This is a genomic window from Janthinobacterium foliorum (genome assembly GCF_978021625.1).
This window is the reverse complement of record NZ_CDXDQE010000021.1, coordinates 1-57,671: the sequence shown is the minus strand read 5'-3', so window position 1 is coordinate 57,671 and position 57,671 is coordinate 1. Positions and strand designations below refer to the sequence as shown.

The window sequence follows — 57,671 nt, the reverse complement described above, 5'->3', positions numbered from 1 at the left end:
GCATCGGCGGCCAGGTGTGCAGGAATGTCTTCGTATTCAAACTTCATGCCTTGCGAAGCGTCGTCCCAAATGACGGCCTTCATCTTGACCAGATCGATAACACCGGTGAAGACGTCTTCAGCGCCGATCGGCATCTGGATAGGCACCGGGTTGGCTTTCAGACGCGAACGCATCTGATCGTAGACCTTGAAGAAGTTGGCGCCGGTACGGTCCATCTTGTTCACGAAGGCCAGACGTGGCACTTTGTATTTGTTAGCCTGACGCCATACCGTTTCCGATTGTGGCTGCACGCCGCCGACTGCACAGTAAACCATGCAGGCGCCATCCAGCACGCGCATCGAGCGTTCAACTTCAATGGTGAAGTCAACGTGGCCCGGGGTGTCGATGATGTTGATGTGATGCGCTGGGAAGTTGTTAGCCATGCCTTTCCAGAAGCACGTAACAGCAGCCGAGGTAATCGTGATGCCGCGCTCTTGCTCCTGCGCCATCCAGTCGGTGGTGGCAGCGCCATCATGGACTTCGCCCAGCTTGTGGTTCACGCCTGTGTAGAACAGGACGCGCTCGGTCGTGGTCGTCTTACCTGCATCGATGTGAGCGGAGATACCGATATTGCGATAGCGCTCAATGGGGGTCTTGCGGGCCATAATTAATCCTAAATGAATGGACAAAACCGAGCAGCATTTTTTTGCAAAAATGAGCCCGGCCTCGAACAACAGATGCTTGACAGCCGCCTTGCGGTAGCTGGCTTTATATTAGAAGCGGAAATGCGAGAACGCTTTGTTCGCTTCAGCCATACGATGGACTTCGTCGCGTTTTTTCATCGCGCCGCCGCGGCTTTCAGCCGCTTCCATCAGCTCACCGCCGAGGCGTTGTGGCATCGATTTTTCGCTGCGCTTGTTAGCAGCTTCACGCAACCAACGCATGGACAGAGCCATACGACGGACTGGGCGAACTTCGACCGGCACCTGGTAGTTTGCACCACCGACGCGACGGGATTTCACCTCAACCAACGGCTTGGCGTTGTTGATTGCGGTAGCAAAAACTTCGAGCGGATCTTTGCCCGATTTTGCTGCGATGTGCTCGAAAGCACCGTAGATGATGTTTTCTGCAACCGATTTCTTACCGGACAGCATCAGCACGTTTACAAATTTAGCGACATCAGTGTTGCCGAATTTTGGATCTGGCAAAATTTCGCGCTTGGGTACTTCACGACGACGTGGCATATCAATTCCTTTCAATCTTCAGTTGAGCGCGCGTTCTTCGCACACTCGCGGACGACCATCATAGTCTTCCACTTACTCGACCAGATGCGGTCGACTACATTCACTTAGCTAGTTGCCACTGAGCGAAACTTGGGTTTGCTGCGTACAACTTATTACTTCTTGCCTGCTTTAGCGCGCTTGGTACCATACTTCGAACGCGATTGCTTACGGTCTTTAACGCCTTGGGTATCCAGAGCACCGCGAACCATGTGGTAACGCACACCCGGCAAATCCTTGACGCGGCCGCCGCGCAACAGCACAACACTATGCTCTTGCAGGTTATGGCCTTCACCGCCAATGTACGAAATGACTTCGAAACCATTGGTCAGGCGAACTTTAGCGACTTTACGCAGAGCCGAGTTAGGCTTCTTTGGAGTCGTGGTGTAAACACGTGTGCAGACGCCACGCTTTTGCGGGCTGTTTTCCAGCGCCGGCGATTTGCTCTTCACGGTCAAAGCGACGCGTGGATTGCGAATCAATTGATTGATGGTTGGCATCGTTATAAATCCAACAAAAAAATACGATTAATAACCCGGGCAAGATGCCCGGCGACTAAAACCTCGTCCCGTTCTTATCTGCTGCGCACCGGCGGCGCCCGCAGCCACTCGATAAGGAGCGGCCATGAAATGCCAAGTAACACGTAAACGATGTGCAGAATAAAATCGAGAACTCGCTAGTTTAGACCTTGTGTTACAGGGGGTCAATCAGTTTACGGCTTTTTGCTATAAAAAAAGGCAAAAACACGGCCGATTTGTGGCATTTTGGCTAATTTTTCCTGGCACTGCGCCAGCGCCGCCCTTGCCGATCCGGCACTCTTTCTCTGCGGACAAGTTGCCGCCAAGGCTGTTCCAGTATGACCACGAGATGACAAAAGGAATGATAATAGCGGACATTTTTCGCCGCCTTGCCGCCTCCTCTATGCGCTCCTTGCTTCGCCCTGCCAATCTGTTCCTGCTGCTGACGTATGCCCTGCTGACAGCCGTGCCCTTCATCCCGGTACTGCTGGGGCGTCCGCTCGAGCACCCATGGCAGATGCTCACCTTCGAGCTGCTGGCCTGGCTGGCCGTCTGGAGCGTCTTCAAGCGCCCCGCGTATTTCCACTGGCTGCTGGTGCCCGCCTTCCTCGCCCTGCCGACGGAAATCTACCTGTTCATCTTCTATGGCCAGGGCATTTCCACGCACCACCTGGGCATCATCGTGGAAACCAGTCCCAAGGAAGCGATGGAATTTCTCGGGCAAAAGGTCTGGCTGATGGGCGCCGTCATGCTGGGCGTCATCGCCTGGTGCATGCTCAGCTGGTATGCGGCCACGCGCACGCGCGACCTGGACTGGCGCGGCAAAACGCGCCCTGCCGCCGTCGCGCTGCTGCTCCTGCTGGGCGCCTTCTGGGGCTATGGCTACGAATTCGGCTTCGACGCCAAGGCGATGCACAGCGCCGCCGCGTCCAGCAAGGCCGGCACGCCGGCGGCCAGCGGCAAGGCGCACGCCTCCGGCTTCGGCGACGCCAGTTCGGCCGAGGACGAAACGGCCGAGGAAGACGAGGAAAGCAACAAGCCGGAAAATGCCAGCATCGCCGGCGCCGACGACACGGGCCTGGACTGGCCCAGCCTGCCCCACTGGGCGCGCCTGCCCTACACCTTCGACACCGTCAGCAATTCCTGGCCCTTCGGCCTGATGGCGCGCGGCCTGGACTTTTACAAGGAACGTCGGTATCTGGCCGAACTGGGCCGGAAAAGCAGCAGCTTCCGTTTCGGCGCGCACCAGCAGCATCCCGATACCCAGCCGGAAGTGGTGGTGATGGTGATCGGCGAATCGTCGCGCTACGACCGATGGAGCCTGAATGGCTACGAGCGCGACACCAATCCCCTGCTGAAGCAGGAAAGCAATCTGGTGCCGCTGGCCGATGTCATCACGGCCGTTTCCGCCACGCGCCTGTCCGTGCCCGTCATCATCTCGCGCAAGCCGGCCACGCAAAGCCTCAAGGATGGCTTCTCGGAAAAATCCTTCCTGACGGCCTACAAGGAAGCGGGCTTCAAGACGTACTGGCTGTCGAACCAGATCTCGTTCGGCCAGTTCGACACCCCCGTCTCCGTCTTCGCCAAGGAAGCGGACGTGGTGCAGTTCCTGAACCTGGGCGGCTTTACCAACAGCTCGAACTTCGACCAGATCCTGTTCGACCCGCTGAAGAACGCACTGGCCGATCCGGCGCCGAAAAAGCTCATCGTGCTGCACACGCTGGGCAGCCACTGGAACTACAGCCAGCGCTATCCGAAGTCCTTCGATAAGTGGCAGCCGTCGCTGTTCGGCGTCGACAAGCCCGTCTACACGGATACGGCCATCAAGCCGCAGCTGAACAACAGCTATGACAGCTCCATCCTGTACACGGACTGGTTCCTGTCGAACGTGATCGGCATCCTGAAGGATGGCGGCCAGCGCATGGCCTTGCGCAGTTCGCTCGTCTACGTGGCCGACCACGGCCAGACCCTGTATGACGGCACCTGCCGCCTCGCCTTCCACGGGCATAACACGCAGTTCGAGTTCCACGTGCCCGCCTTCGTCTGGTATTCGCCGCAATTCCAGCAGCATTACCCGGACAAGGTGACGCAGCTGCAGCGCCATCAGAAGGCGCGGCTGTCGACGGAAAACATGTTCCACACCCTGCTCGACCTGGGCGACATCCGCTTCGCCGGCGAACAGCCGGAATGGAGCATCGCCAGCCCCCGCTTCAAGCAGCACAAGCGCTACGTCGACAGCTACGGCTGGACCAACTACGACAACGCCATCATCCGCGGCGACTGCCGCGAAGTGATCGACAAGAGCACGCCGGAAAAGCAGGATAAATAATCAGTCGCCGGCCAGCACGCCCGCGCAATCGGCCGGCTGCGCCATGTGCGTGCCGAGCCAGTCGAAGACCTGCGCCGCCTTGGTTTCGATGGCGCGGCCGAAGCCCCGCTGCGCCAGCAGGGCGATGCCATTGGTGGCCTGCAGCACGCCGGGCGCCAGCAGCAGCGCACCGCGCTCGTCGCGGCGCACGCACCAGGGCGCCAGGCAGTCTTCCAGCAAGGGACCCAGCACCAGGTTGTGCGACGAGACGATCACCGGATGGTGCGCCGCCAGCGTATGCAGCACGGCGGCCGCCGCCGCCACCGACTCGAGGTGGTTCGTGCCGCGGAAAATCTCGTCGATCAGGAACAGCGCCGGCGCGCCGCCCTCGGCCAGCGCCAGCAGTTCGCGCGCGCGCCGCAGTTCGGCGATATACAGGCTTTCGCCGCCATCGAGCGAATCTTCATTCTGCATGCTCGAATACAGCGGCAGCAGCGGCACGCTGGCGGCCTGCGCATAGCAGAAACCGAAGGCGCGCGCGCTGACCAGATTGAGGCCGACGCCGCGCAGCAAGGTGCTCTTGCCGATGGCATTCTGCCCCGAGATGAAGACGCCGCGGCCATCGAGACGCAAGGACAGCGGCATGGCCCCGTCCAGCAGCGGATGCACCATGGCCTCGAGCGACCATTGCCGCGCGGCGGCGTCCTGCGCCCAGCAGAACTGCGCGCGCCCGCGCAGGTGGCGCGCCAGGGCCAGGTCCGCATCCAGGTCGGCCAGCAGCAGGAAACTCTGGCGCAGGAACGCGCGTTCGCGCCGCACCACGCGCAGGCTGTGAAAGTAGCGCCGGATGTTGCCCAGCATGAGCCAGTCGTCATATTCGCTCAGCAGCGGAATCATCTTGATCCAGCGCAGCGGCGTGATCTGGCGGTTGATCACGCCTGCCTCGCGGCTGCCTTCGCGCCACGGCGTTGTGAATGGCGACCCCGCTGCGCCCAGGCGGCCATGCACGAGCAATATCTGCTGCAGGGTAAACACCTTGCGCTCCCACGGCTTGCAGCGGTCATGAAAGCGCATCTGCAGCGCCATCAGCAAGAGCCAGACAGGCAGCACGACAGCCCACGCCAGCGGCGCCGCCAGCCACGCGGCCAGCAGCGACACCAGCAGTATCAAGGTCGGCAGCAGCAGCCAGCGGCTCCACCATGGCGGCGCAGGCGGGGCCGCGCCGCACAGCAGCGCCGCCACCTCCATGTCTGCCGTGCGCAGCGGCCGCATGGCTTGCTCGAGCGCCGCCTGCTGACCCGGCGCGGCCAGCAGGGCCGCGATGCGCGCGCGCGACGCGGAGCCTGCCATGCCGCCCGCCAGGCGCTGATGCAGGCGCTGCTGGCCGAGAATGCTGGCCTGCGCGGCCAGCTGCGCATGGTAGTCATCGAGCAGCATTTCATCCCAGGTCTGGCCATCGAGCTGCAGCGGGCCACCTTCGACCTGCTGCAGCATGGCGATGTCGCTGCGGGCAAACGGGTAATCGAATTGCGCCGGCTCGGGCAGGCTGGCGAACTGGCGCAGCCAGCGGCTTACACTGACAAACGGGGAAGGCTTGGGAGGCGAGGCAGGCATCATGCTCCTGAAAGGTGGCCAGCATGGCGCCGCGCGCCATCACTGCGAGCAACAGATCAGGACGATTGCCAGATTATCAAGATCCCGGCGCGCCCTGCCTGTCCGCAGGGCGCGCGCGGACAGCCGGCGGACGGCGCGGACACGGCGGACAGCCGGACACCTGGATTTTTCTACTTGCAGATCAATGGCTTATACATTGGCACGGATCGTGCATTGAACAAATCATTGTCCACGAAATGTCCACCATGATCCGCGATACTTCCTCCCAAGACGCCGTGCTGTCCGCCCCGGCGGGCCAGCGCCACAAGAAACGCGCCCTGCTGCTGGCCGGCGCCGTCATCGTCATCGGCGGCGCCATCGCCGTGTTTGCCGGCTGGCGCAACAGCGAACACTCCGTCAATGCCAGCCGCCTGCGCATCGCCGAAGTCACGCGCGGCACCCTGATCCGCGACGCCGCCGTGAATGGACGCGTGGTGGCCGCCATCAGCCCCACCCTGTACTCGACCACGGTAGCCACCGTGACCCTGAAGGCCAAGGCGGGCGACACGGTCAGGAAGGGCGACATCCTCGCCGTGCTGGAATCCCCGGACCTGTCCGACGCCCTGAAGCGCGAGCAGTCCAGCGTGCAGCAGCTGGAAGCGGAGGTGGCGCGCCAGCAGATCCTGGCCAAGAAACAGAAACTGCTGGCGCGGCGCGAAGCGGACACGGCGGAGATCGATCGCCTGTCCGCGCAGCGCACGCTGGAACGCTATGAAAGCGTGGCGCAGGTCGGCATCATCGCCAAGATCGATTACCAGAAGGCGAAGGATGCGCTCAATTCCGCCGAAATCCGCAGCAAGCACGCCTCCCAGGCGGCAGGCCTGGAAAGCGAGGACGTGACCCTGGCACTGAAGACCAAGGTCAACGAACTGGAACGCCAGCGCCTGAGCCGCGACAATGCCCAGCGCCGCGTCGACGAACTGACCGTGCGCGCGCCCGTCAATGGCTTCATCGGCACCCTGTCGGTGGCCAACCGCAGCGTGGTGCAAGCCAATACGGCGCTGATGACCCTGGTCGACCTGTCGCAGCTGGAAGTGGAGCTGGAAGTGCCGGAAACGTATGTGGCCGATATCGGCCTGGGCATGAGCGCGGAGATCGAGACGGGCGCCATCAAGGCGACGGGCAAACTCTCGGCGCTGTCGCCCGAAGTGGTCAAAAACCAGGTGCTGGCGCGCGTGCGCTTCAACGGCGAACAGCCGCCCGGCCTGCGGCAGAACCAGCGCGTCACGGCACGCCTGCTGATCGACGAAAAACCGAACGTGCTGATGCTGGCGCGCGGGCCCTTCGTCGAAGCCGACGGCGGCCGCTTCGCCTACGTCGTGCGCGACGGCGTGGCCATCCGCACACCCATCAAGATGGGCGCCACCAGCGTCTCGTCGGTGGAAATCCTCGGCGGCCTGAAGCAGGGCGACAAGGTTGTCGTGGCCGGCACGGAAGCGTTTGACAACGCGGCCCGCGTCTCGCTCAATTAATCCCATTTCCCCTCTACCCGGAGACTCGCCATGCTGCGCATGCAAAACCTGAACAAAGTCTATCGCACCCACATGATCGAAACGCACGCGCTGCGCGGTTTTGAAATTCACGTCAAGCAGGGCGAATTCGTCACCGTCACGGGACCGTCCGGTTCCGGCAAGACCAGCTTCCTGAACATCGCCGGCCTGCTGGAAGAGTTCACGGACGGCGAATACATCCTCGATGGCGTCAACGTGAAAGGCATGAACGACAATGCCCGCTCGCGCCTGCGCAACGAGAAGCTGGGCTTCATTTTCCAGGGCTTCAACCTGATCCCCGACCTGTCGCTGTTCGACAATGTCGACGTGCCGCTGCGCTACCGCGGCTACAACAGCGCCGAGCGACGCGAGCGCATCGAGGATGCGCTGGCCAAGGTGGGCCTGGCCTCGCGCATGAAGCACTACCCGGCCGAACTGTCGGGCGGCCAGCAGCAGCGCGTGGCGATCGCGCGCGCGCTGGCCGGCTCGCCCAAGCTGCTGCTGGCCGATGAACCGACGGGTAACCTGGACACGCAGATGGCGCGCGGCGTGATGGAACTGCTGGAAGAAATCAACGCGCAAGGCACCACCATCCTGATGGTCACGCACGATCCCGAACTGGCGCTGCGCAGCCAGCGCAACGTGCACATCATCGACGGCCAGGTGTCGGACCTGGTGCACAAGGGGCCGTCGCTGGCCAGCAGCCCGGCCAAGGCCGCCAGCAGCACCGCCACGGCCTGAGGACAGACCCATGCTCCAGTATTACTTCCTGCTCGGCCTGCGCAGCCTGCGCCGCAACCCTGCCCTGACGGCGCTGATGGTGCTGACCCTGGCCATCGGCGTGGCCGCCAGCATTTCCACGCTGACCATCCTGCACGTCATGTCCGGCAATCCGCTGCCGCACAAGAATGGCCGCATGTTCGTGCCGCTGGTCGACAATGGCACGCTTACCGGCTACACGCCGGGCAACGAGTCGGGCGACAAGCAGCTCAGCTACCGCGACGCCGTCAACTTCCAGAACAGCAAAATCGGCGAGCGCCGCAGCGTGATGTACGGCGTGGGCGGCGCCATCGAGCCCGAACGCAAGGATATCGGCGCCTTCAGTTCGCAGGGACTGGCCGCCTACCGCGATTTCTTTGCCATGTTCGAGACGCCGTTCCTGTATGGCCAGCCATGGAGCGATGCCGACGATGCGACCGGCGCCGACGTCATCGTCCTGTCGCGCAAGCTGGCGGAAAAACTGTATGGCAACAGCAACCCGGTCGGCCAGCGCATGAGCTTCATGGGCTTCCAGTACCAGATCACGGGGGTGCTCGACAAATGGGATCCGGTGCCGCGCATCCACCGCATCATCGGCAGCGGCGCCTTCGGCAGCGAAGACAGTTACTTCATCCCGTTCAGCAGCGCGATCCGCCACCAGACGGGCCACAACGGCAGTATGAGTTGCAGCGGCAACCGCGAACCGGGCTTTCAGGGCACGCTCGATTCGGAATGCACATGGATGCAGTTCTGGTTCGAGATGGCCAGCGACGACCAGCGTGGCGAATTGCAAAGTTACCTGGACAGCTATGCACAGGAACAGCGCAAGCTGGGCCGCCTGATGCGCGCGGCGCCCAACAAGCTGTTCAGCATCGACGAATGGCTGGTGCACCTGCGCGTGGTCGGCAACGACAACCGGCTGTCGGCCTGGCTGGCCTTTGGTTTCCTGGCACTGTGCCTGGTCAACACCATCGGCCTGCTGCTGGCAAAGTTTTCCGTGCGCGCTTCCGAGGTGGGCATCCGCCGCGCCCTGGGCGCCTCGCGCAGCGACATCTTCCGCCAGTTCCTCATCGAGACCACCGTCATCGGCCTGGCCGGCGGCGTGCTGGGCCTGCTGCTCTCCTTCGGCGCCCTGGCCCTGATCGGCATGCAGTCGAAACAGCTGACCGTCGCCGCGCACATGGACTGGGTGATGCTGGCCATGACCTTCGTCATCTCGGTCGCCGCCGCCATCCTGGCCGGCCTGCTGCCGACCTGGCGCGCCTGCCAGGTGACGCCGGCCATCCAGCTCAAATCCCAATGACCGCCCACACCGCACACGAATAGGATCACCATGGAAATCCGACCCATCCTGTCTGCGCTGATGCGCAGCAAAACCGGCGCCATCCTGGTCGCCGTGCAGGTAGCCCTGAGCCTGGCCATCCTGGCCAATGCCCTGCATATCGTCAACGTGCGCCAGGAAGTGGCGGCGCGCCCCAGCGGCGTGGCGGCCGAGCACGACGTCTTCCATCTGCTGGCGCGCAACCTGCGGCCACAGGGCCACAATGAAGAACTGGCCCTGCAAAAACGCCTGGCTGCCGCCGCGCGCGCCGTGCCCGGCGTCGTCTCCGTGGCGCAGGTAAGCCAGGTACCCCTGTCGCGCAGCGGCAGCAACAGCGGCTTCGCCGCCAGCCGCAAGCAGGAAAACAGCTCCGCCATCGCTGCCGTGTACGTCACGCCCGATTCGCTGCTCAAGACCTGGGGCCTGCAACTGCGGGAAGGGCGCGACTTCACGCCCGCCGAAATCGCCGAAATCGACCAGAACGTGACGGAGGTCTTTCCGCCGCAAGTCATCATCACGCGGGCCATGGCGGAAAAAATCAATCCGGGCGGCGCCAGCGCATTGGGCATGCCCCTGTTCCTGGGCACGGGCGAGAATGCCCAGCAATTGCAAGTGGTCGGCGTCATCGACCGGCTGCAGACCCAGGGCGCGGAAGTGGGCGACCAGGGCGAGTATTCCGTGATCTTTCCCGCGCGCCTGACGGGCGACGGCGATACCCTGCTGACCATCCGCGCCGAGCCGGGCCAGCGCGACCGCGTGATGAAGGAAGCCGAGCAAGCCATCCGCGCGGCCACGCCGGACAAACTGATCGTGCGCATCCGCAGCCTGGACGAAGACCGCGACACGCGCTACCGCGCCGACCGCGCCCTGTCGTGGATGCTGATCACCGTGTCGGCCCTGCTGCTGCTGGTGACGGCCAGCGGCATCGTCGGCATCGCCAGCCTGTGGGTGACGCAGCGGCGCAAGCAGATCGGCGTGCGGCGCGCACTGGGCGCGCGCAAGGTCGATATCCTGCGCTACTTCCTGACGGAGAATTTCATGATCACCAGCGTGGGCGTGGCGGCCGGCGTGGTGCTGGCCCTGGCGCTGAACCAGTTGCTGGTCAGCCAGCTGGAAATGGCGCGCCTGCCGCTGGCCTATCTGCTGGGCGGCGCACTGGTATTCTGGCTGCTGGGACTGGGCGCCGTGTACGGCCCGGCATGGCGCGCGGCCAGCATTTCGCCGGCCACCGCCACGCGCGGCACGTGAGCATGCCTCCCTGCCCTGGCCGTCATGAGAATGTTATGCTGCGCGCATGCCTACCGTACTGATTATTGACGACAATGCCGCCGTGGCCATCGCGCTCGACGTGCTGTTCTCGCTGCACGATATCGATGCCCTGCGCGCCGCCTCGCCGGAAGAAGGCCTGGCGCTGCTGGCGCGCCAGCCCATCGATCTGGTGGTGCAGGACATGAACTTCACGGCCGACACCACTTCGGGCGAGGAAGGCAGCGCGCTGTTCCACGCCATCCGCGCGCGCCATCCGGACTTGCCGGTGATCCTGCTGACGGCGTGGACGCAGCTGGACGCGGCCGTCGACCTGATCAAGTCCGGCGCGGCCGATTACCTGGCCAAGCCGTGGGATGACCGGCGCCTGATCGCTTCCGTGCAAAACCTGCTGGAACTGGGGCAAGCCAGCCGCGCCCTGCGCCAGCGCGTGCTGGCCGAACAGCGCCAGCGCCACGCGCTGGAACACGACTTCGACTTGCGCGGCATGGTGTGGCAAGACCCGGCCACGGAGCGCGTCGTGCACCTGGCATGCCAGGTGGCGCGCGCCGACGTGCCGGTGCTCATTTCCGGGCCGAACGGCAGCGGCAAGGAGCGCATCGCCGCCATCGTGCAGGCCAATTCCCAGGTCGCCAACGGCCCCTTCGTGGTGCTCAATTGCGGCGCCGTGCCGGTGGACCTGATCGAGGCCGAACTGTTCGGCGCCGAAGCGGGCGCCTACACGGGTTCCACGCGGGCGCGCGACGGCAAGTTCGATGCGGCCGACGGCGGCACGCTGTTTCTCGACGAGATAGGCAACCTGCCGCTGGCCGGGCAAATGAAGCTGCTGCGCGTGCTGGAAACGGGCCGTTTCGAACGCCTCGGCTCGAACCGCGAACGGCAGGTGAAGGTGCGCGTCATCAGCGCCAGCAATGCCGACCTGCCGGCCATGATACGCGCCGGCACCTTCCGCGAAGACCTGTTTTACCGCCTCAACGTGATCGAACTGCGCCTGCCGCCGCTGGCCCAGCGTCCGGCCGACATCCTGGTGCTGGCGCGGCATTTCCTGGGCGCCGAAAAAACACTGCACGCGCAAGCCGAAGCTGCCCTGCTGGCGCATGGCTGGCCCGGCAACGTGCGCGAACTGAAAAACGTCATGCAGCGCGCCAGCCTGCTGACGCCGGGCGCCGTGATCCAGGCGCAGGAGCTGGGCTTGCCGGCGGCGGCCACGCCGCGCGCGCCGCCGGATGGCGCGTCCGCGGAACCGGACCGCGACAGCGTCGTGGCGGCCCTGGCGCGCGCCCACGGCGTGGTGGCGCAGGCAGCGCAGGAACTGGGCCTGTCGCGCCAGGCGCTGTACCGGCGCATGGAGCGCCTGGGCATCGCGCGCGCCTGATGCCGCCCGTCGCGCCCTCGCCCCTGCGCCTGTCCTTGCTGACCCGCTGGACGGCGCTGATCGTCACCCTGCTGGTGCTGGGCATGGGCATCGCATTGCTGCTCGCGCACTTCCTGCCCGGCCGGCCGTGGCTGGTGCTGGGCCTGTCCCTGCTGTGCATCCTGCCCATCGCCATCATCACCATCCGCGCGCAGCTGCAATCGATGCTGTCGCTGTTCCGCGCCTTGAGCGGCACCGTCGCCAGCTACCAGGATGGCGACTTCGCCTTCAGCCTGCGCTGGCCGCAGAACGATGAACTGGCCGACCTGGTGGCGACGCACAATGCGCTTGGCGACGTGCTGCGCAAGCAGCGCCTGGACCTGGTGCAGCGCGAGCTGCTGCTCGACACCATGGTGCAGAACACGCCGGTGGCCATGCTGCTGGTGGCCGAAGGCAGCGCCATCGTCTACGCCAACCTGGCCGCGCGCCAGCTGCTGCACCAGGGACGGCGGCTGGAAGGCCAGCGCCTGGCCGACATCGTGCAGCAGGCGGCACCGGCCCTGGCCGAAGCGCTGGCGCGCGCCAGCGATGGCCTGTTTACCAGCGGCGAAGGCGAGCAGGAAGAGGTGTACCACCTGGCGCGGCGCAGCTTCAGCCTGAATGGCCGCCAGCATGAGCTGCTGCTGCTGCGCCAGCTGACGCTGGAACTGCGGCGCCAGGAAGTGCAGACCTGGAAAAAAGTCATCCGCGTCATCAGCCATGAACTGAACAACTCGCTGGCGCCGCTGGCCTCGCTGGCCCATTCGGGTGCCGAGCTGGTGCGCCGCGGACAGACGGAGCGCCTGCCGCAAATCCTCGCCACCATCGAGGAGCGCACGCGCCACCTGGAGAGCTTCATCCTCGGCTATGCGCGCTTTGCCAAGCTGCCCGCGCCACGCCTGGCCGCCTGCGCATGGCAGCCGTTTCTCGACAGCCTGGCCTCGCAAGCGGCCTTCACGCTCGACAGCCCGCCACCCGCGCAGGCGGCCGTGTTCGACGCGGCGCAAATGCAGCAAGCACTGCTGAACCTGCTCAAGAATGCGCGCGAATCGGGCTCGCGTGAAACGCACATCGGCTTGCACGTGAGCCAGGCGCAAGGCCAGCTGCGCATCGAAGTGCGCGACCGCGGCCCCGGCATGAGCGGCGCCGTGCTGGAAAACGCGCTGGTGCCGTTCTATTCCACCAAGCGCAGCGGCACGGGACTGGGCCTGGCCCTGGCGCGCGAAATCGCCGAGGCGCATGGCGGCCGCATCACCCTGGCCAACCGCGACGGCGGCGGCCTGGCCGTGACCCTGATCCTTCCCTTGCTCGATAGAAATGAGATACCTGTATAACGATTTTTGGCCCACACAAGTTACAACTATTTATTGTGCTATATCAACAATTTGTGTAATTAATTTTGCAACTAATTGCGCGCCATGCCCGTGTGTTAGAAATAAGCTATTTAAGTTTTCATAATGATATAAAAATAGCTCATTGACAATAAAATGCCTTGGCGATAATTTAGCTCCGCGGTACGGTTTTTTTGAAACATTCATCGTCTTTTCGCGGGGATAACCATGAAACTGAAATCACTCATCGCAGCAGCGGTACTGGGTGCGGCATCCATCGGCAGCGCGTATGCGGCGGCATACACGGTCAACCTGACCAATACCACAGGCAATCTGTGGACGGGCGGCTTCAACGCCACGCCGAGTCCGCTCGGGAATTTCACCGACGTTTTCACCTTCACGCCGAATGCGACCTTTGGCTCGACGGCGCAAGCGTTCCTGGCCAACCTGTCGGTGACGGGCAGCGATGCGGCATCCATCAACTTCAGCAGCGCGAACCTGAACGGCATCGCCCTGACGGGCTTTGGCGGCCCCACCGTCTTCGGCTATGCCCAGGGCCAGGTGCTGGCGCAAACCAGCCTGCTGTTCAACGGTCCGCTGACCCTGACGGTGATGGGAAAAAGCAATGGCGGCAGCTATGGCGGCACCTTCAACCTGAACCTGGCGCCTGTCCCGGAACCGGAAACCTATGCCATGCTGCTGGCCGGCCTGGGCGTACTCGGTTTCCTGGCGCGGCGCCGCAAGCAAGCTTGAGCGCCCCCCCAAAGACGCTGCGGCGTCTTTTTTTTGGGGCTGGCTGCTACACTGGCGCCATGACGACCGATTTCACTTCCACCAGCAGCACCGCTTTCAGCCACCCTGGCCACCCGCCGGCCACCACCACCGAACACCGCGGCATCCGCTATCTGCACCTGGGCACCAAATGGGTGCAGGGCGCCATGCGCCTGGACAAGCCCGACGCCATCGAACTCGAATACGTGCAGATGATGATGATGTGGATGCTCTTCAAGACGCAGCCGCAACGCATCGTGCAGCTGGGTCTGGGCAGCGCCGCCCTGACCAAGTTCAGCTACCGCCGCTTTCCCGATGCCCAGGTCACGGCCATCGAACTCAATCCGAACGTGATCGCCATCTGCGGCGCCCAGTTCGCGCTGCCGCCGAACGACGCGCACCTCGACGTGCGCGAAATGAATGCGCTCGACTTCGTGCTCGACCCGGCCAACCACGGCAGCATCGACGCGCTGCAGGTAGACCTGTACGACGAAGAGGCACGCGGCCCCGTGCTCGACACGCCCGAGTTCTACCAGGCTTGCTTCGACTGCCTGACGGACGACGGCATCATGTGCACGAATGTCTTCGGCGACTTCCCCAACTACGACAAGAACCTGCAAGCGATGGAACTGGTCTTCGATGCCGTCGTCTGGGTACCGGAAATGGAAGACGAGAACATCGTCGTGCTGGCGTTCAAGAAGTCGCCATCGCTCGATTTCAGCGACTTGTACGAACGCGCCGCCGCCATCAAGAAACAGTTCAACCTGCCCGCCAAGAATTGGGTCAACGGCTTGAAGCAATGGATGCTGGACCAGCAGTAAAGCCGCCGCAGGGGAGACGGAATCCGCTTGACCCGTCCGCGCGCTTGCCCGATGATCGGCATTGATGGCGATCGCCACCAATCGACCCACACATGAATGGAGCAGATGATGATGAAGCGAGTATCCCTGGCCGCGGCCCTGGCGGCCATGCTGGCCTGCGGCGGCAGCGGCGCGGCACTGGCGGCCGATGCGGGCGACGCGGCCCTGAAGGCGGCCATCGCCGGCAGCGCGCGCACGCCAGCCAACGCGGCGCGCGACGGCGCGCGCCACCCGTATGAAACGCTGACGTTCTTCGGCATCAAGCCGAACATGACGGTGGTGGAACTGGCGCCCGGCGGCGGCTGGTACACGGAGATCCTGGCGCCCTACCTGCGCGACAATGGCAAACTGATCGCGGCCGGCAACGACCCGCAATCGGCCAGCGAAGGCGCACGCCGTGGCGCGGCGCGCTTCCAGCAAAAACTCGACGCCAACCCGGCGGCCTTCGGCAAGGTGGAAATCGGCGCCTTCGCGCCTCCCGCCACCTACCGCATCGCGCCGAAAGGCACGGCCGACATGGTGCTCACCTTCCGCAATATCCACAACTGGATACCGATCGGCGAAGCAGGCATGCAAGTGCTGTTCAAGCAGGTGTATGACAGCCTGAAACCGGGCGGCGTCTTCGGCGTCGTCGAGCACCGCCTGCCAGCCGGCAAGGCGCAGGATGCCACGGCCAGCAGCGGCTACATGCACGAAGCGTATGTGATCAAGCTGGCCGAAGGTGCGGGCTTCAAGCTGGCGGGCAAATCGGAAATCAACGCCAATCCGAAAGACCATGCCGACCACCAGGGCGGCGTCTGGGCCTTGCCGCCCACCTATGCCAACAAGGATGTGGAGCGCGACAAATACACGGCCATCGGCGAGAGCGACCGCATGACGCTGAAGTTCGTCAAACCCTAGCAAGGCCTATGGCGGCGGGCCGGCTGGGCGCGCCGCCTGATGCTTGTGCGCGCAGCGCGCCTTACAGGTAAATGCCGTACACGCCGCAAGAGCGCGAGACGACCGTGCACTGGCTCATGACGCCATCGTTGCAATCAAACAGAGCCTGCATGCAGGCCTGGCGCGTTGGCTGCGCCATCGCGCTGCCCAGGGCACCGGCGAAACCGACGGCGGCACAGAAGACAAATACGGCTTTTTTTACATTGATCATTTTTATCCCATTCCCAAAGAGTCGAGTCGTTATAAAAAACCACTGGAAGACAAAGACGGCAGCCGCCAAAAACCGTCTATCGATAGACGAATAATGTGGCGCATGGAAATAGTACCACCCCAGAAAGTTAGCAAATACGCAAACAGGAAAACAAGATAACGTTTCTTTTTCCAGCCATTTCAAGAAATAAAAAGCGGCCTGCCGCCATCCTGTCGCGCACTTGCATGGCAAGGGGCAAAAAAAAAACCGCAGACGACGCTGCGGTTTTTGTATCTGCCCTTTACTTCTTCGCTTCCTTCGGCTTTACCGGCGCCAGGCTCAGATCCTGGAAATCGTAGCTGAAGTCCGTCTCCGCCGACACGGGTGCCATCTTCACGCGGTCGATGCTGCCGTCCGGGTTGAGCGAGAACGTCACATAGGCGTCGGCGTTGAAGTTGCGCTCCTTCCAGCGCACGATGAAGGTATCGTGCTGCCAGTGTTCCAGTTCGCCCGTCAGATCCGGCGTGCGCGTAAAGCTCAGGATGTGCTTCTTGCCTTCCGGCCGAATCACCACCTTGCCATACCAGGCATCTTCATACTCGCCGTCATACGCCGCCAGCGGCAGCGAAGGCTGCGATTTCGCCGCGCGCGCGCTGGACGCCTTGCCCTGCTTTTTCACCTCTTCGGCATGCTGGTCCTGTTCCACCTTGGACACCAGCGCCAGCCAGTCGGACGGCGCCGCCTGCAGGTAGTGGTCAAGGATGCGCCATTGCAGCGCCGTCATCGAACCGCCATTTTCCGCGTTGGTGAGAATGGCCACGCCCAGTTTCGCTTCCGGCACCATCAGCACGCGCGAATAAAAACCCTGCAGCGCGCCGCCGTGCATGGCCACTTTCATGCCCTTGTAGTCGCGCAGCTGGAAGCCCAGGCCATACGCGCTGAAATTCGGCTTGGTCGCGGCCAGCGGCGGTTTCGGTTCCGGGATCTTGATCGGCGTTTGCGCCGTCCACAGCTCGCGCGCCTGCTTCTCGCTGATCAGGCGCGCTTCCTTGCCGTCCTTGTCCGTCACGCCGGCGATCCTGCCTTCGTCGAGCAGCACCATCATCCACTTGGCGATATCTTCCGCATTCGTGTTGATGCCGACGGCCCCCACGGCGTTCGGCACGGGCATCGATTTCACGGCGGCGATCTTGCCATCGATCTTGCTGTGCGCGCTGGCGACGTCGGGATTGCCCGCGTTTTCCGCCAGGCTGGTGGTGGTGCCCGTCATGCCCAGCGGCGCGAGGATGCGTTCGTGCATGGCCTCGCCCCAGCTCTTGCCCGCCTTGTCGGCAATGATCTTGCCGGCCACGATGTACAGCAGGTTATCGTAGGCGTAGCTGTTGCGGAAACTCGTCGCGGGACGGATGTAGCGCAGCTTCTCGATGATCTCGTCAATGGTAAACGTGGTGGTGGGCCACCACAGCAAGTCGCCGGCGCCCAGGCCCAGGCCACTGCGGTGCGTCAGCAGGTCGCGGATGGTCATGGCGCCCGTCACGTAGGAATCGTGCATCTGGAAACCGGGCAGGTGCTTGGTGACGGGATCGTCCCAGGCCAGCTTGCCTTCGTCGACCAGCATGGCCAGCGCGGCGGCCGTGAAGCCTTTCGAGTTCGACGCCACTTCGAACAGGGTCTTCGCATCGACGGCGGCCGGTTCGCCCAGCTTACGCACGCCAAAGCCCCTGGTGGCGACCACCTTGCCATCCTTGACGATGGCAATCGCGATACCGGGCACGTCGAACAGTTTCAGCGCGCGGTTGACGTCGCGCTCGAGATCGAAGGCGGGCGCCGGCAGCGCCGCGATGGCGACGGCTGGCGCGGCAGCGGCTGCCAGCGCCGGCACGCTGATGCTGGAAAAAGCCAGCACGATGGCAGCGGCAATATGCTTCATGGTCTGCATGTTCATGGTCTCCAGTCAGGTTAACGCGCTTGCGCGGCCATCAGCTTGTCGACGCTTTCCTGCGTCACCGGGTGATAGCGTTCGCGCGCTTTCGCATACACGTCCTTGGCCCAGGCATGGCCCTGCGGCGTCTTCATCAGGGCGCCGTACAGGGGCACGACAAACTTCTGGCGGCCCACGCTCATGAGGAAGGCCTGCAAGGGCTGCTGCACGTCGTAGCCGGCGTTGACGGACGCCAGGTAGAAGCGGTAGGCCACTTCATTGTTGCCGCTCTTGCCCACGCCGTAAAGCTGATCCAGCTCGCGCAATTGCGCCTCGCTGGCCTTGTTGTTGATGTCGTTCAGGAAGTGCATCGATTCGATGGCGATCCACTTGTCCATGCCCAGGTCCTTGGTGGCCAGCTCGCCTTTCAGCCAGGCGTCGCGGTGCTGGTCCAGCAGCGCCAGGCGCGGCGAGACGACGCGCTTGGCGCTGGCAGGCACGCCGGTGCCATACAGCCATTCGTCGAGTTCCGCTGCCGGCATCACGTCCGGATGCTGCGCCAGCAGATTCTTGCGCAGGTAGGCGATGAACTGCTCCGTCGTCACGCTCTGGAACGCATGCTGGTCGAACCAGCCGCGCAGGAAGGGATCGAATACGGCGCGGCCCGCGCGCTGCTCCATGGTGGCCAGGAACCAGGCGCCTTTCGGGTAGATGATGCCGTCATCCGTGTAGGTCTCCGCCGGATTGGCATCCGCGTCGCGCGTGATGAGGGCCGTTTTCGCCGCCGGCAATTCGCGGATGGAGGCGGCCAGTTCTTCCTGGTCGACCTGCACGCCCATCTGCGCCACTTCGCTGCCATACAGCTGCTCGACGATGCGCGTCGTGACGTAGGTGGTAAAGCCTTCGTTGAGCCACATGTGCTTCCACGACGCGTTGGTGACCAGGTTGCCCGACCACGAGTGGGCCAGTTCATGCGCGATCAGGTCGACCAGGCTGCGGTCGCCCGCGATCATGGTCGGCGTGAGGAAGGTCAGGCGCGGATTTTCCATGCCGCCGTAAGGGAACGATGGCGGCAGCACGATCATGTCGTAGCGCCCCCAGCCATACGGGCCATACAGCGCTTCGGCCGCCTGGATCATTTTTTCCGTATCGGCCAGCTCGTATTCGGCCGCCTTGATGCGCGGCGGTTCGGCATACACGGCCGAACGGGGGCCGAGCTTGCGCACTTCCAGTTCGCCGATGGCGATGGCCAGCAGGTAGGAAGGAATCGGCTGCGGCATCCTGAATTTCCAGCCGCCCTTGCCCGTCGCCTTTTCGTCATTCTCGGCGCTCATCACGACGCGCATGCCTGCTGGCGCATCGATGCGCGCGCTGTAGGTGAAGCGCACGGCCGGCGTATCCTGCGACGGCACCCACGAGCGGGCATTGATGCTTTGCGACTGGCTGAACATGAAGGGCAGCTTGCCCGACATGGTTTGCTGCGGCGTGAGCCACTGCAGCGCGATGGCGTTCGGCGCCGTGTGATAGTAGACGCGGACTTTTTCCGGCTGGCCCGTGGTGGTGATGCGCAGCGCCTGGCCCTTTTCCGGGTCGGCCTTGTCCAGCTGGTACGGCGCCATCTGCCAGGCGCCGCGCTTGTCCTGTACCTGCACCTTGGCGATCGCCAGGTCGCGCGTGTCGAGCACCAGGGTACGCGCGGCCGGATCGATCCAGTTCAGCGACAGCTCGGCATAGCCGGACAGGGTCTTTTGCTTGAAATCCGCCTTCAGGTCCAGCTGCAGGTCGCGCGTGCGTACCTGGTCGTAGCGCGCGTAGCTCAGGGGGTCGGCGTGCGCGGCCAGGGTCACCTGGCAAAGTAGCGCACAGCCCAGCGCGCGCAGGTAGGTCATAGTTTGCATGGTCGTCTTTTGAATGATTTGCGAAGACCCCGGCGAGTGTGCGCCAGGGCGTCGCGCAGAATAGCACTTCCGGCGCAGGCCGGCAGAAAAAAGCGCCGGACGGGCCGGCGCTGGTTTACTGTTTTGTCGCTGGCACAGCTTCGGACCTGGCTTCCGGCGCCTTCAGCGGCGTATTGAAATCCTTCATCAGGTTGTTCCTGTCGCGGTCCTGCTTGAACAGTTCCAGGCGCGACGGCGTGATTTTCCTGGGCCAGGCATTGTTGCTCGTATCGATGTCGGCCGTCTCCCAGTACGGGTCCTGCACCAGGCCCACCATCGGCTCGTCGGTGATGATCACCTTGCTGATTTTTTTCGGTGAGTAACGCCATACTTCGGCCGGCACGCGCTCGATGATCTTCTTGCCGCTGGCCAGTTCGATTTCCAGGATCAGCGGCATCACCAGGCCGCCAAGATTCGAAAAATCGACCAGATACAGATGCTTGCCCTGGGCGCGCTGCTCCAGCATCGCGCGCTCCCACGGTTCCAGCGTCTCCTGCTCTTCCGCGTAGCCGTTGCGGTCCTTGTTGGTGACCGTGAAGTCGTCGTGCTGGTTATAGAAATCCTTCAGCACGGGGTCCAGGTCGACCTTCTTCGGCAAGACCTTGTTGCGCTGGTCCGAGATCGAGATGGGCTGGGCCGCCCTTTGCGCTTTCTTCCACGCTTTTTCAATTTCGGGATTCTTCGTGCTCACGCCATATTCGCTGATGCCGTCGATGCTGATGTCGACGGCGTCGGTGGTGTAAAACCAGCCGCGCCAGAACCAGTCCAGGTCCGTGCCGGAAGCGTCTTCCATGGTGCGGAAAAAATCGGCGGGCGTGGGCCGCTTGAACTTCCAGCGCTGCGCATACTGCCGGAAGGCGAAATCGAACAGCTCGCGCCCCAGGATGGTCTCGCGCAGGATGTTGAGGGCGGTGGCAGGCTTGTCGTAGGCGTTCGGCGCCAGCAGCGGCACCGACTCCGGATTGGTCATGATGGGCACCTGGTTCTGGCCGCGCATGTAGTCGACGATCTTGCGCGGCTCGCCATTCCAGGACGGAAAATGCTCTTCCCACGCCTGCTCGGCCAGGTACTGCAAAAAGGAATTGAGGCCCTCGTCCATCCATGCCCACTGGCGCTCGTCCGAGTTGACGATCATGGGAAAATAATTGTGTCCCACTTCGTGGATGATCACCCCGATCAGGTCATATTTCGTCGTCTTTGAATACGTCAGCGCGCCCGTCTTTTTATCCTTCACGGGGCGCCCGCCATTGAAGGCAATCATCGGATACTCCATGCCGGCCACGGCGCCGTTGACGGAGATCGCCACCGGATACGGATAATCGAAACTGTACTTGTTGTACTGCTCGATGGCGTGCGCGACGGCGCGCGTGCTGTACTGCTGCCACAACGGATTGCCCTCGTTCGGATAATACGACATGGCCAGCACGCGCTTGCCGCCGCTGTCCAGGCCCCGGGCATCCCAAATGAACTTGCGGCTCGACGCCCACGCCACGTCGCGCACATTGGCCGCCTTGAAGTGCCAGGTTTTCATCCCCGCCGCCTTGCCTTTTTCCGCCGCCAGCGCTTCCTGCGGCGTGATGACCAGCAGCGGCGCGTCGCTGTCTTTTGCCCTGGCCAGGCGCTCGCGCTGCACCGCGCTCAATACGGCGGCGGGATTCTGCAATTCGCCCGTGGCGGCCACCACGTGGTCGGACGGCACCGTCAGGTACATTTCATAGTCGCCGAATTCCAGCGCGAATTCGCCCGTACCCAGGTACTGCTTGTTCTGCCAGCCGACGGCATCGTAGTAGGCAGCCATGCGCGGGAACCACTGCGCGATCTGGAATATCGTATTTTTGTCGTCCGCAAAATACTCATAGCCGGAACGCTCGACCAGCACCTTCTGGTCATTGATTTTATACGACCAGGCGATGTGAAAACGGACACTCTGGCCCGGCGCCAGCGGTGCCGGCAAATCGATGCGCAGCATGGTCTGGTTGATGACATAAGCCAGCGGCTTGCCGCTGGCCGAGGTGACGCTGGCCAGATTGAAGCCGCCATCGAATGCGCGGCCTTCCTGGATGGCGCGCCAGTCCTCGAATTTCAGCGCCTCGTCCTCGTTGCCGCTGAGCCAGGCCTGGCGCGACGGCGCGCTCAGCACGCGGCGCTGGTCCGCATCCTTGCGGATGCCATTCTGGTCCAGCTGCAGCCACAGATACGCCAGGCTGTCGGGCGAACGGTTGTGATACGTGACCTGTTCGCTGGCCGTGATTTCACGGCGCGCTTCATCGAGCGTGGCGCGGATCACGTAGTCGGCGCGCTGCTGCCAGTAGGCGTGGCCCGGCGCGCCGGACGCCGTGCGATAGGCGGTCGGCGTGGGCAGCAGCTCATCGAGCTGGCGGAACTTGTCGTCGAAGGGCACGCCGGCGCACAGGGCGGGCAAGGAGGCAAACAGCGTACAGCACAAGGCAAGCAAGCGGACGAAGACCGGCATGGCGCATTCCATCTGGGAGTCGTGGACAGAACTGCATTCTAAGTCGAGTCTGTTTGCGGGTTGAGCATTGTTGTCCGCACCCCACACACCCGGCCGCGCCAGCAGGTGGCGGCACTGGCGCGCACACGGGCATTGGCGTATGATGCGCCTCGAACATTGGGGAGTAGTCGTCCCGCGGTCCTGCCGCGGGAACCTGTATCAACATAATTGGCCCGCAGGCCATGGTGCAGGTGGTTGCAAAAACTTGACGAGACCATTGATCCAGGGCGGCCGCATGGGCCGGAGTCGCCCGTGGATCATTGGTTAATTCGTCCGGCCCACGTACCTCTCGCAATCTCATGGAAGCATTCCTCATCTCCACCGGCATCGTCGGTCTCGCTGAAATCGGCGACAAAACCCAACTCCTGGCCTTTTTGCTGGCCGCCAAATTCCGCAAGCCTTTGCCCATCGTGCTGGCCATTTTTGTCGCCACCATCGCCAACCATGCGTTTGCCGCCGCCGTCGGCGCCTGGATCACCAGCATGCTGGGGCCGGACGTGCTGCGCTGGGTGCTGGGCGTCTCCTTCCTGGCCATGGCCGCCTGGACCCTGATCCCCGACAAGCTCGATGAAGACGAGACCCGGCTGGCCAAATACGGCGTCTTCCTCACCACCCTGATCGCCTTCTTCATGGCGGAAATGGGCGACAAGACGCAGGTGGCCACCGTGGCGCTGGCGGCACGCTACCACGACATTTATTCGGTCGTGCTGGGCACCACCTTCGGCATGATGCTGGCCAACGTGCCGGCCGTGTACCTGGGCGACAAGATCGCCAACCGCGTCTCGCTGCGCCTCGTGCACGGCATCGCGGCGCTGGTGTTTGCCGTGCTGGGCGTGGCGACCCTGCTGGGCGCGGGCGCGGCCCTGGGATTCTGACAAGGCATTAAAAAATTTCTTATTTACAATGTTCATGTTGATATTTACAATGCCGTCGACATGAACACCGGCGCGCCGGCCCCGCAAGGCCAGCGCGCTTTTTTAAGGGATGTATGCAGTTCAAAGAAAAAATGGCGGCGCTGTGCCTGGCCGTGTGCGCCAGCCAGCTCCCCGCCGCCACGGCGGCACCGGCAAGGCGTCAGGTGCCGCCAGCCGTGCTGCAAGCGGCGCCCGAAGTGCGCACGCGCGACCTGCTGCTGTTCGGTGCGGGCCTGATCCTGCTGGCGGGCCGCCGCCGCCCCGAACACGACGCGTGGCAAGACCCGGCGACAGACTTACACCAGCAGTAACACCGCATGCTCGCGGCCATCGTCGCGCAGGGCGATGCTGTCGCCAGCCTGCGCCACGCCATCGAGCGACAGGCCCGCTGCGCGTCCCTGTGCCTGCTCCACCGTGATGGCATAGCTGCTGGCGCCGAAGCGGTAATGCAGCTTGAAGGTGCGCCATTCGGCCGGCATGTTCGGCGCCACGCGCAGCACGTTCGCCTCGCGCGTGAGACCCAGCAGCGATTCGACGATCAGCCGGTACAGCCAGCCCGACGACCCCGTGTACCAGCTCCAGCCGCCGCGGCCCACGTGCGGCGCCACGGCATACACGTCGGCCGTCACCACGTACGGCTCGACCTTGTAGCGCTCCACCGCCTGCGCATCGGCACCATGACGCACGGGGTTGATCATGCGCAGCAGCTCCCACGCCTTGTCGCTCTCGCCCATGCGCGCAAACGCCATCGCCGTCCAGATGGCCGCATGCGTGTACTGGCCGCCATTCTCGCGCACGCCCGGCACGTAGCCGCGGATGTAGCCGGGATTCAGGCTGGACTTGTCGAACGGCGGATCGAGCAGCTGGATCACGCCCGAGTCACGCCGCACCAGGCGCGCATCGACCTGGCGCATGGCGCCCGCCACCCGCTCCTTGTTGGCGGCGCCCGACAGCACGCCCCAGCTTTGCGAAATCGAATCGATCTGGCATTCCTCGTTCGTGTGTGATCCCAATGGCGTGCCGTCGTCGAAATATGCGCGCCGGTACCACTCGCCGTCCCACGCATGCTCCTCGACATTGGCCGCCAGTTTCGCCGCTGCGTCGCGGCAGAACTGGGCGAACGCCGCGTCGCCGCGCAGCACGGCCACTTCGGCAAAGCGCTGCAGCACTTCATACAGGAAGAAGGCCAGCCACACGCTCTCGCCCTTGCCATGCTCGCCCACCTTGTCCATGCCGTCGTTCCAGTCGCAGGACCCCATCAGCGGCAAGCCATGCACGCCCAGGCGCAAGCCATGGCGGATGGCGCGCACGCAGTGTTCGTACAGGTCGGCCGATTCGCCCGAACGCACCGGCAAGTCATAGTAGGAATCCTCTTCCGGCTTGACGGCGCGCCCCTCGATGAAGGGCGCCACTTCCGACAGCACATTGACGTCGCCCGTGGCGATCACGTAGCGGCAGGCGGCCAGCGGCAGCCACAAGTAGTCGTCGGAGCAATGCGTGCGCACGCCCCGGTCCGACGGCGGATGCCACCAGTGCTGCACGTCGCCTTCAACAAACTGGTGCGCCGCGCACAGCAGCAAATGGCCGCGCAGCAGCTGCGGCGCCGTGTGGATCATGGCCATCGCGTCCTGCAGCTGGTCGCGGAAACCGTAGGCGCCGCCCGACTGGTAATAGCCGCTGCGCGCCCACAGGCGGCAGGCGATGGTCTGGTACATCAGCCAGCCGTTGGCGATCACGTCCAGCGACGGATCGGGCGTCTCGATGCGCACGGCGCCCAGGGTAGTCTCCCAGTGCGCGCGCACTTTTTCCAGGGTGGCGCGCGCCGCTTCCTTGCCCGCATGGCGCTGCACCATGGTACTGGCGTCGGCATTGCGGCGCCCGCCCACGCCGAGGATGAAGACGATGTCGCGCTCCTGCCCCGGCTGCAGTTCGAATGGCACCTGGATCGCCGCGCACGGATCCAGTCCCGTGCCCGCCTTGCCGGACAATCGCACCCGGCGCAAGGCGGCCGGCTGCGCCAGGCTGCCATTGCGGCCGATGAATTCATTGCGGTCGCAAGTGATGGAACGGATGCTGGCATCCGTATTGAAAAAGCCGACGCGCCCCGAAAACTCCGTGTTGTAGTTATTGCGCGCAAACAGCGCGCCGCTGATCGTGTCGACCTCGGTGGCCACGTGCATGCCGGACTTGGCGCGCAGGTCGGCCATCACCCATTCCACATAGCCCGTGACGGACAGGCGGCGCGGCACGCCGCTGTCATTGCGCACCTTGATCACCGAGTATTTGACGGCCGCATCGAGCGCCACATAGGTGCACAATTCGGTGGCGATGCCCCCTTCGCTGTGCTCGAACACGCTGTAGCCGAAGCCGTGGCGCGTGACGTAGTCGCCGCTGCCACGCGCCGGCAAGGACGAGGGCGACCAGAACTGGCCGCTCTGTTCGTCGCGCACATAGAACGCTTCGCCGGACAAGTCGGAGACCGGGTCGTTCTGCCACGGCGTGAGGCGGAATTCATGCGCATTCTCGCTCCACGTATACGCTTGCCCGCCTTCGGACACCACGCTGCCGAATTGCGCATTGGCCAGCACGTTCGACCAGGGCGCCGGCGTCTGTTTTCCTGCGCTCGTGGTGATCACGTATTCGCGTCCGTCGGGCGTGAAGCCGCCCAGGCCATTTTCCAGGATCAGCTCGCGCTGTGGCGCCCGGTGCGGCACGCCGCCATGTTCGCGCGCCGGGTCCTGCAGCAGCGGCGGCATGCGCAGCACGGGGCTCGGCGGGCGCTTGACCTGCTCGGCCAGGGTGCCGCGCAAGTCGCTGATGATGGCGCGCGCCACCGATTGCAGCAGGATGCGGTCTTCGTTGGCGATCTGCTCGGCCAGGCGCACGAAGATGCCGCCCGGACGGTCGATCGCCTGCGCGTCGATGCCCGAGGCGATCAGGCCCATGATCTGGTCGTGCAGCAGCTGGCGGTAGCCCGACTGTTCCTCGTACCAGATCACCAGGTCCACCACCAGGCCTTTCAGGCGCCAGTAGGCATGCGCCTGCACCATCTGGCGCGCCAGTTCGATGTTGGACGCGTCGCGGATCTGCAGCAGCACGATGGGCAGGTCGCCCGAGATGGCATAGGCCCACAGGCCGGACTGGCCCCGCTGGTTCTTGATCAGGATGCTGGCTTCGGCGCGCAGGGCCGCATTCGGGTAGATCACGGCATTGGCCAGGCGCGCATACAGCTGCGCATCGGCCTCGCTGGCGTTGAGCTGGCGCAGCACCACCTGGCTGTGCGTCCAGGCCAGTTCGAAGACGCGGTCGGCCAGGTGGCGGTCCTGGTATTTGTCGATCAGGTGCAGGGCGGCGTCGCGCTGTTCCGCCATGCCGGTGACGCTGTCGACCGTGACGGCCTGGTCGGGTTCCAAGGTGATGACGTAGCGGATCGCCACGATGGGGTCGAGTACGGAACCGTGGCCGCCGCCCAGCGGGCCGCTGTCCTGCAGCGCCTGCGGCAGCTGCGCCGTGTTGCCACGGCCGATGAAGCGCGCGCGGTCCGTCTCGAACGACACCTCGTAGCGTTCCACGTCATGCACCGTCATCACGTGCAGCAGCCACGGCATCTGCTCGTCCTTCGAGCGGGGCCGGCGCGTACATAAAATCGCATTTTCCTGCGCCAGGATTTCCGTCTGCACGAACAGCTTGCTGAAAGCGGGATGGGCCGCGTCGGCCGCCGCCGGCGCCATCACCACTTCGGCAAAGCTGGTGATCTCGATGCGCCGCTGGCGGTTCGAATTATTGCTGATGCGCGTGCGGCGAATCTCGATGTCGTCCTCGGGCGAGACGACGATTTCCGTGTACAGATCCAGGCCATGGTCGGCGCGGCGGAACTCGGCGCGTCCCTCGGAAAAGATCACTTCATATTTCTTCGGTTCGGCCAGGGTCGGCTGGTAGGTGGTGGACCAGACGGCACCGTCGTCGAGGTCGCGCAGGTAGCAGAAATTGCCCCAGTTGTCGCGCGTACTGTCCTCGCGCCAACGCGTCACGGACAAGTCTTTCCAGCGGCTGTAGCTGCCGCCCGCATTGCTCACCATGACGTGGTAACGGCCGTTCGACAGCAGCTGCGTTTCCGGCACGGCGCTGTTGGCCTGCGTGAGGATGCGCATCGGCATGGCCTGCTCCGGCGCGCCGCTGCGCAGCACTGCCAGTTCGGCCGTGTTCGAGTAAAACGCGCCCGCCTGCGGCGTGCGTTCCTGCAGCACCAGCAAGGCCGACTGCAACAGCGGATCGGACTCGAAACGGCGCTGCATCGGGCGGTCGTGCAACAGGTAGCTGAGGGCCAGGAAACCCATGCCCTGGTGGTGCACCATGAAGGAGCGGATGACGGCGCTGGTCTGGCCGCGCGGCAGGCGCGCGGTGGTGAAATCGACGGCCTCGAAGAAGCCGTAGCGGCCCATGTAGCCGGCCGCCTGCATGCGCTGCAGGTTCTGGCACGACGCTTCCGGCTGCACCATCAGGCCCATCATGCTGGCGTACGGCGCCACCACCAGGTCGTCGGCCAGGCCCCGTTTCAAGCCCAGCCCCGGCACGCCGAAGGCGCGGTACTGATAGTTCAAGCTGGCGTCGACAGTGTTGTAGCCGGATTCGGAAATCCCCCACGGCACGTCGCGCTGGCGGCCGTAATCGATCTGCGCCTCGATGACGGAGTGATACGTCTGGTCAAGCAGGGTATTCGGATAGTTCGGCATCACCAGCAGCGGCATCAGGTACTCGAACATCGAGCCGCTCCACGACAGCAGCACGGGCTGGCCCGCCACCATGCACAGCTGGCGGCCCAGGGCGAACCAGTGCTCCTGCGGCAGCTGGCCCTGGGCGATGGCGATGAAGCTGGCCAGGCGCACTTCGGAAGCGAGCAAATCGTAGTAGCTGGGGTCGAGGCGCCGTTCGCTGACGTTGTAGCCGATGGCCAGCAGCTTGGTCGACGGGTTGTACAGGAACGCATACTCGATCTGCGCAAAATCGCGCGCCTGGCCCGCCGCATGGGCGATATCGCGCATGTGGCGGCCCGCCTGTTCGCGGCCTTGCGCCAGCAGCGCCGCCAGCTCGGCCGGCGTGCCGTCGGTGATTTCCAGATTGGCCAGCGCGCGCAGCGTCGGCACCTGCAGCCACGCCGCATCGATGCCCACCTGCGCCGCCCATGGCGCCAGTTGCAGCAATTCCGCCAGCGCCGCGCGGCACTGGCGCGCCAGGGCGCCCGTCCACATCGACAGCTCGCCATCCTCGCTTTGCAAGGTCAGCGACAGCAGCGCATCGGCGGCGCCATTCACGCCGTTCAGATAGGCATGCCATTCGGCCAGGGTGGCGGGCGTTGCCGCCGCCTGCAGCAGGGCCATGCTTTCGCGCATGGCCTTGCCTTCGCCTTCGGCGGCGATGAATTCCTGCAGGACCTGCGCCGTCGTGCGGATGCCCTGCACCACCTGCATGCCGATGATGGGCGCGTCATACAATTCCACCAGGCCCGGCTGCAAGGTCAGCAAATGGCCCGCCAGGTTGCCGCTGTCGACCGTCGAAATGTACATCGGCTGCAGCGCCTTGAGGGTCTGCGTGTCGTACCAGTTGTAGAAGTGGCCCTGGAAGCGTTCCAGCTCGCCCATGGTGTGCAGGGTGGCGCGGCTGCGCTCGATCAGCTGGCCCATGGTGATATAACCGAAATCATAGGCCGTCACGTTGGCCAGCAAGGCCAGGCCGATATTCGTCGGCGAGGTGCGGTGCGCCACCACCAGGTTCGGATGCTCCTGCATGTTATCGGGCGGCAGCCAGTGGTCATCGGGGCCGACGAAGGTATCGAAATACGCCCAGGTCTTGCGCGCCACGCCGTGCAGGAAACGTCCCTGCTCGGCCGACAGGCGCGCCACGGCCCGCTCGATCGGACGGCTGATCCACCAGGCGATGGCGGGAGCGGCTAGCCACAGCAGCAGCACCACGGCGGCGGCGGGCAAGGCTTCGGGGCGCCAGGCCAGCAAGGCGCCGAAGGTGGCCAGCGCCAGCGCGGGCGAGCACCACATGGCGCGCCAGCTATCGGCCTGCGAGCCGGAAGACGTGTGCAGATTGGAGGCGCGCCAGTCGAGCAGATGCTTGTGCGACACGCCCAGGCGCCACAGGGTGCGCACGATGGCGTCCAGGCTGATCCAGGCTTCATACGGCAGGAAGACGAGGGTCAGCATGGCATGCGAGAACTGCACGCCGCAGCGCCGCTCGAACGCGGCCAGGTGCTGGCGCCACAGGGTGTCGCGCGGCTTGCGCAGCAGGTCGTACAGGGCCGAGAACACGGGCGGCAGGAAGATGATGGCCAGCACCGCTGCGCTCCAGAAGGCCACGTGCGGCAGGAAGCCCCACACCAGCAGCAGCGACAAGGTGGTGGCGGGCGCCACGACGCTGCGGCGCAGATTGTCGAACAGCTTCCAGCGCGACAGCATCGACAGGGGATTGCGTTCGCGCTTGCCGGCGCGGCCCGGCACCCTGCCCAGCAGCCAGCCGACCAGCTGCCAGTCGCCGCGTATCCAGCGCTGGCGGCGGCTCACGTCGGCGTCGTAGCGGGCCGGGTATTCCTCGTACAGTTCCGAGTCGCTGAGCAGCCCGGCGCGCAGGTAGCAGCCTTCCAGCAGGTCGTGGCTGAGGATTTTATTGTCTGGCAGGCGCTGGCCCAGCACGCGCTCGAACATGTCGAGGTCATAGATGCCCTTGCCAATGAAGGAGCCCTCATAAAACACGTCCTGGTACAGGTCTGAGACGGTGCGCGTGTACGGGTCGATGCCGGGTTCGCCGCCGCACAGCAGCTCGTAGCGCGAGGCGTTCGCGCTGGGCAGCGCGACGGCCACGCGCGGCTGCAGGATGCCGTAGCCGGCCACCACGCGCGTGCCGGCCGCGTCCAGCACGGGGCGGTTCAGCGGGTGCATCATGGTGGCGATGAATTCGCGCGCCGCGTCGCGCGGCAGCAGCGTATCGGTGTCGAGCGTGATCACGTACTTGATGGTGCGCAGGCCGCGCAACTCGCCTTCCACGAGCGAGAATTTGTCGCGCGCGCCGCCGCGCAGGAAGGCATTCAGGTCGGACAATTTGCCCCGCTTGCGCTCTTGCCCCATCCACGCATTCTGCTGCGAATTCCACAGGCGCGGCCGGTGCAGCAGCAGGAACGGTCCCACATGGCCCAGCTCTTCGCGTTCGGCCGGGTCGCCGTTTTCCTTGAACTCGACGCCTTCCACGCGGTATTTGTCATTCAGGCCGCGGATGGTTTCCTGCGCCTGGCGCAGCAAGCCATCATCGCCGGGCAGGGTTTGCGCTTCCGCGTCGACAAAGTCCGTCAGCAGGCAGAAACGCAGGTTCGGATCGCGGTTGGCGAGATAACGCACCTCCAGCGCCTCGCACAGGGCTGCCACGTTGTCCCGGCTGTAGATCAGGGTCGGCACCACCACGATGCCGCGCGCGTCCGATGGAATGCCGCCCTGGTAATCCAAGCGCGGCAGCGGGTGCGGCGACGTCATCAGGGTGGCCAGCCAGTTCACCACGGCGACGGACAGCTGGCTGCTGCCCAGCAGCGCCAGCACGCCCAGCGCCACCAAGGGCCAGCCCTGCACGCCATGGCGCACGGCGCGTTCGAGCAGCAGCGCGCTGGCGGCCAGCGTGAGGAACGCTATCGCGCCCAGGTAGACGGCCAGCGGCGCGGCGCGCGCCGTCTGCTGCAGCGCCTCGACGAAGGGCAGCCTGGCGCCGGCCTGCTTTTCCAGCACCAGCACGCCCCGCCCGACCAGGTAAAAGCCGATGTGGCCGCGGCGCGCATCGTTGCCGTTGCCATGCGTGTGCGCCAGCTGCACCACCATCTCGGCCACTTCCACTTCGCTGCGCGCGCTGCGCTTGGCGATGCGCTCGATGGCGTGGCGGTAGCTGTCGCGCGTGGCGAAATCCATCAAGCCATACGTGCCGGCCGGGTCGAGGCGCAAGGTTTGCTCGACCACGCTCATGGTCTCGACGAATTCCTGCCAGTCCATGGTGCCGAGAAAGCGCAGGCTGCCGATGCTGTTGGCGATCGACACCTGGTCGGCCGCCTGCTGCCCGATCTCGGACTGGATCTGCTGTTCGATGGTGAGGCCCGATTCGGCCAGTTTGTGCGTCAGCCACGACAGGGCCAGGGTGAGCGACGGGCTTTGCCCCTGCAGGCGGCGCGACAGTTCCGCCACGAAGGCGCTGGTGACCGGCGGATTCGAGCGCGCCATGTCGGCCACCAGCAGGATCAAGCCGCTGGGATTGCGCTCGGCGATGTCCGTCATCTGGTCGGCCCAGGTATTGGCCAGGTCGCGCTGCATGCGGTCGTCCGCCACGCGCACGGCCACGCGGCGCAGGTTCTCGATCAGGGCCAGGCGCAGCATGATGGGCACGGCCCACAGCTCGCCCAGGGTCAAGGTCGCCACGTCCTGGTAGGCCTCGACGAAGTGGCACAGGTTTTCCAGGTCGACCCGGCCATCGCCGTGCGAGATGATTTCCAGCGCGATTTTATACACGCGCGGGCAGCCTGCGTCCGTGCCGGAGGTCAGGCGCGGCAATTCCTTGCTGTAGTTCTTCGGCAGGTGGCGCCGCGTGGTGCGGATCTGCTCCTCGATCAGGTAAAAATTATCCAGCAGCCATTCCGAGGCGGGTGTGACCTGCCGCCCGCTTTTCACGGTGGCCGTCAGTTCATTGACGGTGGCCGTGATCAGGGCGGCGTTGTCGGCCAGGCGCGCCAACAGGCGGTCGCGGCCATGATGCCGTCCCACCGCATGGCCGGCCGCCACGTGCTTGCCGTGGGCGGCCATCTGCATGGCGCTGAACAATTCCGAGCGCAAGGGCAAGGCATCGTCGCGCGCGGCGTCGAACGTATCGGGGGCAAGGGAATGGTCGCGGAAGATTTCCTTGACCTTGGAGATCTGTTCCTTGATCTGTTGCGTGACGACTGCTGTGTACTCTTTCAACTTGGGCCTCGCTAGGTGCACGCAGGCAGCCAGCGGCCACCGTCACGCGGGCCCAGTCAGCAAGAACACGATCGGACGAAGACGGAAAGCGAAGCGCCGGAGCGTTGCGACGAATCTCAGGATATGGGGAGATTTTCTGAACTTCATCGTAGGGGCGCGGTGCGCGCAAGACCGTGCGCTAGCGTACATACCCGGCGTTTTAGGAGCGTGTCGGCGAAGAAATCAGCGGGGTGGGCGGAAGAAAAATGCCAACAGGAAATGTATAGGAGAAAACAGCCACAGGCACCGCGCCAAGCGTGGCACGGTGCAAAATTTCAATCAGGAAACTTCAAGCGATCTCAGGCGGCGATGGCCAGCGGATGGTGCGTGGCTTCCGCCATCGCCATGCCGCCGTTCAGCTGCCAGGCGGCCACGTGGCCCAGGCGGCGCAGACAGGCGGCGGCGCGCGCGCTGCGGTTGCCGCTGCGGCAAAAGAAGACCAGCGGACGCTGCGGCTGCTGCAGCCAGGCGCCGACCTGCGCTGCCAGGCGGCTCAACGGCACGCTGCGTACCTCACAGCCTTCGAACACGCTGCCGGTGCAAGCGGCGTGCTCGTACGCCTCGCGCACGTCGACGAGGATGGCGTCGGGATGCTGGCGCAGGAAGGCCGGCAAGCCGGCCGCATCGAGCTGCAATTCGGCGGCGGGCGCCACGCCACCCTGCACGGCGCGCACGGTGTCGCAGATGCGGTTGTCGTCCACTGCCGCGCACAGCACCGTATCCGGCGTCACCAGGCCCGCATCCTGCAAGGAAGCGATGGCCTGCGGCGCCAGGGTGCCCGTGAAGGCGAAACGCCGGTCCAGCAGATACACGCGGGCCTCGCCGCCATCGACGCGGCGCAGGCGCTGCTGGCCCAGGGCCAGCTCGCCATCGGCAGCGAGATCGGCCACCTGCTCGATGGCCAGTTCCTGCAGCAGCGCCAGGCGCGCCGCGCCGTTGTCCGCGGGCGGCGCCGTGTGCACGATGGCGCGCACGGCCAGGTGCTGGCAACGGATGAAGGCGGCCAGGCGCGGCACCAGCGCGGCGGCCGGATCGATGACGACGCAACTGGCGCTGGCCGCGTCGCTGAGCAGCCAGGTATTCTGGCCGTCGACGCTCAGCTGGATTATGCCGTCCTGCGCGCCGTCCTGCGGCGACGGCGCCAGCGCCGATGGCAGCAAACAGCTGCTGCGCAGCGCTTCGCCGCAGCGCTCGATGCGCGCGCAGGCAGCGGCGATGGTCGCCGCATCGATCAGGGGGCCGAACGACAGGCGGATGGCGGAGCTGGCGCGCCATGCCGGCACGTGCATGGCTTCCAGCACGTAGCTGGGCAGGGCCTTGGCCGCGGAGCAGGCGCTGCCCGAGCTGACGCGCACGCGCGCCGCGTCGAACAGGTCGAGCAGCTCTTTCGAGGACAGGCCGGGCACGGAAAAGTTGAGCGTGGTGGGCAGGGACAAGTCGAACGGCATGTTGAACACGATGCCGGGAAACGCGCGTTCCAGGCTGGCCACCAGCTGCGCGCGGAAATCGCCCAGTTCCGCGTGGCTGCGGAACGTCGCGCCATCTTCCAGCGCGGCCAGCACGGCGCCCAGGGCGGCGATGCCGGCCATGTTTTCCGTGCCCGAGCGCAGGCCCGCCTCCTGGCCGCCGCCCGTCATCAGCGGCGTGAATGGCGCGCCGGCGCGCACGTACAGCATGCCGATGCCCTTGGGCGCGTACAGTTTGTGGCCGGAAAATGGCGCGTAATCGATGCGCGTGGCGGCCAGATGCAGTGTCAGCTTGCCCAGCGCCTGCACGCAGTCGACCATCCAGTAGGCGTCCGCGCCCCGCTCCCGCAGCAGCTGCGCGATGGCGGACAAATCGCTGATGACGCCCGTTTCATTGTTCGCCGCCATCGTGCACAGCATGGCCGCGTCGCCGATCAGCGCGCCCAGGGCCTGCAGGTCGTGGCGCCCCTGCGCATCGACGGGCAGCTTGCGCACGTCCAGGTTCAGGCCCAGCAGGCGGTTCCAGTGCGCCAGGCTTTCCGGCACGGCCTTGTGCTCGGTGGCGCCATACAGCAGCAGGCTGCCGATGCGCTGGCCCGCGTCGCGCCGTTCGCGCAGCGCGCACAGGGCCGACAGGACGGCCGTCTGGATGCCCTCGGTGGCGCCGCTGTTGAACATCAGGCGTCCCTCGCCCGTGCCCAGCAGGCGGCGTGCCCGCTGGCGCACGCCATCCATCATGGCCTTGGCCTGCAATCCCGTCGCGTGGGTGCTGCTGGGGTTGCCAAAGCCCTGTTCCATCGCCTGCCGGGCGGCGGCAACGGCGGCGGGCAGCACGCAGGTGGTGGCATTGCTGTCGAGGTAGATTTCTTTCATGATGGCAGTCTGGGCATTCTATAAAAAGGGGCAGCGCTGGCGGCTGGAACATATGCACAGTCTACTGGCATGCGCCCGTGAAGATATGCCAAAAAATGCTGCAAAGCAGGTACCATGTAGCATATTCATGCTACAAAACAGGAAATGACAAAATGAACTCTTCCAACGTCGCGCTCGACAAATTCGACTGCGCCATCCTGGCCGCGCTGCAGCAGGATGGCACCCTGTCGATCGCCGCCCTCAGCGAGAAAATAGGCTTGTCCAGCACGCCGTGCTGGAAACGCGTGAAACGGCTGGAGGAAGAGGGGTATATCGAAAGCCGCGTGGCCATCGTCAACCGGCAAAAGGTAGGCTTGCCCGTGACCGTGTTCGTCAGCGTGCGCACGGGCCAGCACGATGAAAAATGGCTGCGCCGCTTTGCCGCCGCCGTCATCGTCCTGCCGGAAGTGCAGGAATTTCACCGCATGAGCGGCGACATCGACTATCTGCTGAAAGTCGTCACCACCGACATCAAGGGCTATGACACCTTCTATAAAAAACTCATCAAGGCGGTACAGCTGACGGGCGTGTCATCGGCCTTTTCCATGGAGCAAATCAAGTGCAGCACGGAATTGCCGCTGGAATTGATCGCCCATGGATTGCCGACATGACACCTGAGGCAACGATTACAGGGCAGGCGCCTTGACGCTGGCCGCCTGCTTGAAGAAGTCATAGATGCCGCTTTCGCTCATGCGGCGCGCATTCGCCAGTTCGCCGCCCTTGGTGGCGTACAGCACCTGGTTATTCTCGCTCGATACCAGCACGGCGGCAGGGATGCCCTTCTTCAAGGGATTGCCATAGGCGTGCGCCACGTCGAGGTTATGGTCAAAATTCCCCACATCGACCTTGACGACCTTGAATTGCTGCTGCATCAATTCCGCGTTCTTGCCCTCCTTCAAGGCCTTGTCGAGCGCGCGGCAATCCTCGCACCAGTTGGCGCCAAAGATCAGCAGCACGGGCATGCGGGCCGCCTTGGCCTCGGCCAGCGCATGGGCCACGTCGGCCTTGGCATCGGCCGCCGCGTTGTACGGCAAGTGCGGCGTGGCGACGGTGGCTGCGGATGCGGCCAGCGGAGCTGGTGCGGCGGCAACGGCGGCGCCGGCCAGCAGCATACCGGCAAGAATGGTGGAAAGGGCGGAAACGCGCATGCGGAGCTCCTGTGAAAAGATCGTGAGGCCAGCTGAACAGAAGCCAGCAGGCATGACCACGTAGAATATGCCTGCTTGTAAGAAATATCTACAATTTATTTCCCCTGTACTTATACGAAAAACGCATAAGCAAGATCTGTAGCATGCATTGAGCATCCAAGACACCCTGTCCCAGCCCCTGTGGAGCGCTGCGCGGCGCCTTCCCGGACGGCATTCCCGACGCGGCGCATGTCCCCGTGCTGGCCTTGCCATATGAGCATTTTTCCGACCGCCGCCTGAGCGAACTCATGGCATGCGCCACGGGCAAGGAGACGGCGCGGGTGCTCAACGACATCCACGCCCGCGCCGGCAGCATGCCCGGCGCCGCCGCGACCGGGGCCGTCGAGGAACTGCTGGAGCGGCCCGGCTTGCAAGCCGTCTGCGCGGAGGATCGATACCGGGCAGATTGATGCTCGTCGGCAGCGAAACGGCACGCATGGGATAATGGCTGGCTTTACAGAGCAACGCGTCTGGAACGCGCCCTCCCCATCATGACGACTTCTTTCCTGGCACGCTGGCTGCCGCAACCGAACAACGGCAGCCGCCGCGAACAAGCGCGCGCCTGTGCGGGCGCCATCTGCGGCTTGCTGCTCACTGGACTCATCTGCCATTTCCTGCTGGCCCCCGACAGCGCCAGCGTCTACCTGATCGCCCCCATGGGCGCCTCGGCCGTGCTGCTGTTCTGCCTGCCGGCCAGCCCGCTGGCGCAACCGTGGTCCGTGGTAGGCGGCAACGTCGTCTCCGGCCTGGTGGGCGTGGCCTGCGTGAAATGGCTGGGACCCAGCGTGGGCGTGGCCGCGCTGGCCGCCTGCCTGGCCATCGGCGCCATGTTTGCCCTGCGCTGTTTGCATCCGCCGGGCGGCGCCGTGGCGCTCACCACCGTGGTGGGCGGCGCCAGCGTGCATGCGGCCGGTTTCGAGTTCGTCTTCATCACCGTGCTGTTCAATTCGGCCGTGCTGGTCGCCTGCGCCGTGCTGTACAACAACCTGACGGGACGCCGCTATCCGCACACCCAACAATTGGCAGCGCCGCATCCGCACGCCACCACGGATGCCGTGCCCAGCACGCGCCTGGGCTTTACGCCGGACGACCTCGATGCCGTGCTGCGCCAGCATGGCGAAGTGCTCGACATCAGCCGCGACGATCTGCAAGCCATCTTTTTGCAAACGGAAATGCGCGCCTACCAGCGCCGCTTCGGCGTGGTGACGTGCGCCGACATCATGTCGAAGGACGTGCTCAGCGTCGAATTCGGCACGCCGCTCGACGTAGCCTGGCGCACCATGCGCGAGCACGAGGTGGGCGCCCTGCCCGTCGTCAACCGGGCGCGCCGCGTCATCGGCATCATCACGCAAACGGATTTTTTGCGCCATGGCGGCCTGGACGATTACCAGGGCATGCGCCAGCGCCTGCGCAGCCTCCTGCAGCGCAGCGGCCTGTCGCACAGCGACAAGCCGGAAGTGGTGGGGCAACTGATGACGCCCTCGCCGCACACGGCGCGCCTGGGCACGCCCATCATCGACCTGGTGCCCCTGATGGCCGACGCCGGCTACCACCATATTCCCATCCTCGACGACGACGAGCGCCTGGCCGGCATCATCAGCCAGTCCGACCTGATGGCGGCCCTGTACGAAAGCCGCTTTGCCGAGGCGGCCGCATGACGCCATTCCGGGCCCTGCTGCAGGTTCCCGACGGCGACTCCGCCGGCACCGCCGTCAGCGCGCATTTCTTTGGCGCCCAGCTGCTCGTCGATGCGCCCGGCTCCCCCATCGACGTGGCCCAGCTGATCGTCAGCGTGGGCGGCGTCGACGGACCGGAACTGTTCCTGAACTGGCTCGACGGACAAGGCCGGCAAGCGTCGCTCAAGCCACTCTCCGCCGATGACATCGCCATCGTGCTGGCGGAAGCGCCGGCCGTGCTGCAGCCGCAGCTGCAGCGCCTGTGGGGCGGGCGCCAGCGCAACCGGCGGCAAGTGTCGGGCTGGCTGGCCGGCTTGACGGGCGCGGGCGTCGCCGCCGCCGCTTTGTTGTGGTGGCAGGGCGGCAACGCCGTCAGCGCGCTGGCGGGACTCATCCCCCTGTCGACGGAGCAGCAGCTGGGCGAACTGGCCCTGGCCCAAGTGCGGGCGCAGGGCGGCCTCATCGAGACCGGCACGGCACAGCAAACGGTGCGGGATATCGGCCAGAAGCTGACGGCCGGTTCGCGCTACACCTACCGCTGGCTGGTCAAGCAGGACGAGAGCATCAACGCGTTTGCCATGCCTGGCGGCATCATCGTCGTGCACACGGGCTTGCTGCGCCAGGCGCGGGATCCGGGCGAGCTGGCCGGCGTGCTGGCCCATGAAGTGCAGCACGTGGAGCAGCGCCACTCGCTGCGGCAAATGATCAGCAGCCTGGGCTGGGGCGCGCTGGTGGGCGTGACCATCGGCGACATCAGCGCCGTGGCCGCCATGCTGGCGCACCAGGCAGGCACCCTGTATTTCAGCCGCGACATGGAAGAAGAGGCGGACCGCCTGGGCCTGCAGGCGCTGCAGCGCGCGCGCATTCATCCCGATGGCATGCTGACCTTTTTCCAGAAGCTCGGTGGCGAGGACAAGGGGGAAGTGCCCGGCTGGATTTCCTCGCACCCGCAAACGGCGGCGCGCGCGCAGCAGATCCGCGCTCTGATCGCCGCCACGCCCTGCCCTGCCTGTCTGCCATTGTCCAGCGACCACTGGCAAGCCATGCAGGCGGCCCTGCCGTCGGCAAAATAGCAACATTCCCTCCAGACACTGTCCAAACGCACTGGGCAATGGCGTATGCTTACGCCCCGGCTGTTCCTTCGCGAGCGGCCACCCCGACCTCGCTACGCCCCCGTTCACTTCCTTACAAAGGATATCGCGCATGAAGCATCGTTTTGCCGCCGGCACCCTCGGCACCCTGGCCGTCTCCCTGTTACTCGCCCATGCCCCGCTGGCGCAAGCGGCCCAGCCCGCAGCCAAGGCCGCCGTCGCGCCCGCGGTCAGCGCCCCCAAGGCCAGGCAGCAGCTGCAAGTGCTGGCCGACCAGTATTACGATGCGCAAGCCCGCTTCGAGCCGATCAACGCCACCGAGAGCGGCGACAACCGTTTTGACGACCAACTCGGTTCCGCCATCGTGCCCGCCGCGCGCGCGAAACAATTTGCCCTGTACCGCCAGTACCAGAAAACCCTGCGCGCCATCGCCCGCGCCCAGTTGTCGCAGCAAGACCAGATCAACTACGACATCCTCGACTATGAACTGGCCACGGCGCTGAGCTTCGAGCGTTTCCCGGAATACCTGCTGCCGCTGAACCAGATGGACAGCATGCCCGTCACCCTGGCCAATTATGCGGGCGGCGAAGCATCGCAACCGCTGACCACGGTCAAGGAATACGATGCTTACCTGAGCCGTATCGGCCAGTTGCCGGGCTGGATAGACCAGGCCATCGCCAACATGAAGGTCGGCATGCAAAAGGGAATCGTGCTGCCGAAGGCGCTGACGGAATCGGCGCTGCCGCAATTTAAAAAACTCGTCAGCGCCACGCCGCAGGCTAGCGTCTACTACACGCCCATCAAGAACTTGCCGGCCAGTTTTTCGCCGGCCGACAAGGAGCGTTTGACGCAAACCTACACCGTCATCATCGAAGCCAAGCTGATGCCGGCCCTGCAGCGCCTGGCCACGTTCATGGAGCAGGATTACCTGCCGGCGGGCCGCAGCAGCAGCGGCTGGAGCGCCCTGCCCGATGGTGCCGCCTGGTACCAGGCGCGCGTTGCCAGCAGCACCACCACGGACATGCAGCCGGAGCAGATCCACGCCATCGGCTTGCGCGAAGTGGCGCGCATCCAGGAACAATATGCCATCGTCGGACCGAAGATGGGCTACAACGGCCCGGCCGCCGGCTTGCCCGTATGGGTCTCGGAGCAGGCCAAGTACCGCCCGTTCAAGACGGAACAGGAAGTGCTGGACGTCTACCGCAAGCTCAACGTGCTGCTCGACAGCAAATTGCCGGCCCTGTTCACCCTGGTGCCGAAAGCGCCGCTGGACTTGCGCCTGGAACCTGAACTGAGCCGCGACACGGCCGCCGACCACTACACGGCGCCCGCCGCCGATGGGTCGCGTCCGGGCGTGTTCTGGTCCGTCGTCACGGATCCGAAGCAATATGGCGACACGGGCATGACCACCCTGTTCCTGCACGAAGGCAAGCCGGGCCACCACTTCCACCTGGCGCTGGTGCAAGAGATGGACTTGCCGAACTTCCGCCGCTTCGGCGGCAACAATGCCTTCACGGAAGGCTGGGCCCTGTATGCGGAAACCCTGGGCAAAGAAATGGGCCTGTTCGACGATCCGGCCCAATATTTCGGCCATTTGAACGACGAGATGCTGCGCGCCGTGCGCCTGGTGGTCGACACGGGCTTGCATAGCAAGGGCTGGACGCGCGAGCAGACGATCAAGTACATGCGCGACACCCTCGGCTACGACGCCGTGGCGAAGAGCGAAACGGAACGCTACATGGCCTGGCCCGGCCAGGCGCTGGGCTACAAGATCGGCGCCTTGAAGATCATCGAACTGCGCCAGCGCGCGCAGCAGGCGCTCGGCGACAAGTTCAGCCTGCCGAAGTTCCATGAAGTCGTCCTCGGCGACGGCACCCTGCCCTTGAAACTGCTGGAAGCCAAAGTCGACCGCTGGATCGCGCAGCAGAAGTAAGCGGCGCGGCTGGACGGCAAAACGGCAGCGCCTGAACGGGCTGCCGTTTTTTTTGGCCGGCAATGCTGGCGGCTACACCAGCAGCGCGGCGCTCATGGAATGCACTTCCTCGGCCGATTCGGCCAGGATGCTCTGCAGGGTCTCGTTGTCGATAATAAAATCGATGACGGAATCGGAGGGCGTGAGCATTTCCACGAACGTCGCCTGCAAGGGCGAAGCCACGGGCGAGAGCTGCTTGGCCAGCAACAAGGTGTCGAGCAGGGAATCGGGCGGGATCGACAGCAGTCCGTCGCGCAAGCCTTCGATGGCTTCGCTGACGGCCAGCGGGATGTGCAGCTTCTTCATGACTTCGCGGGAAATGATTTCCTCGGCCGATTCCATCCAGTGGTCGGCATCGTCATCGAGCAGGCCGGGAAACTCGTCGGCGCGCGACAGCAGGTAAAAGCCCCCCACTTCATGCACGATGCCAGCGAACAGCGCCGTGTCGGCATCGACATGCGTGACGCGGCGGGCAATCACGTGGGCCAGCGCGGCCACGTGCGCCGTATGCTCCCACAGCTGGGTCGCCTTCTGGCGCAGGGCAGGATCGATGATCTTGCTGCCGAACTGGCGCACCACCATGGCGGCCACCAGCGCATACAGGTTGCGGTAGCCCATGCGCATGACGGCGGCGCGCACGCTGGTGACGGGCGCCGCATCGCCGCGGCTATAGACAGCCGAGTTGGCCAAGGCCACCGTGCGCGCCGCCAGCAAGGGTTCGGCCAGCACCAGCTTGATGGCATGGTCGATATGGCAATCTGGCTCGGCCAGGGCCAGCTGTAATTGCAAGGCGGAATTCACGCTGGTGGGAAACGTCAATTCCCCGCGCACCGCCTGGGAAACAATCAAGCCGAATGCCTGTAATTTATTCATCATACAATCAATCCGCCTCAGATATTATTTCAGCAAACAATTTCACTTTATAGCAGAAATTGAATACCGGACCACTTCTTTTAAAATACCGGGGGTGCGCCATTCAACGACAAGGCGTCCTCATTTAATGCCATCGCTTGCAGAATCAATTCATCGCCAATGACAAACAGCTTAGGCTGCTGCAATACCTGCAACAGGAATGGCTGGCCTTCGCGCAGGCGGCGCCGATAATCGGCCAGCGTATATAAGTTGGGATTGATTTTACGCCGCAAGGTTCGCTCGGCTGGCGCCAATCCCGTCAGCAGGTCGCCATAATTGGCCTCTTCCGCCACCAGCAGCAGATCGATGGGACCGCCGGGCATATCCTGCCCCTTTGCCGTGGCGCCATACACGAAGGCCAGCTGCCATTGCGCGCGCTGGGACGCCAGGGTGGTGCTGAGCACGCCGACAAGGCCGAATGTCTTTTGCACCAGGCCGCTCAATTCCGGATACACGAGGCTTTCCTTGTTCGGCCAGAAGCGCCGCACGTTGCCGATGCGCTCGGACGTGATCAGGCCGGCGTCGTGCAGGCGGCGCAGTTCGCGCTGCGCGGACGCGCTGCCCATGCCCGTCAGGCGCATGATCTCGTTCAAGTGGAAGCCTTCATTCACGCGGACAAAGAGCAATCCCAGCAGTTTCTGCTGGGCGGGAGTAAACAGGGCCTGGGCAATCATATGCCAAATCTTAGCATGAATAAACTGACAATTGGCGCGCTGCGCACACAGGAGGAAAGCGGTACCACAGTGCCTTGCTGCAACCGGACAGCGCTGCGGGACGCTGCCGGCCGGGTGCATGACACGGGACCGCCAGCGAGTCACTGCAAGGAAGAGGATAGCGCGGCATGAAGGGAGTGAGCGCCCACCAGGCATGGGGCAAGACAGCATCACGGCCATGCCGGCGCGGGCGCCAGGCACCGGCCGAACGTCATGCTCCGGCATCACGGGGCCGGCGCGCATTGCCAGGCAAATCGCGCGCGGCGGCAATAAAGATCAGCCCGCTTTTATTTTTTCCTGCAAGCCCAGGATAATCACATCGATGCCAGTATCAAAACGCAAATCGAGGGGGCTATCAAAAATAGTTTCCATTGCAGCGAATACATGGGGATAACGTTCCGCGGCCATGACGGCAAACTCATCGCGCCGTGCCGCCAATCCCTGCTGGAAGGAATTATCAGGCCCGCCCCCTTCCGCTTCCATGACAAAACCAAGCACATAATATAAAAGCGTAAAAGTATTCAGGCTGGCCAGTTTCTCCGAGGCGCCGCCCAGACGCATGCACCCGATGAATGCTTCGGCCACGCGAAACACATTGTCCGAGATCACATAGCTGCCGCCAAACACGCGCACGCCATCGCGCCGCGCGGCCAGGGCCTGGCGCAATTGCGCCGCCACCTGGCGTATCTGCGCGTCCCAGCCGGCATGCGTATCGATGCTGCGCGCCACGTCCTGGATCAACATATCGGCCATGCCGTCGAGCAAAGCCTGCTTGTTCGCAAAATGCCAGTACAACGAGGCAGCCTTGATGTCCATGGCATCGGCCAGGCGGCGCATGGTCAAGCCCTCGATGCCCACCTCATCGAGTAAATCGAGCGCCTTGGCCACGACGGCTTCGCGTTGAATTTTCATTTTGTATGTATTTTCCTTGAAACTCTAACGGCGTTAGTTTACCATTTTACGCAGACTAACAACGTTAGATTGACATCTCATGTACAACACGCACACCGAAGTACTCATTGTCGGGGCCGGCCCCGTGGGCCTGACCCTCGCCTGCGAACTGCGCCTGGCGGGCATCCACGTGGCCGTGCTGGAACGGCGCGCGGAGCGGACCGCGCAGTCGCGCGCGCTGACCATCCATGGCCGCACGCTGGAAATGCTGGGTTTGCGGGGCCTGGACCAGCGCTTCACTGCGTTGGGCAAGCCGCTCTCCAGCGGGCATTTTGCCGGCCTCGATAGCCGCCTCGATTTTTCCGGCTTCGACTCGCCCCACCCCTACACCTTGTTCTTGCCGCAAAGTACCACCGAACGCCTGCTGGAGGAGCGCCTGCTGGAAGAAGACGCGGCCGTCGTGCGCGGCGCGCTGGTCGACGACGTGCAACAGGATGGGCACGGCGTCATGGTCTCCGGCACGTCCGGCGACGAACGCTTCAGCCTGCGCGCGCAGTATGTGATCGGCGCCGACGGCGGCCGCAGCCCGGTGCGCCAGCAGGCGGGCATCGCCTTCGACGGCGTGGCGGCCACTTGCAGCATGCTCATGGGCGACGTGCTGCTGCGTCACCCGCCCGCCTCGCCCGCGCTGGCGCTCACCAACGCGGCGGGCAGCCTGATGATGGTGCCGCTGGGCGACGGCCGCCATCGCGTCATCGTCATGAATGCGCAGCGCCCGCATGTCCCGGCCACGGACGCGGCCACGCTGGAAGAATTGTCACACGTGAGCACAGCCATCGCCGGCCACGACTTCGGCTTGCATGCTCCCGTCTGGCTATCGCGCTTTGGCGACGAAACGCGGCTGGCGCGCCACTACCGCCAGGGCCGCATCTTCCTGGCCGGCGATGCCGCCCACATCCACATGCCGGCGGGCGGCCAGGGCATGAACGTGGGCATGCAGGATGCGATGAACCTGGGCTGGAAACTGGCTGGCGTAATCAAGGGGCATGCGCCGGACAGCCTGCTCGACAGCTACCACGCGGAGCGCCACCCGGTGGGCCTGGCGCTGCAGCACAATACCCTGGCGCAGACGGCCTTGCTGACGCGTTTTGATCCGCACACGCTGGCCTTGCGTGCCAGTGTCAGCGACATGCTGGCGCAGCCCGAACTGAACCGCAAAATGGCCAGCGACCTGTCGGGCTTCGGCCTGCGCTATGCGGCGCCGCTGGCCTCCAGCACGGGCAGCACGGACTGGACCGGCCGGCGCGCCCCCGACTGGCTGCTGCGCCTGGCCGACGGCACGGCCGTGGGCATCCACGAATTGCTGCATGCCGGCAAATGGCTGCACCTGGTGATCGGCGACGCGCCTGGCACGCCGCCCTTCGGTTTCGAGCGTGCCTGGCTCACCGCCTTGAAAGTCAGGGCGCTGCCCCCGCAGATGGCCGGCCTGGCCAGCATCCTGATACGGCCGGACGGCTATATCGATGCCGCCAGCTGATCACGCCAGCTAAAGGCGGGCGGTCGCGGTTTGGGGGGGGGCTGGCGTGTTGCCAGCGCGGCGCGCATCAGCCTGACATCGGTGATGTGGCAGCGGCGGCGGGCATGGACAGCCCCCGCGCCGCGCCAGATGCGCGCGGAACACCGGCGCCACATGGCGGCTTGCGCTTTGCGCATGCGGTGGAAGGTTTCAGGAGCGCGCATAAAAAAACGGCACCCGAAGGTGCCGTTCTTGTCAGCTAGTCGCGTAGATTACGCTTCGTCGCCGTGGTGTTGCTGGATTTCGATATCCTGCAAGGCTTCGGCAGCTTCGCCAGCCAGCGAGGCTTTCTCGGCCAGCAGCAGCGCTTGACGCTCTTCCACTTCCCACGCTTCTTTCTCTTTGCGTGCGCGGTGGAAGGCCAGGCCCGTACCGCCAGGAATCAGACGGCCGACGATGACGTTCTCTTTCAGGCCGCGCAGACCATCGCGCTTGCCCATGATCGCCGCTTCGGTCAGCACGCGGGTGGTTTCCTGGAACGATGCGGCCGAGATGAACGAATCGGTCGACAGCGATGCCTTGGTAATACCCAGCAAGACGTTTTCGTAGGTCGCTGGAATCTTGTTCTCAACGGCCATGCGATCGTTCTCGTCCAGCAGTTCCGAACGTTCCACCTGCTCGCCAACGATGTAGTTGGTGTCGCCGGCATTGACGATCTGCACGCGGCGCAGCATCTGACGCACGATCACTTCAATGTGCTTGTCATTGATCTTCACGCCTTGCAGACGGTACACGTCTTGCACTTCGTCAACGATGTAACGTGCCAGCGCTTCGATACCCAGCAGGCGCAGGATGTCTTGCGGATCGGCCGGGCCGTCCACGATCATCTCGCCCTTGTTCACGACTTGGCCGTCATGCACCAGCACTTGCTTGTCCTTGGTGATCAGGAACTCATGCTTGTTGCCGTCCATGTCCGTGATTTCCAGACGCTGCTTGCCCTTGGTTTCTTTACCGAACGCAACCGTACCCGTGACTTCCGCCAGCATGCCGGCATCTTTCGGCGAGCGCGCTTCGAACAGTTCCGCAACGCGTGGCAGACCACCGGTAATATCGCGCGTTTTTTGCGATTCGGTCGGGATACGTGCCAGCACTTCACCCACCGATACCTGTTGACCGTCTTTCACCATGATCAGCGCGCCGACCTGGAAGCCGATCGCCACCGAGTGTTCGGTGCCGGCGATCTTGACTTCTTCGTTCGCGTCGTTGATCAGCTTGACTTGCGGACGCAGCGTTTTCGTCAACGAACCGCGACGCTTCGCATCGATCGCCACCAGGGTGGACAGACCGGTCACTTCGTCGACCTGACGGGCCACGGTGACGCCTTCTTCGACGTTCTCGAAACGCACTTGACCGGCGTATTCGGTAATGATCGGACGGGTCAGCGGATCCCACGTTGCCAGGGCCGTACCGGCCTTGATGACCATGCCGTCCTTGACGATCAGGGTCGCACCGTACGGTACTTTATGACGCTCACGCTCACGGCCATGGTCGTCGGTGATCAGCACTTCGCCGGAACGGGAAATGACGATTTGCGCGCCCTTGCCGTTCGTCACGTAACGCATGGTTGCCGTGAAGCGGATGGTACCGTTCGACTTGGCTTCCACCGACGATGCCACTGCCGCACGCGATGCCGCACCACCAATGTGGAACGTACGCATGGTCAGCTGGGTACCCGGCTCACCAATCGACTGCGCTGCCACCACACCGACGGCTTCGCCGGCGTTGACCAGCATGCCGCGGCCCAGGTCGCGGCCATAGCACTTGGCGCACAGGCCGAAGCGCGTGTCGCAAGTCAGTGGCGTGCGTACCTTGACTTCATCGATGGACAGACGCTCGATCTCTTCGACCATGTCTTCGTCCATCAGGGTGCCGGCTTCGTACAGCGTTTCCTGGGTTTCAGGATTGACGACGTCATGCACCACCACGCGGCCGAGGATACGGTCACGCAACGGTTCGATGACTTCACCACCTTCGACCAGTGCCTTCATGACGGCGCCGTTCAGGGTGCCGCAATCGTCCTCGATCACCACCAAGTCTTGCGTCACGTCGACCAGACGACGCGTCAGGTAACCGGAGTTCGCCGTTTTCAGCGCCGTATCGGCCAGACCTTTACGCGCACCGTGGGTCGAAATGAAGTACTGCAAAACGTTCAGACCTTCGCGGAAGTTCGCGGTAATCGGCGTTTCGATAATCGAGCCATCCGGTTTGGCCATCAGACCACGCATACCGGCCAACTGGCGAATCTGGGCTGCGGAACCGCGCGCGCCGGAGTCGGCCATCATGTAAATGGCGTTGAACGATTCTTGCGTCGACTTGGTGCCATCGCGGCGGATCACGTCTTCGACTTTCAGCTGGTCCATCATGGCCTTGCCGACTTCATCGGAGGTCTTGCCCCAGATATCGACGACCTTGTTGTAACGCTCGCCGGCGGTCACCAGACCCGAAGCGTACTGCTGCTCGATCTGCTTGACTTCCGATTCGGCCGTCGCGATCAGGGTGACTTTTTGAGGCGGTACCAGCATGTCGTCGACGCAGATCGAGATACCGGCGCGTGTCGCCAGGCGGAAACCCGATTGCATCAGTTTGTCTGCGAACACCACGGTGGCGCGCAGGCCGCACTTGCGGAACGACGTGTTGATCAGCTTGGAAATTTCTTTCTTTTTCAGCGCGCGGTTCAGAACGGAGAACGGCAGGCCTTTCGGCAGAATTTCCGACAGGATCGCACGGCCGATCGTCGTTTCGTAGCGGGTCACCGTTTTTTCGAATTCGCCCGTTTCGGCGTTTTTCGGGTATTCGGTAATACGCACGGTCACGCGGGTCGTCAGTTCGACTTCCTTGTTGTCGTAGGCGCGGATCACTTCCGACACGTCAGGGAACATCATCCCTTCGTTCTTCGCATTGATCGCTTCGCGGGTCGCGTAGTACAGACCCAGCACGATATCCTGCGAAGGCACGATCGACGGTTCGCCGTTCGATGGGAACAGGATGTTGTTCGATGCCAGCATCAGGGTGCGTGCTTCCATCTGCGCTTCGATCGACAGAGGAACGTGGACCGCCATTTGGTCACCGTCAAAGTCGGCGTTGAATGCGGCGCAGACGAGCGGGTGCAGCTGGATGGCCTTGCCTTCGATCAGGACTGGCTCGAACGCCTGGATACCCAGACGGTGCAGCGTCGGTGCGCGGTTCAACATGATCGGATGTTCACGGATCACGTCTTCCAGGATGTCCCACACGACCGGTTCCTGGATCTCGACCAGCTTTTTCGCCGCCTTGATCGTGGTTGCCAGGCCCATCAGTTCCAGTTTATTGAAAATGAATGGCTTGAACAGTTCCAGCGCCATCAGTTTCGGCAAGCCGCACTGATGCAGTTTCAATTGCGGGCCCACGACGATGACCGAACGACCGGAGTAATCGACGCGTTTGCCCAGCAAGTTTTGACGGAAACGGCCGCCCTTGCCCTTGATCATCTCTGCCAGCGATTTCAGCGGACGCTTGTTGGCGCCGGTCATCGCTTTGCCGCGACGGCCGTTGTCCAGCAGCGAGTCGACTGCTTCCTGCAGCATGCGCTTTTCGTTGCGCGTGATGATCTCTGGAGCGCGCAGCTCCATCAGGCGTTTCAGACGGTTGTTACGGTTGATGACGCGGCGATACAGATCGTTCAGATCCGAGGTCGCGAAACGGCCACCGTCCAGCGGTACCAGCGGACGCAGTTCCGGCGGCAGCACTGGCAGCACTTCCATGATCATCCAGTCAGGCTTGATGCCCGAACGTTGGAACGCTTCCAGCACTTTCAGGCGCTTCGCGTATTTCTTGATCTTGGCTTCGGATTTCGATTCCTTCAGTTCCACGCGCAGGGTTTCGGCATCGCGGTGGATGTCGATCGAGCGCAGCAGTTCACGGATACCTTCGGCGCCCATGAAGGCGGTGAAGTCGTCGCCGTACTCTTCGTACTTGGCGGCGTAGTCGTCTTCCGACATGATCTGGCACTTCTTCAGCGGGGTCATGCCTGGATCGGTCACGACGTATGCTTCAAAGTACAGCACGCGTTCGATGTCCCGCAGGGTCATGTCCAGGACCATGCCCAGACGCGACGGCAGCGATTTCAGGAACCAGATGTGCGCGGTAGGCGAGGCCAGCTCGATGTGGCCCATGCGCTCGCGGCGCACCTTGGCCAGCGTGACTTCGACGCCGCACTTTTCGCAGATCACGCCGCGGTGTTTCAGGCGCTTGTACTTGCCGCACAGGCATTCGTAATCCTTGATCGGGCCAAAGATCTTGGCGCAGAACAGGCCGTCGCGCTCGGGCTTGAAGGTACGGTAGTTGATGGTTTCCGGCTTTTTGACTTCGCCGTAGGACCACGAACGGATTTTCTCAGGCGAAGCGAGACCGATCTTGATTGCATCGAAGGTCTCGTTGGTCTGTACTTGCTTGAATAGATCGAGCAGTGCTTTCATGTATCACTCCAGAGGTGATTAAATTTCTATATTCCTGAGACTACATTGCCCGGCATGGTTTCCCAGCCGGGCTTTGTGTTTCCCAAACCAAATGACGCTTATTGGGTCAATAAGCCTGTCGTTTAGTTGCGTTCGAGGTCGATATCGATACCCAGCGAACGGATTTCCTTGACCAGCACGTTGAACGATTCCGGCATGCCGGCGTCGATCACGTGGTCGCCCTTGACGAGGTTCTCGTACACTTTGGTACGGCCATTCACGTCATCGGACTTGACGGTCAACATCTCTTGCAAGACATACGACGCGCCATACGCTTCCAGTGCCCAGACTTCCATCTCACCGAAACGCTGACCACCGAACTGGGCTTTACCGCCCAGTGGCTGTTGCGTCACCAGCGAGTAAGGACCGGTCGAACGCGCATGCATCTTGTCATCCACCAAGTGATGCAGTTTCAGCATGTGCATGACGCCGACAGTGACCTTGCGCTCGAAGGCTTCGCCGGTGCGACCGTCATACATGGTCACCTGGTTCTTCGATGCGGTCATGCCCAGGTTCTTGGCGATGTCGTCCGGATACGCCAGGTCCAGCATGCGACGGATCTCTTCTTCATTGGCGCCGTCGAACACTGGCGTGGCGAATGGAACACCTTTTTTCAGGTTTTCCGCCAGCTTCATGATCTCTTCGTCGTCGAAGTCGTTCAGCTCTTCGGCACGGCCGTTGTCGTTGTAGATCGTCGTCAGGTACTTGCGCACTTGCTCGACCTTGGTTTGCGCCTTCAGCATTTCGCCGATGCGGATACCCAGACCCTTGGCAGCCCAGCCCAAGTGCGTCTCGAGAATCTGACCAACGTTCATCCGCGAAGGAACGCCCAGCGGGTTCAGCACAACGTCGGCTGGCGTGCCGTCGGCCATGTATGGCATGTCTTCCACGGGAACAATACGGGAAACCACACCCTTGTTACCGTGGCGACCTGCCATCTTGTCGCCCGACTGCAGGCGGCGTTTCACGGCCAGGTACACCTTGACCATTTTTTGCACGCCTGGTTGCAGCTCATCGCCTTGCGTCAGTTTCTTGCGCTTCTCTTCAAAGGCCAGATCGAACTGGTGACGCTTCTCGTTGATCGATTCCTTGATCGCTTCCAGCGCGACCGCTGCATCGTCGTCCGCAGGGCGGATGTCGAACCAGTGGTACTTGTCCAGATCGGCCAGGTATTCCTTGGTGATCTTGGCGCCTTTCGACAGCTTTTTAGGGCCACCGTTGACAACTTTGCCGATCAGCATTTTTTCCAGACGCTGGAAGGCATCGCCTTCCACGATACGCATCTGGTCGTTCAAGTCCAGACGGAAGCGTTTCAGTTCGTCATCGATAATTTGCTGGGCACGCTTGTCGCGCACGATGCCTTCACGGGTGAAGACTTGTACGTCGATCACGGTACCGATCATGCCCGAAGGCACGCGCAGCGACGTGTCTTTCACGTCCGAAGCTTTTTCGCCGAAAATCGCGCGCAGCAGCTTCTCTTCCGGGGTCAGCTGGGTTTCGCCTTTTGGCGTCACTTTACCAACCAGGGTGTCGCCGGCTTGCACTTCCGCGCCGATGTAGACGATACCGGATTCATCCAGACGAGCCAGCTGGTTTTCCGCCAGGTTCGAGATGTCGCGCGTAATTTCTTCCGCGCCCAGTTTCGTGTCACGGGCCACCACCGACAACTCTTCGATGTGAATCGAGGTGTAGCGGTCGTCCTTGACGACGTTTTCCGAGATCAGGATCGAATCTTCGAAGTTCAGACCATTCCATGGCATGAAGGCCACGGTCATGTTCTGGCCCAGCGCCAATTCACCCAGGTCGGTCGATGCGCCGTCGGCGATCACGTCGCGCTTGGCAACACGGTCGCCCACTTGCACGATAGGACGCTGGTTGATGTTGGTGTTCTGGTTCGAACGGGTGTACTTGATCAGGTTGTAGATGTCGACGCCCACTTCACCAGCTTGCGCTTCGTCATCGTTCACGCGAATTACCACACGGCCCGCATCGATGTAATCGACGATACCGCCACGCAGCGCTTGCACGGTGGTGCCCGAGTCGACCGCAACGGTGCGTTCGATACCGGTACCGACCAGCGCTTTTTCCGGACGCAAGCAAGGCACGGCCTGGCGTTGCATGTTGGCGCCCATCAATGCGCGGTTCGCATCATCGTGTTCGAGGAACGGAATCAGCGAGGCAGCGACGGAAACGATCTGGCCCGGCGCCACGTCCATGTACTGGATGCGCTCTGGGGATACCAGGATGGTTTCGCCGGCTTCACGGGCCGAGACCAGTTCATCGGACAGCATGCCTTCGTCGTTGATGGTCGCATTCGCCTGAGCGATGATGTAGCGGCCTTCTTCGATGGCGGACAGGTAGTCGATCTGATCGGTAATCTTGGAGCCTTCGACCTTGCGGTACGGGGTTTCCAGGAAGCCGTATTCATTCAGGCGGGCGTACAGAGCCAGCGAGTTGATCAGACCAATGTTCGGACCTTCCGGTGTCTCGATCGGGCAGACGCGGCCGTAGTGGGTCGGATGCACGTCGCGCACTTCAAAGCCGGCGCGTTCGCGAGTCAGACCGCCGGGTCCCAGAGCCGATACGCGGCGCTTGTGGGTAATTTCCGACAGAGGATTGGTTTGGTCCATGAACTGCGACAGCTGCGACGAACCGAAGAACTCGCGAATCGCGGCCGAAATCGGCTTCGAGTTGATCAGGTCATGCGGCATCAGGTTGTCCGCTTCGGCTTGGCCGAGGCGTTCCTTGACGGCGCGCTCAACACGCACCAGGCCGGCGCGGAATTGATTCTCAGCCAGTTCGCCCACGCAACGCACGCGACGGTTACCCAGGTGATCGATATCGTCGACTTCGCCGCGGCCATTGCGCAGTTCCACCAGGATCTTGATCACGGCCAGCACGTCTTCGTTCGACAGCGTCATGGCGCCCGTCAGTTCATCGCGGCCAATGCGGCGGTTGAACTTCATGCGGCCCACGGCCGACAGGTCGTAGCGGTCCGAGTTGTAGAACAGGCCGTTGAACAGCGCTTCAACGGAATCTTCCGTTGGCGGTTCGCCTGGACGCATCATGCGGTAGATCGCCACTTTCGCGGCCATCTGATCGGCGGTGTCGTCGATACGCAGGGTTTGCGAGATGTAGGCGCCTTGATCCAGGTCGTTGGTATACAAGGTCTGGATTTCGGACACGTTGGCATCGCGCAGGCGGCCCAGCAGGTCTTCGGTCAGCTCATCGTTCGCGGAAGCGACGACTTCGCCGGTGTCGCCATCGACGATATTCTTCGCCAATACGCGGCCCAGCAGGTAGTCTTCCGGTACGGAAATGTGCTTGATGCCGGCAGCTTCGATATCACGCACGTGCTTGGCGTTGATACGCTTGTCTTTCAGCACCAGGGTCTTGCCCGACTTGTCGACGATGTCGAAACGCGCCACTTCGCCGCGCAGACGCTCGGAGACGAATTCCATTTCCGCGCCTTCGGAGCGCAGGTTGAAATTGTCGAAGACGAAGAAGTTCGCCAGGATTTGCTCATGCGACATGCCGATGGCTTTGAGCAGGATCGTCACTGGCATCTTGCGGCGGCGGTCGACGCGGAAGAACAGGATGTCTTTCGGGTCGAACTCGAAGTCCAGCCACGAACCGCGGTAAGGAATGATACGCGCGGAGAACAGCAGCTTGCCGGACGAGTGGGTCTTGCCGCGGTCGTGCTCGAAGAACACGCCAGGCGAACGGTGCAGCTGGGAAACGATAACCCGCTCCGTGCCGTTGATGACGAACGAACCGGTGGTCGTCATGAGCGGCAATTCGCCCATGTAGACTTCCTGTTCCTTCATCTCTTTGACGACTGGCTTGGTTGGCGATTCCTTGTCCAGGATCACCAGGCGCACTTTCGCGCGCAGCGGCGACGCGAACGTCAGGCCACGTTGTTGACATTCTTTGACGTCAAAGGCAGGATCGCCCAGAACGTACGACAAGAATTCGAGACGCGCAAAACCATTGTGCGACACGATAGGGAAAATCGAGGTGAAAGCCGACTGCAGGCCATCATTCTTGCGGCCGGACGGTGCTATGTCCTCTTGCAAGAAGCTATGATAAGACTCGAGCTGGGTCGCCAGCAGGAACGGAACGTGGTGAACGTTGGCGCGCTTCGCGAATGATTTGCGAATGCGTTTCTTCTCAGTAAATGAGTAGTGCATGGACACTCCGTGAGTGACAGAAAGGATAGAAAATTCAGGTTTTGCAAGTGTTCGTTTGCACCGCTGCGTGTGACACAGACGAAACCTCAAGGCTCTGCTTTCCGGCTTGAATCGAATAAAAACTGCTGCTACAAATACATGACAAATACGATGCAGACGACAAAGGAGCCAAAGTCGGATTTCCCCCCTTGCGAGGGGAAACCTCAGACTTTGACTCGGGCGCTAACTGACGCCAGTACAGATATTACTTCATCGAAGCGGTTGCGCCGGCTTCAACCAGTTTCTTCACTGCAGCTTCAGCGTCAGCTTTCGACACTGCTTCTTTCACAGTTTTTGGTGCGCCATCGACCAGGTCTTTAGCTTCTTTCAAGCCCAGGCCGGTGATTTCGCGAACTGCTTTAATAACGCCAACTTTGTTTGCGCCGAAGGTGTCCAGCACAACGTTGAACTCGGTTTGCTCTTCAGCAGCTGCTGCTGGGCCTGCTGCAGGACCGGCCGAAGCCATTGCTGCTGCGGACACGCCGAATTTTTCTTCGAATGCTTTAACCAGGTCGTTCAGGTCCATTACGGACATGGCGCTAACTGCTTCCAGGATATCGTCTTTGCTAATTGCCATTTTGAAACTCCTAAATTTATTACGTTAGTTACATCAGATTGGTACTGAGAGAAAAAAGCGCGCGCAATTAAGCGGCTGCTGGGGCTTCTTCTGCTGCTGCTTCTGCAGGAGCTTCGGCGCCTTCGCCTTTTTTCGCTGCCAGGGCAGCCAGACCACGTGCAAAGCCCGAAACCGGAGCCAGCATAACGCCCAACAACTGCGAAATGAGGACTTCACGGCTAGGAATGCTCGCCAACGCGGTGACAGCAGCTGTATCCAGCGGCTTGCCTGCGTAGTTACCTGCTTTGATGACCAGTTTGTCGTTGGTTTTAGCGAAGTCAGCGATGACTTTAGCTGCTGCAACGGCATCGGCCGAGATCGAGTAGATCAACGGGCCGGTCATGGCATCTGCCAGGCTGGCGAATGCGGTACCTTCAACGGAGCGACGAGCCAGAGTGTTTTTCAACACACGCAGGTACACGCCTTGGGCACGCGCTTTAGCACGCAGTTGCGTCAAGTGACCAACCTGGATGCCACGATATTCGGCCACGACGATCGTTTGCGCATTTGCTACTTGTGCGGAAACTTCGGCGACGACGGCCTTTTTGTCATTCAGATTGAGACTCACGGTCAACCTCCTTAAATGATGTTCGGCAATCACAACCGAGTGGTTGAGCGCCTTGCATCGGTTCGAACACGGCGTCCGAAGTCAAGAAGTACTAAACTGAGCGGATGGATTCACGCAGCATGAGGACTACAAAACTTGTTCGGGTACACCATCTGCGTTGGGCACTCCCCGTTGCCGGGAAGCCTATTAACCTTCTGCACATGTGGTCGCAGTCGGCCCAACGGTCTTTGATTGTCTGCCTGCCCGGCGCGAACACCGGACAAACAGCCCAAAGATGCGCCCGCAGCGCCCGAAGGCGCGCGGGACTTGATTCTTTACTTAAGCTGCCAGGCTAGCCTGGTCAACACGGACGCCAGCGCCCATGGTCGACGACAGCGAAACTTTGCGCAGGTACACGCCTTTGCTCGATGCTGGCTTGGCTTTGTTCAGGGCGTCGATCAGTGCGACCAGATTCGACTTCAGATCTGCGTCAGCGAACGATTTACGGCCGATGGTAGCGTGGATGATACCGGATTTGTCGGTACGGTACTGAACTTGACCGGCTTTCGCGTTTTTCACGGCGGTAGCGACGTCAGGAGTAACAGTGCCAACTTTCGGGTTAGGCATCATGCCGCGTGGGCCCAGGATCTGACCCAGGGTACCAACGATACGCATGGTATCTGGCGAAGCGATAACGATATCGAAAGGCATGTCGCCGGCTTTGATCTGCTCAGCCAGGTCTTCCATACCAACGATGTCGGCGCCAGCTGCTTTAGCAGCTTCAGCTTTTTCGCCCGACGCGAAGACAGCCACGCGTACGGTTTTGCCGGTGCCAGCTGGCAGCACGACGGAGCCGCGCACCACTTGGTCGGATTTCTTAGGATCAACACCCAGTTGTACCGATACGTCGATCGATTCATTGAACTTGGCCGTTGCGCACTCTTTGATCAGAGCGACAGCGTTGTCGAAAGCGTACACTTTGGTACGGTCGACTTTGGCTTTCAAAGCCTTGATACGTTTGGATAACTTAGCCATTATACAACACCTTCCACCGTGATACCAATCGAACGAGCGGAACCAGCGATGGTGCGTACAGCAGCATCCATGTCGGCAGCGGTCAGATCAGGGGTTTTCAATTTAGCGATTTCTTCAGCTTGTGCGCGGGTCAGCGTACCGACTTTGTCGGTATGTGGCTTCGGCGAACCTTTGGTGATCGCAGCAGCTTTTTTGATCAGGTAGGTTGCTGGAGGCGTCTTCATCACGAAGGTGAAGGACTTGTCAGCGAACGCGGTGATCACGACTGGGATCGGCATGCCTGGTTCCATACCTTGGGTCTGCGCGTTGAACGCTTTGCAGAATTCCATGATGTTCAGACCGCGTTGACCCAGAGCTGGACCGATTGGTGGGGATGGGTTTGCTTTACCAGCTGGCACTTGCAGCTTGATAAAACCAATGATTTTCTTTGCCATGATGGCTCCTATCTTGGATTGAGTAGTAGCGCCCCGCCGATCCTACCCTGGCGGGGCTCCTCTGACCGGATTTTGCTGATACTGCCGCAACGCTCCTGGTGGCGCTTTCAAACCTACTGCGCGGCGCGATTTACGGCTTCCGATGCTCACTGCGCATTCGCACAGCTCCGCCTCTCAGCCACAACCCACATCCGCTCGCTACGGTTTTTGTGAACCGTCTTTAAACTTTTTCGACCTGGCCGAATTCGAGCTCCACCGGAGTGGCGCGGCCGAAAATGGTGACCGAGACGCGCACTTTGGATTTCTCGTAATTGACTTCTTCGACATTGCCGTTGAAATCGGTGAACGGGCCATCCTTGATGCGGACTTGCTCGCCCACTTCGTACAAGGTCTTCGGACGAGGCTTTTCAACACCTTCCTGCATCTGGCGCATGATGGCATCGATTTCGCGCGCGGAGATCGGCGTCGGCTTGTTCGATTTGCCACCGATGAAACCGGTAACCTTGCTGGTGTTCTTGACCAAGTGCCAGCTCTCGTCCGTCATTTCCATTTCCACCAGCACATAGCCAGGATAGAAACGACGTTCGGTGACCGACTTCACACCATTCTTGACTTCAACCACTTCTTCGATCGGCACGAGGATCTGGCCGAACTGGTCTTGCATGCCCGCGCGCTCGATGCGCTCGGTCAATGCGCGCATGACGCTTTTTTCCATGCCGGAATAAGCATGCACGACATACCAGCGCTTGCTGCTCACTGGCACGCTCAGCGCTGCACCAGTATCCGCTGCCGGAGCGTCGCCGGGAACGGATTCGTCCGCCGCTTCATCATGCACATTTTCGCTCATTATTTTTTCCAACCAAGAATTACGTCATACAACAAAAACTCGAGCAATTTATCCGTACCCCACAGGAAAATCGCCATGACCAGCACAAAGGCAAACACGATCGCGGTAATCTGCGTGGCTTCTTTGCGGGTAGGCCAAACGACTTTCTTGGTTTCGCGCACAGCTTCTTTGGCGAAATTGAGAAATTCACGGCCGGTCGTCGAGACATACAAGAGCGCAACAGCAATAACCAAACCAGCCACAAGCGCGCTTGCACGCACCAGAGCTGGTTGGCCTGCCAGGTAATAAAACCCGACTACTCCTGCAATCGCAGCCACTATTGCCAGCGCGACTTTTATCTTGTCACTCGACGTGCTAACGGTTTGCACGGATTGATTTGACATTTTTCTACTTTCGGTGCCCTGCACCTTGACGGTGGCAGGGACGGAGGGCATCGAACCCCCAACCTTCGGTTTTGGAGACCGACGCTCTGCCAATTGAGCTACGTCCCTACGTAAAACTTTCGAGGAGTGCTATTCTACCACCCAGGACGCCCTGGGTGGAAGCATAACATTTCCTTATGCGATGATTTTTGCAACCACACCAGCGCCGACGGTACGGCCGCCTTCGCGGATAGCGAAGCGCAGACCTTCTTCCATCGCGATCGGGTTGATCAGCTTGACGGTGATCGACACGTTATCGCCTGGCATGACCATTTCTTTGTCTG

Annotated in this window: 41 protein-coding genes, 1 tRNA gene and 1 riboswitch (1 of these 43 running past the window's edge); of the genes, 18 read left to right on the top strand and 24 right to left on the bottom strand. The window is 62.8% G+C overall.

Going from position 1 to position 57,671, the window contains the following annotated elements; all coding sequences use genetic code 11:
* From fusA to rpsL, 3 genes are all read right to left on the bottom strand, one after another.
* Positions 1–644 carry the start of an elongation factor G gene (fusA, locus tag ACZ92H_RS28450; RefSeq protein WP_131378985.1) on the bottom strand. The gene continues 1,462 nt to the left of window position 1, outside the view, so the window shows 644 of its 2,106 coding nt (coding positions 1–644); its start codon is at positions 642–644; its stop codon lies beyond the left edge, outside the window.
* Positions 645–752: 108 nt separating this feature from the next.
* Positions 753–1,223 carry a 30S ribosomal protein S7 gene (gene rpsG / locus ACZ92H_RS28445; RefSeq protein ID WP_010394377.1) on the bottom strand — a complete coding sequence of 157 codons (471 nt, stop codon included), beginning with the start codon at positions 1,221–1,223 and terminating at the stop codon, positions 753–755.
* 152 nt (positions 1,224–1,375) lie between these two features.
* Positions 1,376–1,759, bottom strand: a complete 384-nt coding sequence (rpsL, locus tag ACZ92H_RS28440; RefSeq protein ID WP_010394376.1) for a 30S ribosomal protein S12 — start codon at positions 1,757–1,759, stop codon at positions 1,376–1,378.
* Positions 1,760–2,180: 421 nt separating this feature from the next.
* Between rpsL and ACZ92H_RS28435 the strand changes: the two genes are divergently transcribed.
* Positions 2,181–4,106, top strand: coding sequence for a phosphoethanolamine transferase (locus tag ACZ92H_RS28435; protein WP_465051856.1), 1,926 nt, complete (start codon positions 2,181–2,183; stop codon positions 4,104–4,106).
* On the opposite strand, the gene ACZ92H_RS28430 is transcribed toward ACZ92H_RS28435, so the two are convergent.
* On the bottom strand, positions 4,107–5,699 hold the full coding sequence (locus tag ACZ92H_RS28430; protein WP_465051855.1) for a MutS-related protein: 1,593 nt from the start codon (positions 5,697–5,699) through the stop codon (positions 4,107–4,109).
* A 245-nt stretch (positions 5,700–5,944) separates the two neighbouring features.
* Here ACZ92H_RS28430 and ACZ92H_RS28425 point away from each other — a divergent pair, with 245 nt between their 5' ends.
* The 9 genes from ACZ92H_RS28425 (at position 5,945) to ACZ92H_RS28385 (ending at position 15,829) form a co-directional block, all read left to right on the top strand.
* Complete coding sequence (locus ACZ92H_RS28425) at positions 5,945–7,210, top strand: efflux RND transporter periplasmic adaptor subunit (RefSeq protein ID WP_131378988.1); 1,266 nt, start codon at positions 5,945–5,947, stop codon at positions 7,208–7,210.
* A 30-nt stretch (positions 7,211–7,240) separates the two neighbouring features.
* Entirely contained in the window at positions 7,241–7,969 is a 729-nt protein-coding gene (locus ACZ92H_RS28420; RefSeq protein ID WP_465051854.1) for an ABC transporter ATP-binding protein, read from the top strand.
* A gap of 10 nt (positions 7,970–7,979) precedes the next feature.
* Complete coding sequence (locus tag ACZ92H_RS28415; RefSeq protein WP_465051853.1) at positions 7,980–9,290, top strand: ABC transporter permease; 1,311 nt, start codon at positions 7,980–7,982, stop codon at positions 9,288–9,290.
* Positions 9,291–9,320: 30 nt separating this feature from the next.
* Positions 9,321–10,556 carry an ABC transporter permease gene (locus ACZ92H_RS28410; protein ID WP_131378991.1) on the top strand — a complete coding sequence of 412 codons (1,236 nt, stop codon included), beginning with the start codon at positions 9,321–9,323 and terminating at the stop codon, positions 10,554–10,556.
* A 46-nt stretch (positions 10,557–10,602) separates the two neighbouring features.
* Positions 10,603–11,949 (top strand): sigma-54-dependent transcriptional regulator, encoded by a 1,347-nt coding sequence (locus tag ACZ92H_RS28405; protein WP_465051852.1) that lies wholly within the window; start codon positions 10,603–10,605, stop codon positions 11,947–11,949.
* The gene (locus ACZ92H_RS28400; protein ID WP_131378993.1) at positions 11,949–13,301 is read left to right on the top strand and encodes a sensor histidine kinase; all 1,353 of its coding nucleotides are present in this window, start codon (positions 11,949–11,951) and stop codon (positions 13,299–13,301) included. Before ACZ92H_RS28405 ends, ACZ92H_RS28400 begins: the two co-directional genes overlap by 1 nt.
* Positions 13,302–13,526: 225 nt before the next feature.
* On the top strand, positions 13,527–14,051 hold the full coding sequence (locus ACZ92H_RS28395; RefSeq protein ID WP_131378994.1) for an FxDxF family PEP-CTERM protein: 525 nt from the start codon (positions 13,527–13,529) through the stop codon (positions 14,049–14,051).
* Between the two features lie 59 nt (positions 14,052–14,110).
* The gene (locus ACZ92H_RS28390; RefSeq protein WP_465051851.1) at positions 14,111–14,890 is read left to right on the top strand and encodes a class I SAM-dependent methyltransferase; all 780 of its coding nucleotides are present in this window, start codon (positions 14,111–14,113) and stop codon (positions 14,888–14,890) included.
* 108 nt (positions 14,891–14,998) lie between these two features.
* Positions 14,999–15,829, top strand: a complete 831-nt coding sequence (locus ACZ92H_RS28385) for a class I SAM-dependent methyltransferase (protein ID WP_465051850.1) — start codon at positions 14,999–15,001, stop codon at positions 15,827–15,829.
* Between the two features lie 61 nt (positions 15,830–15,890).
* On the opposite strand, the gene ACZ92H_RS28380 is transcribed toward ACZ92H_RS28385, so the two are convergent.
* The 4 genes from ACZ92H_RS28380 to ACZ92H_RS28365 all read right to left on the bottom strand — a co-directional run bounded on the left by ACZ92H_RS28380 (position 15,891) and on the right by ACZ92H_RS28365 (position 22,389).
* The gene (locus ACZ92H_RS28380; protein ID WP_131378997.1) at positions 15,891–16,079 is read right to left on the bottom strand and encodes a hypothetical protein; all 189 of its coding nucleotides are present in this window, start codon (positions 16,077–16,079) and stop codon (positions 15,891–15,893) included.
* A 280-nt stretch (positions 16,080–16,359) separates the two neighbouring features.
* Positions 16,360–17,997, bottom strand: a complete 1,638-nt coding sequence (locus ACZ92H_RS28375; protein WP_465051858.1) for a serine hydrolase — start codon at positions 17,995–17,997, stop codon at positions 16,360–16,362.
* 20 nt (positions 17,998–18,017) lie between these two features.
* Positions 18,018–19,877, bottom strand: coding sequence for a M1 family metallopeptidase (locus ACZ92H_RS28370; protein WP_465051849.1), 1,860 nt, complete (start codon positions 19,875–19,877; stop codon positions 18,018–18,020).
* A 115-nt stretch (positions 19,878–19,992) separates the two neighbouring features.
* Positions 19,993–22,389 carry a M1 family metallopeptidase gene (locus ACZ92H_RS28365; RefSeq protein WP_465051848.1) on the bottom strand — a complete coding sequence of 799 codons (2,397 nt, stop codon included), beginning with the start codon at positions 22,387–22,389 and terminating at the stop codon, positions 19,993–19,995.
* A gap of 146 nt (positions 22,390–22,535) precedes the next feature.
* Positions 22,536–22,706: riboswitch (yybP-ykoY riboswitch) on the top strand.
* A 21-nt stretch (positions 22,707–22,727) separates the two neighbouring features.
* Between ACZ92H_RS28365 and ACZ92H_RS28360 the strand changes: the two genes are divergently transcribed.
* Together ACZ92H_RS28360 and ACZ92H_RS28355 are read left to right on the top strand one after the other, a co-directional pair.
* Complete coding sequence (locus ACZ92H_RS28360) at positions 22,728–23,303, top strand: TMEM165/GDT1 family protein (protein ID WP_131379000.1); 576 nt, start codon at positions 22,728–22,730, stop codon at positions 23,301–23,303.
* Positions 23,304–23,416: 113 nt separating this feature from the next.
* Positions 23,417–23,653 carry a hypothetical protein gene (locus tag ACZ92H_RS28355; RefSeq protein ID WP_131379001.1) on the top strand — a complete coding sequence of 79 codons (237 nt, stop codon included), beginning with the start codon at positions 23,417–23,419 and terminating at the stop codon, positions 23,651–23,653.
* Here the strand turns inward: ACZ92H_RS28355 and ACZ92H_RS28350 are convergent.
* Together ACZ92H_RS28350 and ACZ92H_RS28345 are read right to left on the bottom strand one after the other, a co-directional pair.
* A complete protein-coding gene (locus ACZ92H_RS28350; RefSeq protein ID WP_465051857.1) occupies positions 23,639–32,266 on the bottom strand; it encodes a glycoside hydrolase family 94 protein in 8,628 nt (2,875 codons plus the stop codon). The two genes, ACZ92H_RS28355 and ACZ92H_RS28350, sit on opposite strands and share 15 nt — an antisense overlap.
* 401 nt (positions 32,267–32,667) lie before the next feature.
* Positions 32,668–34,707: an aminotransferase class V-fold PLP-dependent enzyme gene (locus ACZ92H_RS28345; protein WP_465051847.1), complete on the bottom strand. Its 2,040-nt coding sequence runs from the start codon at positions 34,705–34,707 to the stop codon at positions 32,668–32,670.
* A 152-nt stretch (positions 34,708–34,859) separates the two neighbouring features.
* Between ACZ92H_RS28345 and ACZ92H_RS28340 the strand changes: the two genes are divergently transcribed.
* A complete protein-coding gene (locus tag ACZ92H_RS28340; protein WP_131379003.1) occupies positions 34,860–35,357 on the top strand; it encodes an Lrp/AsnC family transcriptional regulator in 498 nt (165 codons plus the stop codon).
* 15 nt (positions 35,358–35,372) lie between these two features.
* Here the strand turns inward: ACZ92H_RS28340 and ACZ92H_RS28335 are convergent, their stop codons facing one another.
* Entirely contained in the window at positions 35,373–35,894 is a 522-nt protein-coding gene (locus ACZ92H_RS28335) for a thioredoxin family protein (RefSeq protein ID WP_465051846.1), read from the bottom strand.
* A 236-nt stretch (positions 35,895–36,130) separates the two neighbouring features.
* On the opposite strand from ACZ92H_RS28335, the gene ACZ92H_RS28330 reads away from it, so the two are divergent.
* From ACZ92H_RS28330 to ACZ92H_RS28315, 4 genes are all read left to right on the top strand, one after another.
* The gene (locus ACZ92H_RS28330) at positions 36,131–36,343 is read left to right on the top strand and encodes a hypothetical protein (RefSeq protein WP_465051845.1); all 213 of its coding nucleotides are present in this window, start codon (positions 36,131–36,133) and stop codon (positions 36,341–36,343) included.
* Positions 36,344–36,424: 81 nt separating this feature from the next.
* A complete protein-coding gene (locus ACZ92H_RS28325; protein WP_465051844.1) occupies positions 36,425–37,591 on the top strand; it encodes an HPP family protein in 1,167 nt (388 codons plus the stop codon).
* A complete protein-coding gene (locus ACZ92H_RS28320; RefSeq protein ID WP_465051843.1) occupies positions 37,588–38,682 on the top strand; it encodes a M48 family metallopeptidase in 1,095 nt (364 codons plus the stop codon). The genes ACZ92H_RS28325 and ACZ92H_RS28320 overlap by 4 nt, the downstream gene beginning before the upstream one ends.
* Positions 38,683–38,812: 130 nt before the next feature.
* Positions 38,813–40,633 (top strand): DUF885 domain-containing protein, encoded by a 1,821-nt coding sequence (locus tag ACZ92H_RS28315; RefSeq protein ID WP_131379007.1) that lies wholly within the window; start codon positions 38,813–38,815, stop codon positions 40,631–40,633.
* Between the two features lie 72 nt (positions 40,634–40,705).
* Here the strand turns inward: ACZ92H_RS28315 and ACZ92H_RS28310 are convergent, their stop codons facing one another.
* The 3 genes from ACZ92H_RS28310 to ACZ92H_RS28300 form a co-directional block, all read right to left on the bottom strand.
* The gene (locus tag ACZ92H_RS28310) at positions 40,706–41,545 is read right to left on the bottom strand and encodes an HDOD domain-containing protein (RefSeq protein ID WP_131379015.1); all 840 of its coding nucleotides are present in this window, start codon (positions 41,543–41,545) and stop codon (positions 40,706–40,708) included.
* A gap of 80 nt (positions 41,546–41,625) precedes the next feature.
* On the bottom strand, positions 41,626–42,258 hold the full coding sequence (locus tag ACZ92H_RS28305) for an ArsR family transcriptional regulator (RefSeq protein WP_465051842.1): 633 nt from the start codon (positions 42,256–42,258) through the stop codon (positions 41,626–41,628).
* A 315-nt stretch (positions 42,259–42,573) separates the two neighbouring features.
* On the bottom strand, positions 42,574–43,209 hold the full coding sequence (locus ACZ92H_RS28300) for a TetR/AcrR family transcriptional regulator C-terminal domain-containing protein (protein ID WP_465051841.1): 636 nt from the start codon (positions 43,207–43,209) through the stop codon (positions 42,574–42,576).
* A gap of 79 nt (positions 43,210–43,288) precedes the next feature.
* On the opposite strand from ACZ92H_RS28300, the gene ACZ92H_RS28295 reads away from it, so the two are divergent.
* On the top strand, positions 43,289–44,725 hold the full coding sequence (locus tag ACZ92H_RS28295; protein ID WP_465051840.1) for an FAD-dependent monooxygenase: 1,437 nt from the start codon (positions 43,289–43,291) through the stop codon (positions 44,723–44,725).
* A 251-nt stretch (positions 44,726–44,976) separates the two neighbouring features.
* Here the strand turns inward: ACZ92H_RS28295 and rpoC are convergent, their stop codons facing one another.
* From rpoC to ACZ92H_RS28245, 10 genes are all read right to left on the bottom strand, one after another.
* The gene (gene rpoC, locus ACZ92H_RS28290; protein WP_131379011.1) at positions 44,977–49,218 is read right to left on the bottom strand and encodes a DNA-directed RNA polymerase subunit beta'; all 4,242 of its coding nucleotides are present in this window, start codon (positions 49,216–49,218) and stop codon (positions 44,977–44,979) included.
* Positions 49,219–49,340: 122 nt separating this feature from the next.
* Complete coding sequence (gene rpoB, locus ACZ92H_RS28285) at positions 49,341–53,447, bottom strand: DNA-directed RNA polymerase subunit beta (protein WP_092804258.1); 4,107 nt, start codon at positions 53,445–53,447, stop codon at positions 49,341–49,343.
* Positions 53,448–53,691: 244 nt separating this feature from the next.
* Positions 53,692–54,063, bottom strand: a complete 372-nt coding sequence (gene rplL / locus ACZ92H_RS28280; protein WP_070223390.1) for a 50S ribosomal protein L7/L12 — start codon at positions 54,061–54,063, stop codon at positions 53,692–53,694.
* Positions 54,064–54,130: 67 nt separating this feature from the next.
* Positions 54,131–54,670 carry a 50S ribosomal protein L10 gene (gene rplJ, locus ACZ92H_RS28275; protein ID WP_034753621.1) on the bottom strand — a complete coding sequence of 180 codons (540 nt, stop codon included), beginning with the start codon at positions 54,668–54,670 and terminating at the stop codon, positions 54,131–54,133.
* 318 nt (positions 54,671–54,988) lie between these two features.
* Positions 54,989–55,684 carry a 50S ribosomal protein L1 gene (gene rplA / locus ACZ92H_RS28270; RefSeq protein WP_034753134.1) on the bottom strand — a complete coding sequence of 232 codons (696 nt, stop codon included), beginning with the start codon at positions 55,682–55,684 and terminating at the stop codon, positions 54,989–54,991.
* Entirely contained in the window at positions 55,684–56,118 is a 435-nt protein-coding gene (gene rplK / locus ACZ92H_RS28265; RefSeq protein WP_034783246.1) for a 50S ribosomal protein L11, read from the bottom strand. Before rplK ends, rplA begins: the two co-directional genes overlap by 1 nt.
* 220 nt (positions 56,119–56,338) lie before the next feature.
* The gene (gene nusG / locus ACZ92H_RS28260; protein WP_092719293.1) at positions 56,339–56,965 is read right to left on the bottom strand and encodes a transcription termination/antitermination protein NusG; all 627 of its coding nucleotides are present in this window, start codon (positions 56,963–56,965) and stop codon (positions 56,339–56,341) included.
* Complete coding sequence (gene secE / locus ACZ92H_RS28255) at positions 56,965–57,348, bottom strand: preprotein translocase subunit SecE (protein ID WP_010394308.1); 384 nt, start codon at positions 57,346–57,348, stop codon at positions 56,965–56,967. The genes nusG and secE overlap by 1 nt, the downstream gene beginning before the upstream one ends.
* A gap of 32 nt (positions 57,349–57,380) precedes the next feature.
* Positions 57,381–57,456: transfer RNA gene (locus ACZ92H_RS28250), tRNA-Trp, on the bottom strand.
* Positions 57,457–57,522: 66 nt separating this feature from the next.
* The coding region (locus ACZ92H_RS28245; RefSeq protein WP_019923558.1) for an EF-Tu C-terminal domain-related protein at positions 57,523–57,671 on the bottom strand (149 nt) is incomplete at its 5' end.

What these genes read in the sequence shown, in the direction of transcription:
- rpsG (WP_010394377.1), bottom strand. Translation starts at nt 1,223, where the DNA reads ATGCCACGTCGTCGTGAAGTACCCAAGCGCGAAATTTTGCCAGATCCA.
- rpsL (WP_010394376.1), bottom strand. Translation starts at nt 1,759, where the DNA reads ATGCCAACCATCAATCAATTGATTCGCAATCCACGCGTCGCTTTGACC.
- ACZ92H_RS28435 (WP_465051856.1), top strand. Translation starts at nt 2,181, where the DNA reads ATGCGCTCCTTGCTTCGCCCTGCCAATCTGTTCCTGCTGCTGACGTAT.
- ACZ92H_RS28430 (WP_465051855.1), bottom strand. Translation starts at nt 5,699, where the DNA reads ATGCCTGCCTCGCCTCCCAAGCCTTCCCCGTTTGTCAGTGTAAGCCGC.
- ACZ92H_RS28425 (WP_131378988.1), top strand. Translation starts at nt 5,945, where the DNA reads ATGATCCGCGATACTTCCTCCCAAGACGCCGTGCTGTCCGCCCCGGCG.
- ACZ92H_RS28420 (WP_465051854.1), top strand. Translation starts at nt 7,241, where the DNA reads ATGCTGCGCATGCAAAACCTGAACAAAGTCTATCGCACCCACATGATC.
- ACZ92H_RS28415 (WP_465051853.1), top strand. Translation starts at nt 7,980, where the DNA reads ATGCTCCAGTATTACTTCCTGCTCGGCCTGCGCAGCCTGCGCCGCAAC.
- ACZ92H_RS28410 (WP_131378991.1), top strand. Translation starts at nt 9,321, where the DNA reads ATGGAAATCCGACCCATCCTGTCTGCGCTGATGCGCAGCAAAACCGGC.
- ACZ92H_RS28405 (WP_465051852.1), top strand. Translation starts at nt 10,603, where the DNA reads ATGCCTACCGTACTGATTATTGACGACAATGCCGCCGTGGCCATCGCG.
- ACZ92H_RS28400 (WP_131378993.1), top strand. Translation starts at nt 11,949, where the DNA reads ATGCCGCCCGTCGCGCCCTCGCCCCTGCGCCTGTCCTTGCTGACCCGC.
- ACZ92H_RS28395 (WP_131378994.1), top strand. Translation starts at nt 13,527, where the DNA reads ATGAAACTGAAATCACTCATCGCAGCAGCGGTACTGGGTGCGGCATCC.
- ACZ92H_RS28390 (WP_465051851.1), top strand. Translation starts at nt 14,111, where the DNA reads ATGACGACCGATTTCACTTCCACCAGCAGCACCGCTTTCAGCCACCCT.
- ACZ92H_RS28385 (WP_465051850.1), top strand. Translation starts at nt 14,999, where the DNA reads ATGATGAAGCGAGTATCCCTGGCCGCGGCCCTGGCGGCCATGCTGGCC.
- ACZ92H_RS28380 (WP_131378997.1), bottom strand. Translation starts at nt 16,079, where the DNA reads ATGATCAATGTAAAAAAAGCCGTATTTGTCTTCTGTGCCGCCGTCGGT.
- ACZ92H_RS28375 (WP_465051858.1), bottom strand. Translation starts at nt 17,997, where the DNA reads ATGCAGACCATGAAGCATATTGCCGCTGCCATCGTGCTGGCTTTTTCC.
- ACZ92H_RS28370 (WP_465051849.1), bottom strand. Translation starts at nt 19,877, where the DNA reads ATGCAAACTATGACCTACCTGCGCGCGCTGGGCTGTGCGCTACTTTGC.
- ACZ92H_RS28365 (WP_465051848.1), bottom strand. Translation starts at nt 22,389, where the DNA reads ATGCCGGTCTTCGTCCGCTTGCTTGCCTTGTGCTGTACGCTGTTTGCC.
- ACZ92H_RS28360 (WP_131379000.1), top strand. Translation starts at nt 22,728, where the DNA reads ATGGAAGCATTCCTCATCTCCACCGGCATCGTCGGTCTCGCTGAAATC.
- ACZ92H_RS28355 (WP_131379001.1), top strand. Translation starts at nt 23,417, where the DNA reads ATGCAGTTCAAAGAAAAAATGGCGGCGCTGTGCCTGGCCGTGTGCGCC.
- ACZ92H_RS28345 (WP_465051847.1), bottom strand. Translation starts at nt 34,707, where the DNA reads ATGAAAGAAATCTACCTCGACAGCAATGCCACCACCTGCGTGCTGCCC.
- ACZ92H_RS28340 (WP_131379003.1), top strand. Translation starts at nt 34,860, where the DNA reads ATGAACTCTTCCAACGTCGCGCTCGACAAATTCGACTGCGCCATCCTG.
- ACZ92H_RS28335 (WP_465051846.1), bottom strand. Translation starts at nt 35,894, where the DNA reads ATGCGCGTTTCCGCCCTTTCCACCATTCTTGCCGGTATGCTGCTGGCC.
- ACZ92H_RS28325 (WP_465051844.1), top strand. Translation starts at nt 36,425, where the DNA reads ATGACGACTTCTTTCCTGGCACGCTGGCTGCCGCAACCGAACAACGGC.
- ACZ92H_RS28320 (WP_465051843.1), top strand. Translation starts at nt 37,588, where the DNA reads ATGACGCCATTCCGGGCCCTGCTGCAGGTTCCCGACGGCGACTCCGCC.
- ACZ92H_RS28315 (WP_131379007.1), top strand. Translation starts at nt 38,813, where the DNA reads ATGAAGCATCGTTTTGCCGCCGGCACCCTCGGCACCCTGGCCGTCTCC.
- ACZ92H_RS28310 (WP_131379015.1), bottom strand. Translation starts at nt 41,545, where the DNA reads ATGAATAAATTACAGGCATTCGGCTTGATTGTTTCCCAGGCGGTGCGC.
- ACZ92H_RS28305 (WP_465051842.1), bottom strand. Translation starts at nt 42,258, where the DNA reads ATGATTGCCCAGGCCCTGTTTACTCCCGCCCAGCAGAAACTGCTGGGA.
- ACZ92H_RS28300 (WP_465051841.1), bottom strand. Translation starts at nt 43,209, where the DNA reads ATGAAAATTCAACGCGAAGCCGTCGTGGCCAAGGCGCTCGATTTACTC.
- ACZ92H_RS28295 (WP_465051840.1), top strand. Translation starts at nt 43,289, where the DNA reads ATGTACAACACGCACACCGAAGTACTCATTGTCGGGGCCGGCCCCGTG.
- rpoC (WP_131379011.1), bottom strand. Translation starts at nt 49,218, where the DNA reads ATGAAAGCACTGCTCGATCTATTCAAGCAAGTACAGACCAACGAGACC.
- rpoB (WP_092804258.1), bottom strand. Translation starts at nt 53,447, where the DNA reads ATGCACTACTCATTTACTGAGAAGAAACGCATTCGCAAATCATTCGCG.
- rplL (WP_070223390.1), bottom strand. Translation starts at nt 54,063, where the DNA reads ATGGCAATTAGCAAAGACGATATCCTGGAAGCAGTTAGCGCCATGTCC.
- rplA (WP_034753134.1), bottom strand. Translation starts at nt 55,684, where the DNA reads ATGGCTAAGTTATCCAAACGTATCAAGGCTTTGAAAGCCAAAGTCGAC.
- rplK (WP_034783246.1), bottom strand. Translation starts at nt 56,118, where the DNA reads ATGGCAAAGAAAATCATTGGTTTTATCAAGCTGCAAGTGCCAGCTGGT.
- nusG (WP_092719293.1), bottom strand. Translation starts at nt 56,965, where the DNA reads ATGAGCGAAAATGTGCATGATGAAGCGGCGGACGAATCCGTTCCCGGC.
- secE (WP_010394308.1), bottom strand. Translation starts at nt 57,348, where the DNA reads ATGTCAAATCAATCCGTGCAAACCGTTAGCACGTCGAGTGACAAGATA.